This is a genomic window from [Chlorobium] sp. 445, from assembly GCA_002763895.1.
Classification (GTDB): domain Bacteria; phylum Bacteroidota; class Chlorobiia; order Chlorobiales; family Thermochlorobacteraceae; genus Thermochlorobacter.
Window position 1 is genome coordinate 1 of the sequence record NSLH01000012.1, and the last position, 57,671, is coordinate 57,671.

The 57,671-nt window shown below is 47.7% G+C and carries 49 protein-coding genes (1 of these 49 running past the window's edge); 19 read left to right on the plus strand and 30 right to left on the minus strand.

Annotation, left to right across the window (positions count from 1 at the left end):
• Window positions 1-5: 5 nt before the first annotated feature.
• The 5 genes from CMR00_06415 to CMR00_06435 all read left to right on the plus strand — a co-directional run bounded on the left by CMR00_06415 (window position 6) and on the right by CMR00_06435 (window position 2,941).
• Window positions 6-176, plus strand: coding sequence for a hypothetical protein (locus CMR00_06415; protein ID PIO48148.1), 171 nt, complete (start codon window positions 6-8; stop codon window positions 174-176).
• Between the two features lie 96 nt (window positions 177-272).
• Window positions 273-611, plus strand: coding sequence for a hypothetical protein (locus tag CMR00_06420; GenBank protein ID PIO48094.1), 339 nt, complete (start codon window positions 273-275; stop codon window positions 609-611).
• A 51-nt stretch (window positions 612-662) separates the two neighbouring features.
• Window positions 663-1,010, plus strand: a complete 348-nt coding sequence (locus CMR00_06425; protein PIO48095.1) for a hypothetical protein — start codon at window positions 663-665, stop codon at window positions 1,008-1,010.
• A 160-nt stretch (window positions 1,011-1,170) separates the two neighbouring features.
• Window positions 1,171-2,238 carry a hypothetical protein gene (locus CMR00_06430; protein ID PIO48096.1) on the plus strand — a complete coding sequence of 356 codons (1,068 nt, stop codon included), beginning with the start codon at window positions 1,171-1,173 and terminating at the stop codon, window positions 2,236-2,238.
• A complete protein-coding gene (locus CMR00_06435) occupies window positions 2,195-2,941 on the plus strand; it encodes a hypothetical protein (protein PIO48097.1) in 747 nt (248 codons plus the stop codon). Before CMR00_06430 ends, CMR00_06435 begins: the two co-directional genes overlap by 44 nt.
• Before the next feature lie 101 nt (window positions 2,942-3,042).
• On the opposite strand, the gene CMR00_06440 is transcribed toward CMR00_06435, so the two are convergent.
• A complete protein-coding gene (locus CMR00_06440; protein PIO48098.1) occupies window positions 3,043-3,261 on the minus strand; it encodes a hypothetical protein in 219 nt (72 codons plus the stop codon).
• Between the two features lie 65 nt (window positions 3,262-3,326).
• On the opposite strand from CMR00_06440, the gene CMR00_06445 reads away from it, so the two are divergent.
• Genes CMR00_06445 through CMR00_06455 form a run of 3 tightly spaced genes read left to right on the plus strand, consistent with a single transcriptional unit; the run spans window position 3,327 to window position 3,941 of the window.
• The gene (locus tag CMR00_06445) at window positions 3,327-3,446 is read left to right on the plus strand and encodes a hypothetical protein (protein ID PIO48099.1); all 120 of its coding nucleotides are present in this window, start codon (window positions 3,327-3,329) and stop codon (window positions 3,444-3,446) included.
• Window positions 3,394-3,567: a hypothetical protein gene (locus CMR00_06450; GenBank protein ID PIO48100.1), complete on the plus strand. Its 174-nt coding sequence runs from the start codon at window positions 3,394-3,396 to the stop codon at window positions 3,565-3,567. The genes CMR00_06445 and CMR00_06450 overlap by 53 nt, the downstream gene beginning before the upstream one ends.
• Window positions 3,567-3,941: a hypothetical protein gene (locus tag CMR00_06455; protein PIO48101.1), complete on the plus strand. Its 375-nt coding sequence runs from the start codon at window positions 3,567-3,569 to the stop codon at window positions 3,939-3,941. Before CMR00_06450 ends, CMR00_06455 begins: the two co-directional genes overlap by 1 nt.
• A gap of 109 nt (window positions 3,942-4,050) precedes the next feature.
• Here the strand turns inward: CMR00_06455 and CMR00_06460 are convergent, their stop codons facing one another.
• The 3 genes from CMR00_06460 to sdhC all read right to left on the minus strand — a co-directional run bounded on the left by CMR00_06460 (window position 4,051) and on the right by sdhC (window position 6,871).
• Window positions 4,051-5,817: a succinate dehydrogenase flavoprotein subunit gene (locus CMR00_06460; protein ID PIO48102.1), complete on the minus strand. Its 1,767-nt coding sequence runs from the start codon at window positions 5,815-5,817 to the stop codon at window positions 4,051-4,053.
• 83 nt (window positions 5,818-5,900) lie between these two features.
• Window positions 5,901-6,404 (minus strand): succinate dehydrogenase, hydrophobic membrane anchor protein, encoded by a 504-nt coding sequence (gene sdhD / locus CMR00_06465; GenBank protein ID PIO48103.1) that lies wholly within the window; start codon window positions 6,402-6,404, stop codon window positions 5,901-5,903.
• 23 nt (window positions 6,405-6,427) lie between these two features.
• Window positions 6,428-6,871, minus strand: coding sequence for a succinate dehydrogenase, cytochrome b556 subunit (sdhC, locus tag CMR00_06470; GenBank protein ID PIO48104.1), 444 nt, complete (start codon window positions 6,869-6,871; stop codon window positions 6,428-6,430).
• A 271-nt stretch (window positions 6,872-7,142) separates the two neighbouring features.
• Here sdhC and CMR00_06475 point away from each other — a divergent pair, with 271 nt between their 5' ends.
• From CMR00_06475 to CMR00_06500, 6 genes are all read left to right on the plus strand, one after another.
• Complete coding sequence (locus tag CMR00_06475) at window positions 7,143-7,730, plus strand: hypothetical protein (protein PIO48105.1); 588 nt, start codon at window positions 7,143-7,145, stop codon at window positions 7,728-7,730.
• Window positions 7,561-8,322, plus strand: a complete 762-nt coding sequence (locus CMR00_06480) for a hypothetical protein (GenBank protein PIO48106.1) — start codon at window positions 7,561-7,563, stop codon at window positions 8,320-8,322. Before CMR00_06475 ends, CMR00_06480 begins: the two co-directional genes overlap by 170 nt.
• Window positions 8,323-8,481: 159 nt before the next feature.
• On the plus strand, window positions 8,482-8,994 hold the full coding sequence (locus CMR00_06485) for a septal ring lytic transglycosylase RlpA family lipoprotein (protein PIO48107.1): 513 nt from the start codon (window positions 8,482-8,484) through the stop codon (window positions 8,992-8,994).
• Window positions 8,995-9,137: 143 nt separating this feature from the next.
• On the plus strand, window positions 9,138-9,968 hold the full coding sequence (locus CMR00_06490) for a short-chain dehydrogenase (GenBank protein PIO48149.1): 831 nt from the start codon (window positions 9,138-9,140) through the stop codon (window positions 9,966-9,968).
• Window positions 9,969-10,008: 40 nt separating this feature from the next.
• On the plus strand, window positions 10,009-12,837 hold the full coding sequence (locus tag CMR00_06495) for a penicillin acylase family protein (protein ID PIO48108.1): 2,829 nt from the start codon (window positions 10,009-10,011) through the stop codon (window positions 12,835-12,837).
• Between the two features lie 191 nt (window positions 12,838-13,028).
• On the plus strand, window positions 13,029-17,492 hold the full coding sequence (locus CMR00_06500; protein ID PIO48109.1) for a glutamate synthase large subunit: 4,464 nt from the start codon (window positions 13,029-13,031) through the stop codon (window positions 17,490-17,492).
• Here the strand turns inward: CMR00_06500 and CMR00_06505 are convergent.
• The 5 genes from CMR00_06505 to CMR00_06525 form a co-directional block, all read right to left on the minus strand.
• On the minus strand, window positions 17,467-17,913 hold the full coding sequence (locus CMR00_06505) for a hypothetical protein (GenBank protein PIO48110.1): 447 nt from the start codon (window positions 17,911-17,913) through the stop codon (window positions 17,467-17,469). The genes CMR00_06500 and CMR00_06505 overlap by 26 nt on opposite strands.
• A complete protein-coding gene (locus CMR00_06510) occupies window positions 17,898-19,973 on the minus strand; it encodes a hypothetical protein (GenBank protein PIO48111.1) in 2,076 nt (691 codons plus the stop codon). The genes CMR00_06505 and CMR00_06510 overlap by 16 nt, the downstream gene beginning before the upstream one ends.
• A 6-nt stretch (window positions 19,974-19,979) precedes the next feature.
• Complete coding sequence (locus CMR00_06515; protein ID PIO48112.1) at window positions 19,980-21,005, minus strand: aldo/keto reductase; 1,026 nt, start codon at window positions 21,003-21,005, stop codon at window positions 19,980-19,982.
• Between the two features lie 186 nt (window positions 21,006-21,191).
• Window positions 21,192-22,280: a peptidase M24 gene (locus tag CMR00_06520; protein ID PIO48113.1), complete on the minus strand. Its 1,089-nt coding sequence runs from the start codon at window positions 22,278-22,280 to the stop codon at window positions 21,192-21,194.
• Window positions 22,281-22,299: 19 nt separating this feature from the next.
• Window positions 22,300-22,632: a hypothetical protein gene (locus CMR00_06525; GenBank protein PIO48114.1), complete on the minus strand. Its 333-nt coding sequence runs from the start codon at window positions 22,630-22,632 to the stop codon at window positions 22,300-22,302.
• Between the two features lie 18 nt (window positions 22,633-22,650).
• Here CMR00_06525 and CMR00_06530 point away from each other — a divergent pair, with 18 nt between their 5' ends.
• Window positions 22,651-23,475 carry a hypothetical protein gene (locus CMR00_06530; GenBank protein ID PIO48115.1) on the plus strand — a complete coding sequence of 275 codons (825 nt, stop codon included), beginning with the start codon at window positions 22,651-22,653 and terminating at the stop codon, window positions 23,473-23,475.
• 13 nt (window positions 23,476-23,488) lie between these two features.
• Here CMR00_06530 and CMR00_06535 read toward each other — a convergent pair whose 3' ends face one another.
• Entirely contained in the window at window positions 23,489-23,788 is a 300-nt protein-coding gene (locus CMR00_06535) for a hypothetical protein (GenBank protein PIO48116.1), read from the minus strand.
• A 41-nt stretch (window positions 23,789-23,829) separates the two neighbouring features.
• Between CMR00_06535 and CMR00_06540 the strand changes: the two genes are divergently transcribed.
• On the plus strand, window positions 23,830-24,804 hold the full coding sequence (locus CMR00_06540) for a nucleotidyl transferase (protein ID PIO48117.1): 975 nt from the start codon (window positions 23,830-23,832) through the stop codon (window positions 24,802-24,804).
• Window positions 24,805-24,835: 31 nt separating this feature from the next.
• Complete coding sequence (locus CMR00_06545; protein PIO48118.1) at window positions 24,836-25,357, plus strand: 5-formyltetrahydrofolate cyclo-ligase; 522 nt, start codon at window positions 24,836-24,838, stop codon at window positions 25,355-25,357.
• A 93-nt stretch (window positions 25,358-25,450) separates the two neighbouring features.
• Here CMR00_06545 and CMR00_06550 read toward each other — a convergent pair whose 3' ends face one another.
• A complete protein-coding gene (locus CMR00_06550; protein ID PIO48119.1) occupies window positions 25,451-27,646 on the minus strand; it encodes a hypothetical protein in 2,196 nt (731 codons plus the stop codon).
• Between the two features lie 39 nt (window positions 27,647-27,685).
• Here CMR00_06550 and CMR00_06555 point away from each other — a divergent pair, with 39 nt between their 5' ends.
• Window positions 27,686-28,519: a polyphosphate kinase gene (locus tag CMR00_06555; GenBank protein PIO48120.1), complete on the plus strand. Its 834-nt coding sequence runs from the start codon at window positions 27,686-27,688 to the stop codon at window positions 28,517-28,519.
• A 12-nt stretch (window positions 28,520-28,531) separates the two neighbouring features.
• On the opposite strand, the gene CMR00_06560 is transcribed toward CMR00_06555, so the two are convergent.
• The 13 genes from CMR00_06560 to CMR00_06620 form a co-directional block, all read right to left on the minus strand.
• Complete coding sequence (locus CMR00_06560; GenBank protein PIO48121.1) at window positions 28,532-29,236, minus strand: hypothetical protein; 705 nt, start codon at window positions 29,234-29,236, stop codon at window positions 28,532-28,534.
• Window positions 29,237-29,247: 11 nt separating this feature from the next.
• On the minus strand, window positions 29,248-31,236 hold the full coding sequence (locus tag CMR00_06565) for a hypothetical protein (GenBank protein PIO48122.1): 1,989 nt from the start codon (window positions 31,234-31,236) through the stop codon (window positions 29,248-29,250).
• Window positions 31,237-31,336: 100 nt separating this feature from the next.
• Complete coding sequence (locus CMR00_06570) at window positions 31,337-32,869, minus strand: hypothetical protein (GenBank protein ID PIO48150.1); 1,533 nt, start codon at window positions 32,867-32,869, stop codon at window positions 31,337-31,339.
• 353 nt (window positions 32,870-33,222) lie between these two features.
• Complete coding sequence (locus tag CMR00_06575) at window positions 33,223-33,552, minus strand: hypothetical protein (protein PIO48123.1); 330 nt, start codon at window positions 33,550-33,552, stop codon at window positions 33,223-33,225.
• 268 nt (window positions 33,553-33,820) lie between these two features.
• Window positions 33,821-34,522 carry an ABC transporter ATP-binding protein gene (locus CMR00_06580; GenBank protein ID PIO48124.1) on the minus strand — a complete coding sequence of 234 codons (702 nt, stop codon included), beginning with the start codon at window positions 34,520-34,522 and terminating at the stop codon, window positions 33,821-33,823.
• Window positions 34,506-34,739: a hypothetical protein gene (locus tag CMR00_06585; protein PIO48125.1), complete on the minus strand. Its 234-nt coding sequence runs from the start codon at window positions 34,737-34,739 to the stop codon at window positions 34,506-34,508. The genes CMR00_06580 and CMR00_06585 overlap by 17 nt, the downstream gene beginning before the upstream one ends.
• Window positions 34,723-35,964 carry a hypothetical protein gene (locus CMR00_06590; GenBank protein PIO48126.1) on the minus strand — a complete coding sequence of 414 codons (1,242 nt, stop codon included), beginning with the start codon at window positions 35,962-35,964 and terminating at the stop codon, window positions 34,723-34,725. The genes CMR00_06585 and CMR00_06590 overlap by 17 nt, the downstream gene beginning before the upstream one ends.
• A gap of 128 nt (window positions 35,965-36,092) precedes the next feature.
• Window positions 36,093-38,276 (minus strand): phosphohydrolase, encoded by a 2,184-nt coding sequence (locus CMR00_06595; GenBank protein ID PIO48151.1) that lies wholly within the window; start codon window positions 38,274-38,276, stop codon window positions 36,093-36,095.
• A 178-nt stretch (window positions 38,277-38,454) separates the two neighbouring features.
• Window positions 38,455-39,861, minus strand: a complete 1,407-nt coding sequence (locus tag CMR00_06600; GenBank protein ID PIO48127.1) for a tRNA uridine-5-carboxymethylaminomethyl(34) synthesis GTPase MnmE — start codon at window positions 39,859-39,861, stop codon at window positions 38,455-38,457.
• Between the two features lie 90 nt (window positions 39,862-39,951).
• Window positions 39,952-43,086 (minus strand): hypothetical protein, encoded by a 3,135-nt coding sequence (locus tag CMR00_06605; protein PIO48128.1) that lies wholly within the window; start codon window positions 43,084-43,086, stop codon window positions 39,952-39,954.
• A 384-nt stretch (window positions 43,087-43,470) separates the two neighbouring features.
• Window positions 43,471-44,118, minus strand: coding sequence for a hypothetical protein (locus CMR00_06610; protein PIO48129.1), 648 nt, complete (start codon window positions 44,116-44,118; stop codon window positions 43,471-43,473).
• 133 nt (window positions 44,119-44,251) lie between these two features.
• Complete coding sequence (locus tag CMR00_06615) at window positions 44,252-44,668, minus strand: hypothetical protein (GenBank protein PIO48130.1); 417 nt, start codon at window positions 44,666-44,668, stop codon at window positions 44,252-44,254.
• Between the two features lie 259 nt (window positions 44,669-44,927).
• On the minus strand, window positions 44,928-48,971 hold the full coding sequence (locus tag CMR00_06620; protein PIO48131.1) for a hypothetical protein: 4,044 nt from the start codon (window positions 48,969-48,971) through the stop codon (window positions 44,928-44,930).
• A 311-nt stretch (window positions 48,972-49,282) separates the two neighbouring features.
• Between CMR00_06620 and CMR00_06625 the strand changes: the two genes are divergently transcribed.
• Window positions 49,283-49,993: a hypothetical protein gene (locus CMR00_06625; protein ID PIO48132.1), complete on the plus strand. Its 711-nt coding sequence runs from the start codon at window positions 49,283-49,285 to the stop codon at window positions 49,991-49,993.
• Window positions 49,994-50,122: 129 nt separating this feature from the next.
• On the opposite strand, the gene glmM is transcribed toward CMR00_06625, so the two are convergent.
• The 6 genes from glmM to CMR00_06655 all read right to left on the minus strand — a co-directional run.
• Entirely contained in the window at window positions 50,123-51,541 is a 1,419-nt protein-coding gene (gene glmM / locus CMR00_06630; GenBank protein PIO48152.1) for a phosphoglucosamine mutase, read from the minus strand.
• A gap of 69 nt (window positions 51,542-51,610) precedes the next feature.
• Window positions 51,611-52,690, minus strand: a complete 1,080-nt coding sequence (locus CMR00_06635; GenBank protein ID PIO48133.1) for a hypothetical protein — start codon at window positions 52,688-52,690, stop codon at window positions 51,611-51,613.
• 174 nt (window positions 52,691-52,864) lie between these two features.
• Window positions 52,865-54,328, minus strand: a complete 1,464-nt coding sequence (locus CMR00_06640; GenBank protein PIO48134.1) for a permease — start codon at window positions 54,326-54,328, stop codon at window positions 52,865-52,867.
• Window positions 54,325-55,611, minus strand: coding sequence for a histidinol dehydrogenase (gene hisD / locus CMR00_06645; GenBank protein ID PIO48135.1), 1,287 nt, complete (start codon window positions 55,609-55,611; stop codon window positions 54,325-54,327). Before hisD ends, CMR00_06640 begins: the two co-directional genes overlap by 4 nt.
• 16 nt (window positions 55,612-55,627) lie before the next feature.
• On the minus strand, window positions 55,628-56,350 hold the full coding sequence (locus CMR00_06650) for a hypothetical protein (protein PIO48136.1): 723 nt from the start codon (window positions 56,348-56,350) through the stop codon (window positions 55,628-55,630).
• Window positions 56,316-57,671: the 3' portion of a hypothetical protein gene (locus CMR00_06655; GenBank protein ID PIO48137.1), read on the minus strand. It continues 1,026 nt past the right edge of the window; only the last 1,356 of its 2,382 coding nucleotides appear in the window; the start codon falls outside the window, past its right edge; the stop codon is at window positions 56,316-56,318. The genes CMR00_06650 and CMR00_06655 overlap by 35 nt, the downstream gene beginning before the upstream one ends.

Sequence of the window (57,671 nt, forward strand, 5' to 3'; positions counted from 1 at the left end):
TTTCAATCTGCTCGCAAGTCGAAGGTCGAACCATCTGCGCACTTGCCGATGGCGCAATGTGGCCCGTCCGATACAGCATTCAGCGATTCCGTGAGGAATACGAAAAGCACTGCAAAGCACCTGATTCCTTGCCACACGAATGGCGTTATGTCAATAAAGCAGCAAGTGGCGTGTGAGGCTTTAAGTCTTCATTTCTACCATTTGCAGCTCATGTTGAATATGAAACTAGAAACCGCCTTGCTTGTTGTGCTTGGTGCAGTTACTGCGTCTCAATGAAAGAAGTTCAGGTCTATACGCGCGTCAATAACAGGTGGAGCGGCGACTGTTTGCAGATTGAAGTGCGCTATCTACCCAGCGTCTATACAGCGAAAGCCACGATTTATCTGACGCATTCATTATCGAGCGATGAACGCACCGCTTTAGAGCAAACTGTGCTCAACATTTTCGAAGAGCGCTTGAAAGCTGACTTTAAGCGGCAACTGGAAGCCACAGAGGAAATCAGCGGCTTTTTAGAATCAGGAAGTTTGGTTAAACTCTCAGCATGTCTCTCGCGCTACATGCTGCGCGTCCTAGCTAATGCCTCATGCAAGTGGGACATTGCTATTGATTGACAGCGCCCGCTTGCCTCTAAACTTGACAACAGCAGAAAAACTTCAAGACAGATGAAGAGAAAACAGCATCACAACCGCCAAACTCACTCTGCAATAAAAACTTATCTCACCGTGCTGCTGCTCGTAGCCACATTTGGTGGCTGTGTAACTGGCTCAGAATTTCGTGAGACAGTTACAGACCGTAACGCCCGTGTGGTGCGTGTTGGCATCCCTGATGACCCGAGCAGTTTTTTTGGTATTGTCGGCTCGAATCTTGTACGCTACGAGCCCAATAATCTAGCCAATGAATTCAAAATCGATAGTTTGCGTGTTTCTTTTACGGCAAACATTCTCAACCGTGAAAGTCCTACAGGCTGGGGATTGCCCTGTGAAATTGTAAGCATTGAACGACTACCTTGACGCGCTAAATGTGATATAGCTCTTTTGCAGTTCATCTCGTGTTGCACTACCTTGTAATACTGCATTTTTCACTTAACTGTCAAGCCATGATGGTCACCGAAAGGGTTGGATTGAGCAGCGAAATTAAAACGATTTTTTATTAACCAAGTAGTATCCAGTTATGCCAAAGATTTTCATTGACGGCAAAGAGTACGAAGCCAAGCCGAAGCAAACGATTATTCAGATTGCTGATGGTATCAATTGCGGTGGTGTTGAGCAGGTCGATATTCCGAGATTCTGCTACCACCCAGCGCTCTCTGTTGCTGGCAACTGCCGTATGTGCCTTGTTGAAGTTGGCACACCCAAAATTGACCCTACCACAAAACAGCCTGTTCTCGACGAAAATGGCAAGCCCGTTATCATGTGGACGCCGAAACCGCTTACGGCTTGCTCAACTGAAATCTCCGATGGGATGCATGTCAAAACGCACCACACGTCGCAGATGGTGCGCAATGCACAGAAAGGCGTGTTGGAGTTTATTCTTATCAATCATCCGCTGGATTGTCCAACCTGCGACCAAGCTGGTGAATGTCCCTTACAGCAAACGACTTACAAGTACGGTCCCGAAGGCTCACGCTACGAATTTGAGAAGGTTCATAAACCCAAGCGTGTCGCATGGGGCGAAAAAATCACCTTTGATGGCGAACGCTGCATCAATTGCACACGCTGCGTGCGCTTCTTTGACGAATACACCAAGACCTTCGACTTAGAAATTGTCCAGCGCGGTTGGAATAACTACCCGAATCCTGCTGACCCAAAGACGCTTGATGCAAATAACTATGCAATGAACATCATTGACCTTTGTCCTGTCGGCGCCTTGACTTCAACTTCTCATCGCTTTAAGGCGCGCGTTTGGGAAATGTCTGCCACCGACACCATTGCTGTCAATGATGCGCGCTGCTCGAGTATTCAACTCTGGGTACGCAACAACAAAGTGATGCGCATTACAGCGCGCTACAATCCCCTCGTCAATGGGTACTTTATTTCGGATGACACACGCCTCAACTTCCACTGGGTTAATGACAACCGTGTAAGTGGTGCTCGTATCAAGGTCAATGGCACACAACAGCCAGCTGACTGGCATACCGCTCTGAACAAAGCAGCTGCACTTATCAAGCAATATAAACCCGAAGAAATTTTTCGTGATGGCTTCTGCCAAAGCTTCACTGGAAGCCAATTATCTTGCTAAGAAATTCGCCTTTGATGTTATCGGCACGCCACATCTCGATTTCATTGAGCATTTTGAAGGGGAAGATGATCATCTCCTGATTCGCGCTGATAAAACGCCCAATCGTTTAGGCTGTCAGTTGCTCAGTATCGAGAGCCGTGATATTGCTAGCGATGAGCTTGCTAGTGCCATTAAGCTCGGAAAAATTAAGTGCGTTATCGTCATAGAAGATGAACTTGAAACCCTGCTCTCGCTCGATACCTTGCTCAAGGTAGATACACTTATTGCGATGCCTTACAATGAAAGCGACTCTGTCAAGCGCGCTGATGTTGTCTTGCCTGCTGCTACCTTTGCTGAACTTATCGGCACGTATGTGAACTTTGAAGGAGTAATTCAGTTGGCGCGTCCTGCCAAAGCGCTCAAGCATCAAAATCGCGAACTGATGAAAGAAATGGCGCTCTCACGTCTTGACAAGCACGGCACGCAGTTCGACAAATGGCACACCGATGAAAATAAAGTCGATGCTAAACCCAGTTGGCTCTTGCTTACTGATCTTGCTTCGGCTCTTGGCGCCAAGTGGCAGTATGAGAGTGCTCGCCAAATTTTCAATGAAATTGCTAACCAGTTCCCCGTCTTTGCAGGATTGGACTATAAGAAACTGGGCAAATTTGGTGTCAAACTGCAGGTGCAACCTGCTCAAGATAGCTGGGCTACAGTGAGTTAGTTACAGCTTAATTCTCAAATGCGTTTGTGATGTTTCAATTTTAGGCAGGTAAAGTGTGAAACTTTTTCCACTAAATACTAATGTCTCAAGCTAACACAGCATCATCGTCTCTTCAGCCCGTTCAAGATTTTTGGAATACCAAAGCCTGTGGCACTCACTTTGTCAAAGACGAAAAAGAATTTTATGAAAAATATCGTGCCTTTCGTTACCAAGTAGAGTGACACATTCCGCAGCTTGTTCCGTTCCACGAAGCCAAAGGTAAATCGGTTTTGGAAATCAGGTGTGGCAATGCTGCTGATGGAGTTATGTTTGCACAGCATGGCGCGCTCTACACAGTGTTGATCTTACCCAAGCCGCTGTTGATGCTACACACAAACACTTTGCTGTGATGGGCTTAACAGGTTCATTTCAGATTGAGAATGCAGAGCAACTGAGCTTTAGAGACGAGCAGTTTGATTTTGTCTACTCGCACGGGTGTTTTGCACCACACCCCCAATCCGATTAACGCTTTCAATGAAGTCTATCGTGTCTTAAAACCTGGTGGCAAAGCTATCATCATGCTCTACCACAAGCACAGTTTTAATTACTATGTGCGAATCATGCTCTCGTGCGCTTGTGTGTTCTGATGAAAATTTTACAGCGCTGGGGAAAACACGATTCTGACCGTGCACAGCTTCGTGCCGCTCTTTCTGGTGTGCGTGGCAATCAAAACAAAAGTGTGTGGCAACTGCATTACGAAAATTTTCTGCGTCAGGGCTGGTCATATCTGAAACCCGAAAACTTTGTCCATCACTGCACGTGTGGACCAGAGTGCCCATTTGCATTTGTTTATGCTAAAAGCGACATCCGAAAACTCTTCTCTCGCTTTGCGCATCTTGAAATGAAAGTAGCTCACTTTCCACTTCGCAAATACCGTTTTGGTCGATGGATTCCACTCCAGCTTGAAAAATTCCTTGCGTCTCAACTCGGCTGGTATTTGTTCATTTTTGCAACCAAATAACAAGAAAGATAGGCTGTATTGTCAATCACTTGCACGTCTTTGCAATGAAAAAAGCGCACTCTGTAGAGTTCGCTTTTTGTGTTTCATGCTGCACCTGATTGACGATATTTTAGTACTTACGCTCCTTTGGCACAAATTTATCACGGTATTCCCAGTCGCGTTCTGCAAGTGCCATATTGACCGGCTTGAAAGAAAGTTCGGTCTGTCCATCCTCATGCACGAGGCAGAGCGTATGTTTGAGCCAGTTAGCATCGTCGCGTTTTGGGTAATCTTCGCGGGCGTGTGCGCCACGTGACTCTTTGCGGTGATAAGCGCCTTCAACAATAGTGGCGGAGTATTCAATCATAAACTCGAGTTCAACAGCATCCAGCAGGTCGGTGTTGAATTCCTTACCTTTGTCTTGCACCACCACATTCTTTGCGCGCTTACGCAGTGCCTTGATATCACGGCAGGCTTCAGCGAGCAATTCTTCTGTGCGGAATACTCCGACTTTATCCATCATCATTTGTTGCAAGTCTTCACGCACTTTACCGATGCTTTCGCCTTGTGTGCGGGAGAGAATTGCATCGAGTTTTTCACGCACTTTCTTATCTGCATTCTTTTGCAGCGGCATTTTGCCTTTGGTTTCCTGCACAAACTTGACCATGTCTTTTCCTGCACGCCGCCCAAAGACAATCAGGTCTAAGAGAGAGTTCGTGCCTAAGCGATTTGCGCCATGCACCGAGACGCACGCAACTTCACCTGCAGCCCAGAATCCGACTTTTACATCGTTTTTGTCGTTGTAGACCACTTTGCCATCAATGTTCGTTGGGATACCGCCCATCGCGTAGTGACAGGTGGGCTGTACTGGAATAGGAGTCTTTGAGGGATCGACGCCGAGATAAATTTTAGCAAAGGTTGAGATTTCTGGCAGCTTGGTTTCAATTTGCTTGAGTGTGAGGTGCGTGAGGTCAAGATTGATGTAGTCTTTGTTTTTGCCGACGCCACGACCTTCGCGTACTTCAAGATACATAGAGCGTGAAATCATATCGCGCGGCGCAAGGTCTTTGACCGTTGGCGCATAGCGTTCCATAAATCGCTCCCCCGCCGCATTGCGCAAGACACCGCCTTCTCCGCGTGCACCTTCTGTTACTAAAATGCCTAAGCGATAGAGGCCTGTCGGGTGGAATTGCACAAACTCCATATCTTCCAGCGGAATGCCGTGCTGCATTGCAATTGCAAGACCATCACCAGTATTTGCATGTGCATTAGATGTGGTTTTGTATGCTCTGCCAAATCCACCCGTGGCAAACATGACAGCTTTGGAATTGAACAGGTCAATATCACCCGTGCGAATGTTGTAGGTAACCACGCCGCAGATAACACCATCCGTTTCGCAAAGGTCCATCACTTGAAACTCATTGTAGAAGCGTACCTTGCGTTTGATGCATTGCTCGTAGAGTGTATGCAGACAGACATGTCCTGTGCGGTCAGCAGCATAGCAAGCACGTCGGACAGGCGCTTCACCGAAATTGCGCGTGTGTCCACCAAACGGGCGCTGTGCAATTTTACCTTCTTTGGTGCGTGAGAACGGCACACCAAAATGCTCCATTTCAATGATTGCGCGTGGTGCGTCGTTGCACATGACTTCAATTGCATCTTGGTCGCCTAGATAATCTGAGCCTTTAACGGTATCAAAAGCATGCCACAACGGATAATCTTCTTCTTCGTTGCCTAATGCCGCACAAATTCCGCCCTGTGCTGCCCCCGAGTGCGAGCGCAGCGGATGCAATTTTGAAATCACTGCTACATCGCAATACTCTGCAGCCTCTACCGCAGCACGCAATCCAGCTAAACCTGCACCGACAATGACAATATCATGATTAAACACTGACATAGTACTACTGTTAATTTGAGTTTGTTTATGAGTTATTTACACCTGCCTAAAACATTGCCTATGAGTTGCATGTTGGCTCATGCTTATGGCAGCACTTGACTGAGGCTGAAACTCGGCGGATTGTATGGTCCTGCCGTCAGCACTGTTTGTGCACCAATCACAAAGAGCGAGAGCGCTAGCACCCAACAAGTGGCAACCAGCGTCAGGCGCAAGCCTTTGTTCTTGGCATAATCATCAATAATGTTGAGCAGACCATTGAAGCCATGATAAAGCCCGAAGATGAGAAAGAGCAAATCAAAGACCTTCCAAAGTGGATTCGAAAGACGCTTGGTTACTTTTTCGTAAGTGATAATATGCTCACCAAATTTCGGGTCGCTAATCATGCCAGCTTCAACCGCTTTTTTGTATTCAGGATATTTTTCGGCGTAAGTTGCACGAATTTGCCTGTATTCTTCTTCATCGGCAAGATAATCGGTTGGCATGTGCTGCACCCAGAAGTGCCCAATGAGCGTGGCAAGCAGGAGCACACCTGAGACACGCTGGAAGAACCAACCGAACGCACCGCTTTTCTTTGCTTCTCGTTGCATTGCACTAAACTTCCTTTCTCAATTTATTTGAAGAGTGGCGTAATAAAATACGGGGCGAGAATCGGATAGCCGCCCAGCAGAATAATGAGGGCCGAAAGCGCAAGCGTCGCATAAAACATACGTTTCTGCTTTGGCGACCAGCCCAAGAAGTCCACCATCACAATGCGAAAGCCATTGATGGAGTGATAAGTAACGATAGCAAGCAAGGCAAACTCGCCTAGTTTGAAGAGCGGGCTTCGATATGAACTCATCAGGGCATCGAATTTAGCAGGGTCGTAGAGTGCACGCAATCCAAAAATGTGAATGACAAGATAGACGACCATTCCAATTCCTGAAATGCGGTGCAAAATCCATGCCCACATGCCAGGACGCCATTTGTATTCAAGTATGCGTTGCACAGCGCCTTGGAAGCCAGCGAAGTAGGGAAGTTTCGCGGCGGTTTTCGGATTTTCAGTTTCTACTGCCATACTACTTTACTACCTTTCTCTGATAAAACGGTTTCTGAAGTTAGAGTTGAAGATGCCTTGGTGGCTTGCTGTACCAAGCCGCAGGCTACACGTCTTGAAATTTACTTTTCTTTTCAGCTAATCCAAAGTATCTCTCGAAATAAAACTTGTTCAAATCGTCAGCAGATTTTGCACTCTATCTTTATGTAACAACCATGCCTACATTATCGCTGCTGCGTGCGGACATTTGCTATATTTACAGTTTAGCTTTGCCCAAGTCATACATGCTGAAATGATCTTGCAATCTCGACGGGCGGAAATTGCTTTAGTTTATGCAGTCGCCTTTTTTCAAGGTATTGGCAATATCGTGTTCCCTGCCAGTGCCACCATATTCAAAACGCATCATGGCTTTAGCGATAGCAATTACGGTCTGCTCTACCTTGCCATGATTTTCTTTGCTATCAGCAGCTCTCTTACTGCTGCCTTTCTTGTGCATCGACTGCCGCTGAAGACCATTTTCCTCATCGGCACATTTGGCTATACACTCTCGCAACTTTTGCTTGCGCTAAGCTACCCAGCACAAAGCTATGCCCTCGTGCTGCTTTCGATTTCTATTCTGGGCATCGGATTTGGCTTTACAGGCACTGCCGTTAATTTCTACCCAACGCAATTTTTCCCGACACACCGCGATGCTGCAATTATCTTCGTGCATGTGGCTTTCGGCATTGGCGCTACACTTGCTCCTACACTGCTGGCTTTTGCACAAACTTTTTTTTGGCTGGGCGTCCTATCCTGCTGCCGCCTCACTTCTGCTCTTTGCACTTGCAATTGTTTCTTTCACCTTACCACTTCAAGCCAACATCCCGCATGCATCTTCTAACAACGCAACGCCAAGCGTTCCATTCGGACTTTGGCTCTTCTGCATCGTTGCCGTACTCTACGCTCTGTGTGAAGCTACATTTTCAAACTGGTCGGTGATCTTTCTTGTGGAGACAAAAGGACTATCCTTGTCAAGTGCAAGTTCAGGGCTTTCAGCATTCTGGTTTGCACTGACTTTTGGACGGCTTCTGGCTTCGATACTTGCCCGTTCTCTTGGCGCTGAAAAAATCTATCTTGTTTTACCACCGATGATGGCACTGGCGTTTTTACTTACACCAATTGTCAATAGCGAGTCGAATCTGCTCTTGTGCTTTTTACTTGCTGGCTTTGGATGTTCTGCGTTTTTTCCGCTCAATGTTAGTCTTGCCATAAAATACTTCCCAGAGCAAGCTGCTATGACAGGCGGATTGATGAGCGCATTTGTGATGCTTGGCATTGGCATCGTGTCGTATGGCATCGCACCTCTGCGGCAACATCTTGCCCTCGAGAAGATTTATCTTTTCTCATCAATTTATCCCATTCTGGCTATGCTGCTTGGTTTTGCGCTTGTCAAAAAATTTTCGCGCCTTCATGCCGTTCAATCTACTTCTTAAAGGAAATCACTTATCGCTATGCAGATCGCTCACTGTTCAGGACCGCTCGTTCGCCTCACTCATCAACATGCAGCAACTAGATCACAGTCTATGCTCTCTATCGACCGTTGTTTGATGCATTATCTTGAATTTTGTCTTGGCTGATAAATTCTCAATACCATGCGCGTGACACTTCGCCTCTCTTTCCCACTTTTGCTCTTTGCGCTTTTGTTCAGCGCTTTGAGTTGCCGCTCGGTTGCGCGTTTTACTTCCTCTGCAAAGACGCCTTCTGAAAATTCATCCGCAGCGCGCACAGCTTCTTCAGCACAACCGACAAGGTCTGCACTCAACAACCCTGCTCAATCCATTACCGAGTCTTCAGGCTCGCAGATTGTCTCGTCCGAAGAAGGCATGGCGTCTTACTACGCCGCACAGTTTCATGGGCGGCGCACCAGCAGCGGTGAAATTTTTGACGTCAATGCCATGACGGCTGCACATCTGAATCTACCTTTTGGCACACGCGTACGCGTAACTAATCTTTCCAACAACAAAAGTGTGATTGTGCGCATCAACGACCGCTTGCCGCCTAACAACAAAAGTCGCATTATTGATCTCTCGCCTGCTGCAGCACGTCAAATTGAAATGATTCAAGCGGGCGTGGTGAAAGTCAGAGTGGAAACACTTTCAAATTAAATGGCGCATCTTGCCGACTTTGCTAGCTTCACGCTGGAACCTACACGGCTTTGAGCCTCTCTTTTGTGACACAAGGACCGTGGAGCAAAAAACTTTGCTATCTTGTTTTAGTTGTTATCGCAAAACAAAAAATTAAAGCTGTAATGAAGGGGAAATTTTGCATTGTCACGGGCGCAAACTCTGGCATCGGGTTCGAGAGCGCAAAAGCCTTAGCCAAAATGGGTGCACGTGTGGGCTTACTTTGTCGAACACAAGCCAAATGCGATGACGCCAAAGCGGCAATTCTTCACGCTGTGCCTGATGCTGAATTGGATACTTTCGCTGCTGACCTTTCTTCGCAAGCAGAAATCCGACGGGTTGCTCAAGAAATTAAACAGACTTATCCTAAACTCGATGTTCTGCTCAACAATGCTGGGATTGTCGAAAACGAGCGCAAGCTCTCTGTTGATGGTATCGAGATGACGTTTGCAGTCAATCACCTTGCGTATTTTCTGCTTACGAATTTGCTTTTGGAGCATCTCAAAGCGGCTGCGCCCTCACGCATTGTCAATGTCTCCTCTGCTGCACATTTTGGTGCCCGCATGGATTTTGACGATCTTCAGGGTGAAAAAAGTTACAGCGGCTGGCGTGCTTATAGCCAATCGAAACTGGCTAACATTCTCTTCACGATTGAGCTTGCTCGTCGACTTGAGGGCACAGGTGTAACGGTCAACGCTCTGCATCCTGGTGTGATTGGCACAAAACTTTTTCGCAACTTGGGTATTATCAATACGCTTGCTGGCATTTTTCTTACAAGTCCTGAAAAAGGCGCAGAAACATCGGTCTATCTTGCCTCATCGCCCGATGTTGAGGGCATTACAGGCAAGTATTTTGACAACAAGCGCATGGTCTTGCCTTCGAGCGCGGCCCAAAATCTTGCTGACGCCAAACGCCTCTGGGATATTAGCGCAGCACTAACTCACCTTTCGGACTGACTTCATGAGTAACCTTTTGTAGTAGCATCACTGACTTTCAATGAAACTGCTTCGTCTTTTTCTTTGGCTGTTTGCTTCGGGTGGCGCATTCTATGCTCTAAGTGCATTCTTTGCACCACTGCCGCCCTTAGGTAATTTTTTCAATCCGTTTTCGGGCTTTTGGACAAATAACCGTGCCTTGGACTCTTTGCCTAAGCAATTATCTCTCCCGCAACTCGAGCACCCTGTTGATGTTGTCTGGGATGAGCGGCAAGTGCCTCACATTTTTGCTAAGACACCCCATGACCTTTACTTTGCACAAGGCTATCTTACTGCGCGTCATCGCCTGTGGCAGATGGAGTTTCAGGCTTTGGCTGCTGTGGGGCGCCTCTCGGAAGTGATTGGTGCACGCGCTGTGGAGTTCGACCGCTTTCGGCGCCGCATTGGCATGCCTGACTTAGCTAAAATTGCTGCCAAGAACATCGTGCTGCATCCTGACACGCGTCTTGCAGTCTCTGCTTACACGGATGGGGTCAATGCGTGGATTGAATCGCTAACGGCACAAACCCTACCTATTGAGTATAAACTCTTGGACTATCGCCCCGAAGAATGGTCGATTGAGAAAACCGCCGCACTTTTTGCAAGTTTTTCTTTTGACCTCACTTTTCGTAACAGTGATGCAGCTTTCACAAAAGCAGAAGTTCTACTCTCCAAAGAAAAACTGCAAGCAATTTACCCGATTCATCCACCGTATGCAGAACCGATTGCCCCATGCGCGCTGATGCGAGCCGTTCAGCCTAACGCCCCTACCTTCGACTCGCTTTCACTTCCAATCCAATCCGACAGCGCACGCGCCTTGCCCCATGACACACTTCGCTCCACCGACAACAATCGCTCCTCCCTGGAAGACGATTTTTTCTTTGGTAGCAACAACTGGGCGGTATCAGGCAAGTATACGGTAAGCGGCTATCCCATACTCTGCAGCGACCCACACCTGAGTTTGAATCTACCCTCAATTTGGTATGAAGTCCAGCTTGTCTGCGACAGCGCGGGCATCAATGTCTATGGGGTCTCGGCACCATCACTGCCTGGCGTTATCATTGGCTTTAATCATGAGATTGCTTGGGGATTGACTAACGCAGGCTCTGATGTGCTCGATTGGTATGATGTCAAGTTCGATGAACGCACGCGCCAGACTTATCGCTATGGCAACGAGACCTTCCCGATTGAGCGCGTCGTTGAAGAAATTAAAGTGCGTGGACGCCCCAGCATCATTGACACCATTTATTACACACGCTTTGGACCCATTCCATACCTTTCTACGGACAGCGTCTTTGACGCGCGTGTGCCCAAAGGTAAAGCCCTGCGCTGGCTTGCCACAGAATCCAACAACGAGCTTTTGACTTTCCTTAAACTTAATCGTGCTAAGACTTACCGTGATTACCTTGACGCACTTTCGCATTACAACACACCCGCACAAAACTTTGCTTTTGCAAGCAAGTCGGGCGACATTGCCATCTGGCACAATGGGAATTTCCCGATTCGCAAGCCGTATCAAGGTGCAAGCATTTTAGATGCCACCGACCCTGCAGCACTGATGCCATCACGCCTTGCACGCAACGACCTGCCGCACCTTTTCAATCCAGAGCGAGGCTTTGTCAGTTCAGCTAACCAACAGCCCAGCGACTCTGCATATCCTTACTACTTAGGATGGGACTACGCTGCCTTTGAGCGCAGTGCCCGCATCAATGAGCAGTTAAAGGAATGGATTGCAAAAGGCAAGCTCTCACCAGAACAAATGATGTCGCTGCAAACTGACAATGTCAATCTCTATGCGCGTCTTATCTTGCCTACACTTCTCAGCGCTTTATCTTCTGCTTCACTTTCTACGCTGGAACAAAAGTGCCTCGATGAACTGCGCCGCTGGAATTTTGAGTATCGCCCTGACCTTATTGCACCTACGATTTTTGAAGCCTTTGCTACTGAACTTAGTCATACCATTTGGGATGATGATTTACCCAATGCTCTCCCGCGCCCGATGCGCAATGTTACGGCTGCACAAATTACAGGCAGTGCCACTGTTTCTTTTCTTGACGATACCCGCACGCCTGTGGTAGAGACGCTCTCAGACCTTACCGTTGCTGCCTTTCGTGCGGCTATTGATACACTCACGCAACGCTATGGCGACTTCGGCGAAAACTGGAAATGGCGGGAGATACGCAAAACGACAATTCAGCACCTTGCACGCCTAAGTGCCTTTTCACGCATGCTGCCTACATCCGGCAATTACAATACCGTCAATGCCACCGCCGAGCGCTTTGGTCCTTCGTGGCGCATGGTGGTACAACTTGGCGATACCATGAAAGCGTGGGGCATTTATCCGGGCGGACAATCTGGTAATCCGGGCTCACCGTTCTACGATAATTTTATCTCTGACTGGGCAGATGGGCGATATTATCCACTGCACTTTTTGCGCTCTGCAAACGATGTAGGTCAAGGCACATTGAGCAAATTTGTCATGTTGCCCGGTGAAGGTACTGGCAATTTTTTCATGAAGGCTTGGGAAGGATTGATTTCAGCTTGGTGGCTTTGGTGGCTCATTGCGTTTATTGTCGCTCTGCTTTTGATATCACGGGCATGGCTTGGCTTCGTCGTTGGTGCGGTGCTCGTTGGTGGTGTTTGGCTCGGCATTGCACTGTCTTTACTTGGCAGTACCAGCGATTTGATTGCAACTAAAATTGCAGTGCTGCTGCAGTTGCCCAGCCCAAGTTTGCTTGTGGTCGCTACAGGTATCCTTGGCTTTATTATCGGCGGGCTTGGTGGCGCTACAGGCAGTGCACTTCGCACCTTGCTTTTGCTGAAAGCACCACCTGCTAAGGCATCTGCATAGCCTACACCTCAATTTGCATTTACACCACGGTGGACTTGACAAAACCATAAAAATTTTTCTTATTTCTTTACCTGCACATTTTCCAATTAGCGTTAGGCACGTTCGGCTGCACACAGCTTTTCTTTGCTTGTCTGCCTTGCACAATGAGAAGTCGAGCAACTTCCTAGAACAGTTCCAAATCGTTCAGAAGCATGGAAAATATGATCTATCGTGAGGAGAAATCGGCGTGTGGGGTTGGCTTTCTTGCCAGTCGGCATGGGCTTGCAGCGCGTGCGCACTTAGACCAAGCCCTTGCGGCACTGTGCTGTATGGAACATCGTGGTGCCTGCGGTGCAGACAGACTTTCCAGCGATGGTGCAGGCATCATGACCGATATTCCTTTCGAGCTATTTGGCTACGAGAAAGGTTCGGTGGCTATTGCGGCGCTGTTCATTCCGCTTGACGCTGAAGGACGTCGACTTGCGCTAAAAATTTTGGCGGATACATTCAAATTCTTTGGTCTGCAAATTGAAGCCTATCGTGATGTGCCAATCAACCCGAGTGTGCTGGGCAACGATGCGCGTAAATCCATGCCGTTTATCACACACGTCATCATTCGTCGCCCAGAGCATTGCCGTACAGATGATTCATTCAACAAATTACTCTATGCAGCTAAGCAAGCAACGCGTCTGCGCGTCAGCGACCAAGGTCTGAAGGAATTCTTCTTCGCCTCCATTTCCACCAATACGATTGTCTACAAAGCGCTTACCACAGCAGATAAACTTGCTGACTTTTATCTTGATCTCAACGATGCGCGCTATAAAACGCGCTTTGTGATGTTTCATCGGCGTTTTAGCACCAATACGCGCACAGCATGGGATAAGGCACAGCCGTTTCGTCTTATTGCACACAACGGTGAAATCAACACCATTGCTGGCAACCGCTCATGGGGCTTTTCACGCGAAAATGTTCTGGGCTTGCGTGAAGGCGAACTCCTCACGCATCATGGCATCAGCGATACCGGCTCACTTAACGAAATGGTCGAAGCCTTGCTCTATCGCAGCAGCATTCCTAACATTGCAGATGTGCTCGCGATTCTTGTGCCGCCTGCTAATAGCACTAAACCCTTCTACAAATTCTGGTCGCGAGCCATGGAGCCATGGGATGGCCCAGCGTTTATCACATTTTCTGATGGCAAATACGTGGGCGCACGGCTCGATCGAAATGGCTTTCGCCCTTGCCGCTGGGCTATGACCGACACCCATTTTTATCTCTCTTCTGAAGCAGGCTCGTTTAATCTCGATGACAGCACTATTCTTGCTAAAGGCACACTGCAAGCAGGCTCTGGTGTCGTGATGAACTTGGAGACAGGCGAGATTGACTTTACTGACCCTGCAGATTCACCTGAGTATCGTGACGCAGTGTTTGACACACACCTTTTGCACGCAAAAGCCTTGACTGTTCAAGGTGCACCGCCCTCACTTGAGCAACGCAAAATTTTTAGCTGGTCGCAAGAAGATGAACAGAAAGTGCTGATTCCCATGATTTTGACCGGCAAAGAGCCTATCGGCTCTATGGGCGACACGGCGCGCCTTGCCATTTTCTCTGATGAACCGCGCAGTTTCTTTGACTACTTCTATCAACACTTTGCCCAGGTTACTAATCCCCCTGTAGATTACATCAGAGAAGCTATGGTCACCGATTTGTCTGTAGAACTCGGCAAAAAGCCAAATATTTTTTCTACGAAAGAACTTATTCCTCCGCCGCTTGGCATTGAGCTATCGAGTCCTGTGCTCTCGCTTGGTAAAATGGCGTTTGTGTCGTCATTCAAGCGTGGTTCTTCTCATTCGCCTGATTCGCGCCTTCTTGCAGAAGAGTTGGATACGACTTTTTCACGCAGTGCAGGCGCTATCGGTGCGCGGGCAAAACTTCATGAACTTGGCAAAGCTGCAATTGAAGCCGTCAAACAGGGCGTTTCTATCATCATTCTCTCTGACGCTGCAGCATCGTTTGCGCGTCCCTCGATTCCTATCCTGCTCGCACTACGTGCCGTCATTCAGGCACTTAACAATGCTGGTTTGAGATTAGCTGCTTCTCTTGTGGTGCACTCAGGCGAAGTCTGCTCCATTCATCATCTTGCTTGTCTCATCAGTTTTGGTGCAAGAGCAGTTTGCCCGTACCTTGCACTATCACTTGCTCGCTTTGGTAGCTCACCCGCACTAGATGCTCTCTCACCTGATGTACGTGAAGCTAACCTTATCAAAGCGCTTGAAATCGGCTTACTCAAAGTGATGAGCAAAATGGGGATTTCAGTTGTCAAGAGCTATCAAAGCTCTATGCTCTTTTCAGCAGTGGGTTTGGGCAAATCACTTATCGAAGAGTTCTTCCCCGGGCTCTTTTCACCAATTGGTGGTCTGGAATTCGACGATGTCATTGAGCAACGTCTGCACCATACGGCACTTGCTTTTGCACGCGAAGGACTGCCACACACCTTCCAATACAAAGAGCATCATGTGGGTACTGAAGGTGAAAAGCATTCTATGACGAATGCGCGCTCGAGACTCGTTCATAGACTTGTTCGCCAGACCCATACAGCAACAGATGAGCGCACCCTCTATCAGGCCTATCTCAAGCTCGGTGAAGACGCTGAGCCTGTCAACATTCGTCATTTGCTTGATTTGAAGCATGCACGGCAGCCACTTGCACTGAGCGATGTGCAATCGCAAGAAGACATTCTCAAGACCTTCGGTGCTGGCGCAATGAGTTTTGGGGCAATTAGTGCCGAAGCGCAGCGCGATATTTTTCTTGCGATGCAAGAGATTGGCGGGCGCTCCAATTCAGGTGAGGGCGGCGAAAATCCGTACTACTTCAAAGAAGGTATCACCGCGCATACGAAACAAGTTGCCTCAGGGCGGTTTGGCGTAACAGCAGAGTATCTGATTTCAGGCAAAGAAATTCAAATTAAAATTGCGCAAGGTGCTAAGCCCGGTGAAGGTGGTCAATTGATGGCAGCTAAGGTTAATGCTGACATTGCAAAGGCGCGCCACTCCCTTACTGGCATTGATCTGATTTCACCGCCACCTATGCACGACATCTACAGCATCGAGGACTTGAAAGAACTCATCTACGAATTGCGACAAGTTCACCCCACCGCTAAAATCAGTGTCAAACTCGTCTCAGGCGTCGGCATCGGCACGATTGCAGTAGGTGTTGCTAAAGCTGGCGCCGATATCATCCACATCTCTGGCTGTGATGGCGGCACTGGCGCCGCGGCTCTCTCATCTATGAAACATGCTGGCTTGCCGTGGGAATTTGGCTTATTGGAAGTCCATCGCACCCTGCTTGAAAATCAACTGCGACAAGCTGTGCAACTGCGCACAGACGGCGGACTCTTCACTGGCAAAGACATCATCCTTGCAGCAATTTTAGGCGCAGAAGGCTTTGAGTTCGGCAAACTCTTGCTCGTCGCTGAAGGCTGCGTCATGGCTCGCATCTGCGAAAAAAATACCTGTCCCACTGGTATTGCCACGCACGATCCAAAATTCAAAGCCAAATACAAAGGTCATAAAGACCATATCATCAAACTGTTGCGCTTGCTGGCTAATGAGGTACGTGAGCATCTAGCACAACTTGGCGTGCCAACGCTCCAAGACTTGATAGGCAGAACTGACCTGCTCACAATCAATGAGCGATGCCTATCGCTTATCAATGAGCGTAAGCTCGACTTGAGGTTCTTCTTGGGCGGTGAGCCACCCTACTTGCACAGTCAAGCTTCTGCACCCAAAGGCATTTTCAATGATGGTATCAGTGCACTTAACCAACGCATTCTGCAAGACGCTCAACCTGTCTTAGATGCCTTTGAGCGTGGTAAATTCCTGTCCTTAGCACTTACTTACGAGATTCGTCCAACTGACCGCGCTGTACTTGCGACACTTTCAGGTGAAATTGCACAGCGCATTCGCTGCAAGCGCCAGCAAGAAGGCTTTGCTTCAGATGAAGTTAAATTTCTCGGCAAACTCCACTTCACTTTCAAAGGCAGTGCCGGTCAAGGCTTCGGGGTTTTCCTCACTGATGGGATTTATGCACGCCTCGAAGGTGAAGCCAACGATTCGGTCTGCAAATCTATGTCTGGCGGCAAGGTGGTGATTGTCCCAAGTTCCTCAGCACGATTTACGCCAGAGACAAATGCGATTATCGGCAACTGCGCGCTCTACGGCGCTATAGGTGGAAAACTTTTCGTGCGCGGGCATGCTGGGGATCGCTTCGCTGTGCGTAACAGCGGCGCAATTGCCGTCGTCGAAGGTGTTGGACTGCATGCTTGCGAGTATATGACCAACGGGCTCGTTGTCGTTCTTGGCAAATTGCTGCAGAACTTCGGCGCAGGCATGACTGGCGGCAAAGCCTATCTTTATCGCCCCAATCAAATTTTCATCAATCATCAATACCTAACGATGCTTGAACTCACGCCAAGCGATGAAGAAGAACTGCACGCCCTGCTTACTGAATATGCTGCCGACACAGAGAGCCAGACTGCCATACGCATCTTGGAAAATTGGCAAAGCGAAAAGACATCTTTTGTAAAATGCTTACCCATAGCACTGGCAAAATCAAGCACCGTTCTACCAGCTCAGGTTGAAATGAACAGCTCAACTAATTCTTTGGTAAGAGGCGCGTGAGAGGATAACGCCCTTGTCGCAGGACGACCATATCGGTGATAAACGTTTTCAGTTTGCCCTGTAACCAAAGCGGCAGCTGGTCGCTATAATGTGCACTCATGACATGACCGCTGTTGCCACCTGGAAGAATGCTGCGGAAGTTTTTCTCCGAAAAATCTATCACGCGTCGTGAGCTTGCACCTAACTTTTGTGCAGCGTCAATCAATGTTAATCCCGTGCTGTCTGAAGTGCGATAATGATATTCGCCGTTGTTGATTGTGGTTGAACTCCCTGCTGTTTTGAATGCACCTAAATTGAAAATTTTGCCCAGCGAATTTTCGCTTCCGTCTTTTGCTTTCTGACCAAACACATGTCGCACCGTTAATTGATGCACCTTGCCCCATTGCCACTCGGCTTCATTTTCGCCTAACTCTTTTCGCAAATTGCAATCGCCTCATCAAAACTTTTGCGAACTATATCGTCGCGTGTTTCTATCTCTGGTGTTTGCACATTATCAAACCATGAGTTATAGCGTACAACTTGCACCATCAGGGAGTCGCGCAGCTCTGTGCTCAGTGTAGAGTCAGCCAGCAGTTTTGCCATCACGCGTGTCGGGGCATTGACAAGTGAGAGATAATTCTGAAAGAGTTCTTCGCCTAATTCATCACGCAGCGTATTGCGCAAAAGTTGTTTGAACCACTGGGCGTAAATTGTTGCCGCAATTGAGGTTTCAGTAAAATCGGCATTCCAGTTGCGCAAAAATTGAATCGGCTTTTGATGCTCTGGCAGCACATCACTTGCTAAGGCACTCAGCAAAAATGGTAGCATCTGTCGGGCATGTGGAGAGACCACATCCGATTGCATGCGCTCAAAATCACTGCTGGTGAATTTGTCTTTGCTTTGCAAAAGTTCTGTGATACGTTCGGCTCGGCTTGACGGTTCCCATAGCGATGAGATGTAGTACTTGTAGCTATCAGGCATGATTTTGTTGTTTGCCGTGACAATCATGTCAGTTGATGGATTGTAAAGCGACGGCAATTCTTCAAAGGGTACATAGCCTTGCCAATCTTGTTCTGGCTTTGAGGCATTGCGCAAAAGAAACCCTTGCTGATCGCGCCGAATAGGCAATTTACCTGCCGCTTGATAGCCAATGTTGCCCTCACGATCAGCGTAAAGGAAATTTTGTCCAGGCAGTGCATAGTGCCGTAGTGCGTTGCGAAAGTCTTGCCAATTTTTCGCTTTGAGCAATTCTAAAAACGTGCGCGCTTCATCAGATTGCTCTAAGCCCGTCCACTTCATCGAAATAACATAGCTCCCCAGAAGCGGCGACGATGAACCTTGATAGCCTGCATAGATGTCGTTAGGAATTACTACCCCATGCTTTGACAGACGCACTTTGAGTGGCACAGTAATTCCACCCTTGACTTTGATTTCCTCGAACATTTCCTGAAAGGTTTCGCTCGAGTCGAGTGAGACAAAGAAATCGCAGTCATCGATCATCATGTTAGTTAAGCCCCAAGCGATGTTGTCCGTTTTACCTAAGACGATGAAGGGCACACCGGGCAGTGAGCACCCTGCAGCATTGATGCCCGCACGTTCACAGTAGAGCTGCAGCTCATACCAGCGTGCAGGTGCAAGAAATCCCAAGTGCGGATCGTTCGCTAAAATCGCTTTGCCAGTTGCTGACTTTGAGCGTGTAACTGCCCAACTGTTGCTGCCAATGTGAGAGCCTAAGGTTCCCGAAAATTCACGATAGGCTTTATCTGCTCTGTGCAAAGCATTGAGCACATTTGCCATTTTCTTCAGCGAATCGACAGTGACAGGGACAATGGTTGGCTTATTCTTAGGATAATCGGGATAGAGGCTCAGTGCTTTTTCGTAGCCGACTTTGGCAGTCACATCAGCGAGCGCAACATCAATATGCCACGCAATGTTGAGTTCCCAGCCCATCAGGCGTACAATTGCAAGGCAATCCTCAGGTTTCCATTCTGCAGGCTCATATTGCAAGATGTCGAACTCAATTGGCAGACTGGCTTTTTTTTCTCTAACATGTTGCAGATAAGCATTGACACCTTTGGTGTAAGCCAGTAAGGCGCGTCGACTGTCTTCTGAGAGCGTCGACGTTTTCCAAAGTGAATCTGCCAGTCGACGCAGTCCGATTGTGCGAAAGAGTTTATCAAACGTAAGTGTGGATTCACCTAAGATTTCGGCAAGCTCACCTTTTGCAGCTCGACGCGAAATATCCATTTGCCACAGCCGCTCACGTGCATGCACAAATCCTTGCGCAAAGAACAAATCATCTTCATTATCTGCTTCAATGTGTGCTACGGCATACTCATCGTAGTAAATTGTGACAGGCGCATGGAGCCCTTGCAGCTCAAATGCCGTGTCATATTTCGGCAAGGATTTATGCAAAATTACATAGAGTGCAACTACCGCACCGATACTGATAAAGAGCAAGGATAGTGAAAGACCAATGATGATTTTGACGCTGTTTTTCATTGAGCGTTAGTCGTAGCGAAGTTGAATTTTGTCATACAGCCCGCCAAATAGGCTTAGCCTGACGGCATCAGTTTTGTAGAAATCGTGTGGGAAGCCTAAGTCAATCTTGCTGACTTCATCGAGTTTAGCCATGGCTTCATCAGGCAGTGTGAGGCTTAGTGCACCGAGATTGTCGCGCAGTTGTGCTTCGGTGCGTGCACCGATAATCGGAATGACTTCTTGCTTAGGGTATTGACGCGACCACTGAATAGCAACTTGCGACGCACTGACGCCAAGCTCAGATGCAACCTGTAATACGACTTCGGCAATTTTATTAGCGCGCTCAGAACGACGCGAACTGTGCTCGGGCAGCCGACCTGATTCGTTATGGAGGTATTTTCCTGTCAGTGCCCCGCCACCAATTGCTCCCCAAGGCGTAACCGTTAGCCCAAAGGCTTTTGCCATCGGTAGCAATTCACGCTCTGGCGTGCGTTGCAAAAGGCTATACTCAATCTGCAAAGCCACAAAACTTGTCCAGCCTCGAAGTTCTGCCATGGTATTTGCTTGCGCAATTACCCACGCAGGTGTATCAGAAATGCCAATGTAGTGCACCTTACCTTGTCGCACCAGATCATCCAAGCCACGCAAAATTTCATCAACAGGTGTCGTTGCATCCCATATATGCAGCCAAAGCAAATCAATGTAGTCAGTGTTGAGACGTTTAAGACTTTGCTCAACAGAGCGCATCATATTTTTGCGATGATTGCCACAAAAGTTAGGGTCATTCATTCGATCGTAAAGTGAGTACTTCGTCGCTAGCACAAAGTGATCACGATCGCTTGCAATAAACTCACCGACAAGCTTTTCGCTTGTACCTTCCGTATAGCGATTGGCTGTATCTATAAAATTGCCGCCTGCATTAGCATAGAGTTCAAAGACACGCTTGCTTTCTTCCCTATCTGAACCCCATTTCCATTCTAATCCAAACGTCATTGTCCCAAGTGAGAATTCTGAGACTCTCAGACCAGACTTCCCAAGAAGTTTGTATTTCATTGTCTGATTCATTGTTTGAAGAATTGGACTTTTTCACTGTTACAAAAGAACGGACTTGTGTATAAGTCGACAAATTCTCATACTCTCAAGAGTTGTCTAAAGTTTTTCAGCAGCATCTATTGCGACTATTGCGAAGGTCTGTCTGCCTCATAACTTCATGAAGCATTCGTCATAGGCGTGTTGAACTTAAAGCTCAATCAATTCTTTGGGCGCAGAGGGCAGTGGAAATGCACCGTCATCGGTCAGAAATACAATATCTTCAATGCGCACACCAAACTGATTTGGCACATAAACGCCCGGCTCAATCGTGATGGTGCACCCTGCAGGTAAGCACATCTCGGTTTTGCGCCCAATCGTGGGGACTTCATGCACTTGCAATCCGACACTATGTCCAAGTGCATGCGAAAATGCTTCACCATAGCCACGCTGCGTAAGAAACTCACGCACGATGCCATCTAACGCTTTGGCTTGCATGCCTACTTTCGCTGAGCGAATTCCAAGCCAATGTGCCTCGAGTACTGTCTCATAAGCGCGGCGCATCTCTTGAGAAATTTTCCCTACTGCAACCGTTCGCGTCTGGTCAGAGCAATAACCATTGACCACACAGCCCATATCAATGACCACAAGTGAATTGTTCTGAATCAAGTGATGACTGGCACGTGCATGTGGCAGCGCCGCACGTGGACCAGATGCTACAATCGGCTCGAACGCATCTTTTTCTGCCCCGAATTTTTTGTTCCAATATGAAATCTCTGCTGCAACATCACGCTCTGTAACACTGGGCGAGATTATCTCTAAAATCTTCTCAAAGACTTTGTCAGTGATCGCAATAGCCGCCTTGATATTTTCCAACTCTTCAAAACTTTTGCAGACAATCAAATCATCAAACACACCAGTTTCGGGCACAAACTCAATGTCTTTGAGTTCACTGCGCAGTTTCTCAGCCGTCGCAAAAGTCAATTTATCCGCCTGAAATCCCACACGCTTGCCCAGCGCATACGCGCCTTTTTTGAGCTCCTCAAGAAAGCCATCTTGCGTAATAATGCATTCGGCGTTTTCTACTTCGTGTTTGACTTGCTCGGCATATCGACCGTCTGTAAAGAGCCAAGCCGATTCCTGCGTAAGCAAAACTGTTGCATTTGAGCCACTAAAACCCGTGAGCCAACGAATGTTTGAAAGATCAGTGATGAGCCAGGCATCAAGCTGCTTAGCTTGAAGTTTTGCACGCAGCACATGTTGTCTGCGATCAACATGCAGGGCTAACTCGTCTGTCATTTTCCTTTGCCGTAATGAGTTAATCAAAGTTTTCTGAATTCACTTTGGAGACGCGCACAAATCCTTTTTGCGATTTGATTATGGCAACCCCACTTCTTTCCTCTTGACTCTTCATTGCTTTGAGTTGTTCTTCGAGTTGCTTCACTTCGGGCGAGTATTCAAAAGTTTCACGATACTGTATCTGAAAACTCATGCCCTCGAAGACAACTTGCTTTTCACCTGTCGCTCGCAGTTCTTCGTCCACTACATCGAAGACTGCAGGCTTAAGTTTCTCGAGCTCCTCTTCGTACTCCGATATCTTTGCGCGTAAGTCGAGATAGCGCCGGAGTAAGTCTTTTTCTTCTGCAGTCATGCCGGTCACTTGTGCTTGATGTTTGAAAACACAAAGAAAAATCTAATTTCGCAAACACACAACTTTCAACCTATCGGAGGATTAACAACCATGCAACCTCAAACGGTTTCTGCTTCATCGGCACTCGAAGTTCAACGCGACCTTGCTCAGCGCATCCGTGATTTTACAGGCATTGAACGCGATTTTGTCGCCATCAAATTCTGCCCTACACTGGCTGATATTCCTGCAGGCACTCTGCCTTACAAAGGCAAAGGCATCTACTGCGGCATGTGGAAAGAGGTCTCCAACTACGACACGCCGTTTTATACTGTGCCTGATGATCATATCTGTGCAGGTGGTGTGAGCTATACCGGCATGGGACAAAAAGCGCTCTCACCGAAGATGGAAGAAGTTGGCTGGGCAATGCTTGTCGGCGAAGGGAAGATTTACTACTCGCGTGAATCCGTGACAAAGTGTCAGGAAAGTGTACCTTATAACTTCAGAAAAGAGAAGCGCTTTGAAGCCACGGTGATGGGACGCTTAGAGCAAGTGCCTGAACCTGATGTGGTGCTTTTTTTCTGCAATGCTCGTCAGCTTGAGTGGCTCTGCCATGCTTACAGTTTTGAGTCGGGTGAGTTGGTGCAAGGCTTGGCAGGTCTTTCGCTGTGCGCGCTGGTTGTACCGCATCCATATCTTTCAGGTAAGCCAGTGTTTTCACCCGGAGATTTATCGGGCAGGGAACTTGCACGCATGAGCGAGAGTGAAATGTGCATTGCTTTTCCTTTCAAAGACATTGCGATGATTGCACGTAATCTTTACCGCATCAAGAAGTTTGAAGATTTGCCTAAGTCGCTTTTGCGCTAAGGTACGGCTTGAGTTAGCGCTGCATCAGAAGAAAGGGATTGGCAATCAGTTCTGCAGCACACAATCCTAGCCGATAAGGCTTATGCTGACCGAAGACTTGATTTCGCCGCTCCTCTACGGCATCAATGAGCGCATTTGCATGCTTGCGCAACTCTTCAAGACTCAACTCACCACGTGCAAATTTTGCTCTTGCAATCCAGAAACGATATTTGAGCTCCAGAATGTCTTCTCGAAAAACTTTCTGCGATGGCACATCAAGCTGCACTTTGCTCAGATGTGTTTTTGTCCAGCGATTCTTACGACGCTTTTGCATAACTTCACGCACACTTTTTGCAAACTTAATAACTGTTCGTTATGAAAGCGATTATTCCTGTCGCAGGCGTTGGCAGTCGCTTGCGTCCTCACACTTACACTCTCCCTAAAGTTCTTCTTAATGTGGCAGGCAAACCGATTATCGGGCATATCATTGATAAAATCATTGAAGAAGGCATCAAAGAGGCGGTCGTGGTTGTTGGCTATTTAGGCGATATGATTGAAGAGTATCTCACACAGAACTATGACATTCACTTTACGTTTGTTGAACAAGAAGAGCGTCTCGGATTAGGACATGCCATCTGGATTACACGCGAGCATATTGGGACAGACCCAGTACTTATTATCTTGGGAGATACCATCTTCGAGGTGCACCTGAGTGAAGTCTTGCGGCGCGAACATTCCGCTTTAGGTGTTAAGGCAGTCGATGATCCGCGCCGTTTCGGTGTTGCTGAAGTGCACGATGGATTTATCACCAAGCTCATTGAAAAGCCCGAGCATCCTACATCCAACCTCGCTGTTGTTGGACTCTACTACATCAAGCATCCTGCATTATTAATTGAGTGTTTAGACCACAACATTCGCACCAATACCCGCACCAAAGGTGAATTTCAACTCACTGATGCCTTGCAGGCGATGATTGAACAAGGCGAGAAATTCTCAACCTTCCCTGTCGAGGGCTGGTACGACTGCGGCAAACCTGAAACGCTGCTTTCTACCAACGAGAAACTGCTCAAGTCTAAATCGCGCTACAAAGAAATTTTCGGCTGTGTCATCAATCCGCCTGTTTATATTGCAGAAGATGCTGAAATTGAAAACTCCATCATCGGACCCTATGCGACCATTGCCAGCAAAGCCGTGGTCAAAAATTCGCTTGTAAAAAATTCTATTGTTGGTGAACAGGCACGGGTTTCGTCAATGTTGCTTAATGAATCGATTATCGGCAATAATGCAACTGTTATCGGCAAAGCGCGTCGTGTCAATATCGGCGATTCGTCTGAAGTAGATTTGAGTTAGTTGAGTTATCTTAGTTTTCTTGTTTTCAGGAATGGATACGGCGCTCAAAAAAGTGTTGGAAGCACGCGCTGCAATTCGTGCAGCACTTGCAGAACAGCGCGCCCAGCTCTCTGAAAAGCAGTGGCTGGAGCGTAGTCAGAAAATTTTTGATGTGCTCAAAGCTGATGATGCCTTGCAACGTGCAAAAGTCGTACACTGCTTTATCTCTATGCCGAAACGGCGCGAAGTCAATACAGAACCGATTCTACAGTGGCTACAAGCACAAGGTAAAGAGATTGCAGTGCCTGTTATGAAGTCGCGCAACTTAGTCAGCGTACGCTTTCTTGGCATGGACAAACTGGCTACGGGGGTCTTTGAAGTTCTTGAGCCTACTGAACACATTACGATTGATGAATCAACCCTTGATGTGGTGCTCACGCCACTTTTAGCTTGCGACCGACAGGGCAATCGCTTAGGGTATGGAAAAGGATTTTATGACAATTTTTTGCACGCCTTGCTGCGCAGGGCATTCAGCCACGAAAAATCGGACTTGCCTTTTCATTCCAAGTCCTAGACCATATTCCACAACTTCCAGACAAAGAGCATAAAGACGTGCCGCTCGACGCCATTGCTACCGATGAAGGCATCATTGAAGTCTCCGCCTAATCTACTGGCGTGCAAACTCCAGATATTGACTGTGCATGTTCAAGAGATGGTCGATATAGACACGTTTTGCTTTCGAGTTTGCAAACTGAAAGGCAAGTTGCTTGGCGCGCTCTGCTGAGACCATTGCACTATCGATTCTCCCCGTCCAGAGCCATGATTGAAGTCGCATCATTTCCGTGCGCAAGTCCAAATCGCGCTGATTGAGCGGTTGAGCATCACCAAGCAGTTCTAATGTTTGTGAAAAGTCTTTTTGCTCAAAGGTATGCTCTGCTTGCAAAAGACGCAGAAAAGATTTGAGCTTATGGTCTGTACTTGTATCCAGCACTGCTTGGTAGAAAGCATTTTTTTCTGCTGCTGTCAGAAGTAGCGAGAGTTTTTCTCTTTCGAGCCCGAACTCGATCCATTTGAGTCTTGTTGCAATCGCCACATCAAATTCAAATGAAAGATGCGAGCGATAGAGCCGTTCTAAAATTTGCTGTGCAGAATCAATCGGTGCTGCTTTGCTCCATAACATTGCATTTGCGAGCGTAAACCATGCACGCTCTGGTCGTTCCACCTCTTGCAGCAATGAATCTGCCCCAGCAAAGATTTCCTCAAAGTATGCCTTACCTTGATGAGCTAACATCAGCCTTGCACTCAGGTAGCGTTGTGCCGCTTCAGCATTCGTGCCGCCAGACATTTTTAAGACTTGTGCTGCAATCTGACTGGCTTGCTCATATTGCCCTTGCTGATGCATCTTTGCACACTTTTTTAAGAGCCGTGCTATGCTGTGCGGACACTCTATCTGAAAAATCGTTTTGCGCTCAAACACTTGCTTGTAGTACGGATTGATTTGCGGCGGCACCACCACTGTATTCAAGTGCTCTAACCACGCTATGAGCAGTTCATCAAGCGACTGACCATAAACTTCTTCAAAGTCTGCAGTTGCATACACACGCTTGAACGCATCCATGCCATGTGTCTTGAGCAAATACTTTACAAATGAACCCGATAGCGTGTAACTTGTTGCACTAAGTCCTGTCCAAAATCCAAGCGGATTGAAGAGTGCCTTTGGGTTAAAATCTGGTCTATGGTCAAAAAAGTTGGCTGACATTTCATCGAGTGTCCACTCAAATGAGGGCGTTTCCAGTGCCATTGCAATGCCTTCTAACAAGCCAATGCTGCGTGATAGCCCCAACCACTTATCGCCAAATGGCTTCATCAAAATATGCACGAGTTCATGGCGCAGCACGGCATCGATATTGCGCTGTGTGATGTGTATTTCGTTCATCCACACGCGTGCAATTTCTGTTTTATCAAGTCCTGTGAAGCGCTTTTTCGTCTCTGCGTCGGGATAGATGAAAATGTAAATGGGCGGCACGCTATCAAGTTCCATCATGCGCTGCAGGTCGCTAAGTTCCAGCTCAATGTGTCGGCGTAGGTATGTGCGCTCTTTTTCGGAAAGTGTTGGGCTGGCGTACCAGAGTTTTGCGGAATCGATGGGTACAAGTTTCCGCATAATGGCATGGCGTGAAGACGTTATGCCAAGCTCTTCACTTTGAAGCCAAAGAAAGATAGCTGCACTTAGCAAAGACAGCAGCAAGATACGCAAGAGTGATGGTCGCATCGATGAGCGAAATCGCCAAGTCAGCAATGCGCCCGAGATGGCAAGTGTTTCCAGACGAAAGAAAAGATAGCGCGGCTCAATTTCAATTGCGTCGTCGTAGATTGAGCCTGCAAAAAAGCCGAAAATGTGGTTGAAGAAGTAGACTTGCGGCGATGTATAAAATCGGTAGAGCGGCGCAATGAGCAGCAGAGCAAAATAAATTAGCACGAAGAGCGTTTTCTTTGCACGCAGTGGCAAACTTTCAATGACCAGTGCAACTGAAATTGCAAAGACTGCTCCGAATCCTACGGCAAGCCCATAAAATCCAAGCCCTTCCAGATAAGCACAATTTTTAACGAAAAGTGTTGCCAGCAGCATAATTAGCGGCGGCAGTGCAAGCGCAAGTGAGGTTGTGATAAAGCGTTTGCGCATCTGTTGCTCGCTGAGCCAGAAGAGCCCGAGCCCTAACGGCAGTGTTGCAGCCATTGCAAGTGCAAATTCATAGCCAAGGAAGTTGAACAGCGGAATGCATGCTAGCACAATGGAGAATGCAATGGAGCAACCTATCAGGATTAGTGCCTTGCGCGTTGAAACTGTACTTAAGTTCTGCATACGTATATTCTTCTCAAAACACCACTAAAGGAGAAAACGATGAACATCAAAAAATTTCTTGCTCCCAAGAAAGTCAATCTCTCAAAAATTCGCCCAGATGATACAGGTAAAATCAGGACGCCTGACGAGATTCGCACCGATATGGAGCACGACCTCAAAATGCTTTACGATCTGCATTATTTGATGTATGCGGATAACAAGCGTGCACTGCTTATTATTTTGCAAGGCATTGATGCGAGCGGAAAAGATGGCACGGCAAAACATCTTTTTGCAGGGTTTAATCCACAAGGCTGTCGGCTCTACTCATTTAAGAAGCCGTCCGAGGCAGAATTGGAGCATGATTTTCTTTGGCGCACACATCGCGTGATGCCTGCACGTGGCGGTATCACAATTTTCAATCGCTCTTACTACGAAGAAATTTCTACGGTCAAAGTTCATCCTGAATATCTTTTGCATCAAAACTTACCCGACGAAATTTTGCATGACCCTGAGATTTTCAGAAAGCGTGTTAAACAAATCAATGCCTTCGAGAAGATGCTCTTTCAGAACGGAATGCACATTCTGAAATTTTTCTTGCATATCTCCAAAGATGAGCAGCGCATCAGGTTGCAAGAGCGCTTAAATGACCCTACCAAGCATTGGAAATTCAGCATGGCTGACCTTGAAGAGCGCAAACTTTGGGATAACTACATGCGTGCATTTGAAGAGATGCTAGAGCAAACCAACACGAAATACGCCCCTTGGTATGTAATCCCTGCTGACAAGAAGTGGTATCGCAATTATCTTGTTGCACGCATCGTGGTTGAGACTCTCTCTAAGCTGAACATGGCGTTTCCAAAAGCCAGTGTGCCAGATGGGCTGAACATCGTGTAGCATGACACGCAGTTACTGACGGTTGAGCAGTTTAGCTTTTGCCACATTGTTCCACTTTTCGACCATTTTGTCATACTCAGCAGTGCGTTTGATAGCAAGTAAGCGGCGCGTTTCATCGTTGAGAAAGCCGTAGAGCTCGAGTTTATCGTAGAGCACAAAGAGTCGCTCGGCGTGTTTGCTATCTTGGTAGAGCACTGGGAATTTGGTCAGCAATCGCTTTTGTGAAAGCAACGCTGCATCGTAGCGGCCATTGTCTAAGAAATATTGAATTGCGTTTTCTCGCTCACTTAGGTATGGAATAGCATTCGGATTGGCACTGACCGTGTCAGGGGCATTTTCGCCATATGTGAGCCCAATTGGTAACTTGCGTTCGCGTGTCTCTCGTACAGGCTTAGGCAGTTGTTCTGCTTCAATTTGTGTAAGTGCTGCTACCACCTCCACGCGCGATTTTGGCAGTATATCCTCAATGAAAAAGTATGCGGATTCAGGCACAGCATAGGCTTCTGTCGTCTTGAAGAGTGTTGCCTTAGCCCCGCTTTGCGTTAAAAGAAATGTTTTGGTGGGGATCTCTTCTTTTGCTGAAAGCGGTAGCCACTGCTGCTCATACGGATTGAGATAGAGCGCTATACCAGATTCGAGTTTGACCCACACTTTTGTTTGCGCATGAGCCAGCGTGCTAAACAGCAACGCACCGATAAGAAGTTGAAGAAATCGCATAGGGTTAGATGTTAAAAATCATAGATATGAACATTTCCTTTGACGACGCCCTGTTTTTCAACGACTTCACGGTAATACTGCTGGGCACCAGTTTTGAGTGCAACTTCAAAGCCGCTTTGCAGCACTGTTGTCTCTATGGGGAGCCAGAGTGTTGTTTTGCCAAGTGCATTTTGGCGCGAGATCGCTTCAAATTCAGTGAGCCCGAGTTCTCCAAGCCGTGTTGCATCCAGTCCAGTATCCACTAACAAAAACAGATGTCCAATAGCCCCTGGTTCTGCAGTTGGAATTGCAAAATTTTGTGCGGTTTTAGGTCGCACATCGATAATCGCACATTGAATCCCTACTGACATCAAGCATGAGGCAAGATAGACCACCAAATCTTCACAGTCGCCAGAGCGTTTTTCAAGTGTTTCGCGCGGTGATTGGACTTGATCGACAATCATCGTGGTTGTAGCATCTGGTACATAGCGCAAGTCCTTACCAAGTTCATCGATGAAATGTTTGAGTTGGTAAAATTTGGCAGGCTGCAAGGTGCTATCGCGCATGAGTGCGCGCAGGTATTTGGTTTTGGCAAAGAGTTGTACTTGCGGATCGTTGGGTGCGATGAAAAATTTCAAGCTCCATGTGTCTCCATCCCACGCATTTTCGTTGAGTATTGTGATTGGCATACTTGCCAGCGGCACTTTGCGGTTGTCACTTTCAATTGAGATAGACAGTTCGCCCAAGCGTGAGAGTTGAAATTGTTTGACATCACTGACATACAGATAGACTGGCACATCGAGCAATTCGTCAGCATTGATTTGAATTGGCTCACTGCGGAAACGCCCTGTATTGCCCAGTGTGGCAACCACTTGACACCATACGGGACGCTTGTCAGCATTATGCAGCGTGAGAATGGCTACAGGATTATGCGCATAGTATTCACGCTTAGATTGAAAAATGTTGCGATGCAGCAATTTGATATCCGCCAGTTTTAGTACGGGAGGCACTTCTGTGCCAAATTTGAAGGTTGCACCTACTCGAAACGCTTGCTCTTGCAAGAGATTGTTTGCAGAGTTTGTCCAATTGAGCGTTGCGGCGTTGAGCCATTTCTGAAATTCGCTGCGTGAGAACTGATCGGTCGAATACCACACGCGCTCCACACCTATGCTTGCAGCAAGATCGCTGGTCAGTGGTATGCCAATATCAAACTGCAAAGTCTGGAAGTTAAACTTTGAAATACTCCGCTGCGCGCGCAGTGAGATTTGAATTGGCTCAGCAATATTGGGCAGTGGATTGGGCAAACTGTGCACATAGAATGCCCCAATGCTTCTTAGATGCGCTGAGAGTCCAAAGCGGAAATAAGGCTGAATAAACTCCACCTCGCTAAAAGGCAGAATATCGCTGCGATAACTGAATGGCATTTCTGTTGATCCGAAGTTCAAAATTGGCGCTGGCATTACACCAAGGTGCAGATGCAGGTTGCCTAGAGCGGCGTAGCTGCGCAAACCCGCCAAGATCGTTTGCCTTTCTGCGTCTACAGGCTCAATCTTCGCGCTGAATGATCCGCCTTGCTGTTCTACAATTTGCACTTTGCTTGTCATTACTTTTTCTGTTAGCACCGCAAAAAATGCACTGACGCCAACTTGATCACCACTTAGTCCCAACGAGAACGATAGCGGAAAGTTGAAGCGATAAGCATCGTTGGGCAGATTGAGCGGGCGCGTCAGCGAGACATTTTGCGGTAGACTCACCGTGATTGGCTCTGGCTCAAATTGAAATGCCTGTTCGTAGTTATTGTTCAAAGTTGCTTGTGCGCGCCACAGCCCCACTTGATACTGTAACATCACTTTCGAAGCTAAATAACTTGATGCATCAAAACGGTTGCGCAACACTTCGCTTTGGATGGAGACAGCAAATTTTGAGACAGATTGGTTTTGAAAATACTCCATCCAATCCACAGTTTGTGCAGAGACAGACGAATTTATCAAGAGCAGCAGTAAGGCAACACATCGTTTCATTTTGAAGTGATGGTCAGTTGCGAGTGTTTCACTTTTTGAATCAAACTCGATAAGTCTAGCTCAAAGGTGCTCGGCAAATTTCGGAAACGTTGCGTACGAATCACTTCATCAGGTTCTCTTGCATCAATACCCAATTGAATTTTTCCAATACTCCGTCAATATAAGTTTTTATGCGTTCGCGAAATTGCCCCTCGTCTTTGAGCGGCAATGTGCCACGCAGTTTTTCACATACCTCATCCAGGAGTTCAGACTGATTGTAGAAGTGAATTATCCAGCCACGCAGATACTCTGTTACAGTTGCGCGATGCAGCCCAAGTTCAGCTGCCACAGCTGAGATGGCACGATGTTTGAACTCATGCTGACGCAAGGCTTGCAGAATTTTCTCAGCTAGTGCATCGCTTTTGAGGCTATAGCGTGGTGCGCTTTCTTTGAGCTCAAAGTCTTCGGGTAAAAGAAAATCGCGCCGATAGAGTGCAGCGTTTAGCACAGCACGCTCCGTTGCTGCTTTAAGTTCGCGCACATTGCCTCGCCATGCTTGCGCTTTTAACCACTCGAGCAGGGCATCAGAAATCTTCACATTTGGATTGATGTGGTGCAAGAAATGCGTGAAGAGCACTTCAATGTCCATTGGTCGCTCGCGCAGCGGCGGCACGGTTAAGCTAAATCCATTTAGGCGGTAGAAGAGATCCTCACGAAAGCGCTTTTCTGCAATCAACTTTTCCAGCGATTGATGTGTTGCAGCAATGATGCGCACAGAGACTCGGATGGTTTTTGTGCCGCCAACTCGCTCAAATGTACCTTCTTGCAAGACACGCAAGAGTTTGACTTGAAAGGCAAGACTTGTTTCGCCAATTTCATCAAGAAAGAGTGTGCCGCCATCCGCTTGTTCAAATCGTCCAGCCTTGGCTTTGGTTGCACCAGTAAATGCTCCTGCTTCATAACCAAAGAGTTCCGACTCGATGAGATTTTCATTAAGTGCGCCACAGTTAATTGCAATAAAGGCTTTCTCACGTCGCTCCGATCGCCGATGAATAAACTGCGCTAATTTTTCTTTGCCGACACCGCTTTCACCTAAAATCAAAATTGGAATTTCTCGCTTAGCAACTTGCTCTGCCTTTGTCAAAATCGTTACCATTGGCGAGTTTGGTGCAAAGTAAATGTCCTCTGCGTCAGGCAAAACCTGCGGTAATTCAGGGGGCAAACGATGTGAGAGATGCTCATAAAATTCAAGTCTGTAGCGCAAGTCTTCGCTTTGCTGTGTGCCTCCGCTTCTGCTCTCTTCGCTTTTGCTGTCAATTTTTGCCTGTTGAATCGGTGCTATTGTTTGTGGTTCCTTTTCAACCGAGTGCGCCAACATGGATTTTACCAATGTATGTCTGCTGCGCGAAATTATCACGCCAATTATTATCACCACAGGCAGTGCATTTGCACCAAACCACAGTGGCGATACATCTACTTTGGCAATAGTTAGCCCAACAAAGACAAGTACATTGAGCCCTATGGCGTAAAAGGCTGGATCAAAGGTGTCTGTTTTGCGTACGTAGTAAAATATGGGCAAAAGCGAAAGCAAGAGCAACGCGCCAAGTTGCCATGCTGGCAAAAGTCTTCGTACATCGCCCGAGGCAACTTTCATAGCTGCCCACACTTCAAGTTCTGCAGTTGTAAAGGCTTCACCGCTGCGTTCGCTCACAACCAGTGAAGAGACGCCTGCATAATTAAGGTAAATCACCACATCACGTCCTCGGCAGTCAACCTGACCTTGAATGGCTTCGTGTAGTGAATAGTCCGAAATGAGCTGCTTCTTTGGCAAATCGATCACTAGCGTACTCGCAAAAGGCTCATCATAAAAAAATGCTGCGAGCGTTCTTGCCGACTCCGACTTTGCAATCATCTTTTCGTTTTTGATGTCGAAGGCTTCTGAGAATGGCAAAAAGCACCGTGCTGCTGGGAATCGTTTATCGCTCAAGATTGTGATAGAATCTGCAGTCAGCTCGCGCGCAAGCAGATAGATATTCGGCAGTGTTTGCAACGTGTAGAAAAAAAGTCATCGGATTCAGGGTGGGCTACATCAGCATGTGGAAAAGCAAGGTCAAGAAAGATTCGTGATGCGCCACTTTCAGAGAGTTTTTGCAGGGCAATGGCATACCATTTACGGTCAAGCGGCCAGCCGCCAAGCGCCTTGCAGTCCTCTTCATTGATGACAATCATCACTGGCAACTCTTTGGCTTGACCTATCTGCATTGAAGCACTAACCAGCAGAAGCACTAGCAAGAAAAGTCGCATGAGGCGTATCTCGTCAGCAAAGCAAATCTTCATCGTTAGAGAAAGTCGTCGTCATTATGCCAAGGTGGTTATCACATCACATGTCCAGAAACTGCACTACCACCTCAAGACTCAAGTTCGTTTTGCAAGCTGCATGGAAAATACAAATCTCACATGGGACTCAGACATCTCAAAAAGTTACATACCTTCTTGAGAGTGCGTTGTGCTTTGCGCAACACAGTTTGACGCCAGAAGCCAACGTGATTCCGATTTTGTTTAGTGTTCTAAGCTTGTCTTGGCGGGTTTAACTAAGATGGCTCGCTTAGTCACGCATGTACTCGAGGTAGAGTTTTTCCAAATCAGCATGTTGCATGTCGTCGGCGCTCAGTGTAGCAACCAGTTCGCCGTGCTTCATGATGCCAAGGCGCAAGCCGACTTCCTTTGCACGAAAGAGGTCATGTGTTGCCATCAATACCGCCACGCCTTTTGCAGCAAGTGTTTTTAGGAGTTCTGAAAATTCAAATGAGGCTTTCGGGTCTAATCCGCTGGTCGGTTCATCCAGCAAGAGTGCTTTGGCATCTTTGGCAAGTGCAATTGCAATGCCAACTTTTTGGCGCATACCTTTAGAGTAAATACCCACGCGTTTGTCGTGTGCGGCTTTCTCCAAGCCTGCTTGGCTTAGAAAGTCTGACAGTTCTGCTGCAGAATACGTTTTGCCTGCCAGTGTCGCAAAGTATTCCAAGTTTTCCAATCCTGTGAGATTGGGGTAGAGCATCACCGTTTCAGGAATGTAGGCGAGCAGTTTTTTTGTCTCGAGCGGTTTTTCTTTGACACTCATGCCTGCAACTTTTGCTTCACCGCTTGTAGGTTCTGTAAAACCAAGAAAAAGGTTGATGGTCGTCGTTTTGCCTGCACCATTTTGTCCGAGCAAGCAAAAAATTTCACCCGGTTCTACTTTCAGGTTTAAGCCTTTGAGTGCTGGCGTGCCGTTGTAGGATTTTGTAAGATTAATTGCCTCGAGCATGCTGTTCGTGCAACAGTTCGTACTGCTGCTTTGCTTTGATAAAATCTTGGATATTGTAGGCATGGGCACCAGCGTGTCCTGCCATAAGCCCGCATGAACAACGCAGCTGTGCTGGCTTGCCAAAGCTACCACCTTGCATCGTACCGCACCCAGCCAGCAGCGCTGCACCCAAGACTATCAGCGTGAGTTGTTTTGTTAAGCTATTCTGTTTCCGCATCGCTATTCTCTGTTTGAAACTGCCATTCAGGAAATGGATCAAAATACTGCTCCCAAGCCACTTCTCCTACAGCCATTTCTTCGGGCGTAAGCAATGCCTCTTCGAGCCGAGAAATGAGGTAAGCCTTATCGATATCAATGCCGATGAAGACCAGTTCCTGACGCCGATCGCCATACTTGCCTTCAAAGAGAGATTGAATTTCAGCTTTCATCTCAGGTCCTACGCCCCAGAGCGCTTCAGGCACACTTGCCCACCATGCCCCAGCGGGCGAAAAGTTGATGGAACCACCAGCTTGCGCCCATTCGCCCACAACTTTCATGCGTGTGGCTAACCAGAAAAAGCCTTTGGAGCGCAGTACACCTTTCCAGAACGAATTATCATTGACTAAGTTCCACAGGCGCGTTGGGTGAAAGGGTTTTCGTGCGCGAAAAACAAAACTGGATATACCGTATTTTTCGGTTTCAGGTGTGTGTTCGCCACGCAGTTCTTTGAGCCACTTTGGTGATTTTGCTGCTTCTTCAAAGTCAAACTTTCTTGTGTTTAAGACTTTCTCGAGCGGCACTTTTCCGAAAGTTGCTTCTACAATTTCTGCACGCGGATTCAGCCCCTGCAAAATGGCTTTCAGTCTTTCTTTCTGCGCTACTGAAACCAGATCGAGTTTGTTGAGCACAATCACATCGCAAAATTCAACTTGTTCAATGAGTAAATCAGCCACAGTGCGGTTATCTTCTTCGCCAACAGCTTGTCCACGATCTTTGAGAAAATCGGCTTTTTCATACTCACGTAGAAAATTTGCAGCATCGACCACCGTTACCATCGTATCCAAATGCGCAAGATCGGAGAGACTTTTACCCTCGGCATCTTCAAAGGTAAAGGTTTCGGCAACAGGCAATGGTTCAGAAATGCCAGTCGACTCAATGACAAGGTAATCAAACCGACCTTCGCGCGCCAGCTTACTGACTTCCACGAGCAAATCCTCACGCAGCGTGCAACAGATGCAGCCGTTTTGCATCTCGACGAGTTTTTCTTCCGTGCGTGAAAGTTTAGCATCGCCTTGCTTGAGCAGCGCCGCATCAATGTTGATTTCGCTCATATCATTCACAATCACAGCGACTCTCTTGCCTTCACGATTCGTGAGAATGTGGTTGAGCAGCGTTGTTTTGCCTGCACCCAAGAAGCCAGAGAGTACGCTAACAGGTAAGCGTTTCGGTTTTGTTCGTGTCATCTTGGAAATAAAGGTTTGTTTTCACAGAAAGTAACATACCAACTTTGCTAAAAATTGCAAATCGTTTGCATCTTTAAAATAGCACACATCATCTATGCTATGCGGTAGTGAATGTTCAATACATGGCTTTAAGCATTCGAGAAGCGCTCCACCGTGAAGACGCCATCAATACGCTTGATTTTTTCGACTAAGCGGCTCAGATGGGCAATATCTTTGACATAGACCACGACGGTGCCTTCAAATATGCCGTCTTTAGCGTTGAGTGCAATGCTGCGGATATTGGTATCGGTTTTGAGGATAGCTTGCGTGATAGCGTTCGTCATTCCGATTTTGTCTTCGCCAAAGATACGCAGCCCTGCCAGAAATTCGTTGGTTGCACTGGCGCGCCAGTTTACAGAGACGAGTTTGCCGCTCTTGACAATATGCTCATTGTTGATGTTGCGGCAATTGCGCCGATGAATTTTGACGACCCCGCCAGCTGTAACAATTCCAATAATCTCATCTCCGGGCACAGGATTGCAGCATTTTGCATATGCGTAAGCAATGCCGTCCATGCCTTCAATAATTACGGCATCGCGCGACTTCTCGGTGAGTAGTGCTCGTGTTTGGCGCGCATCTTTGAGAAAGTCTGTGTACTGAATGATAGGTTTTTCAGGTTTCTGCTCTGGATGTGCTAGTTCGCTCAGGGCTTTTTCAGCATTGATTTCTTTTGCACCTATTGCTCGAAAGAAGTCTGCGACAGTTGCTAGCCCATGGTGCTTTGCGAGTCGCGCCAAATCACTTTCACTGAATACTCGTTTTGTTTTCTCTACAAGTTTTGACCATAGTGTACGTCCTTCTTCAATTTGCGCACGCCGTTCTTCATTGAGAAACTGACGGATTTTGAGTTTTGCTTTGTGTGTAACAACGAATTTTTCCCAGTCCGCTTTCGGTGTTTGATTTTTAGATGTGATGATTTCGACTTGGTCACCAGATTTTAATTTGGTGTGCAGCGCCACGATTTTACCGTTGACTTTTGCCCCAATGCAGCGCATGCCGATTTCCGTATGAATCTCAAATGCAAAGTCAACAGGGGTAGCGTTGCGCGGCAAGACTTTCATGTCGCCTTTTGGTGTAAAGACATAAATCTCATCTTGGTAGAGATTCATTCGGAAGCCTTCCATGAAGGCGGCAGCGGAGTCTGCATTTTCAATCAATTCGCGTGCCCAGCGAATTAGTGAATCAATGGCTTCATCTTTAGTGCTGACTTTTTCTTTGTAGCGCCAATGCGCGGCTACACCGTTTTCAGCAAACTCGTGCATTTTGCGTGTGCGTATCTGTACCTCAACCATCCTGCCTTTCGGGCCGATAATCGTGGTATGCAATGATTGATAGCCGTTATGTTTTGGCACTGAGATGTAGTCTTTGAAGCGCTCTGGCACCGGCTGGAAAATCTGCGTGATGTAGCCATAGACACTGAAACACTCTGAGGCATCATCGGAATTGAGTATGATACGAATGCCATAGAGATCGTATATTTCTTCGAGCGATTTGCCCTGACTGCGCATCTTATTGTAAATCGAGAAGAGATGCTTGGGGCGACCGCTGATTTCGAAGTCGAACCCACGTTTGCGCAGTTCTTTTTCAATTGGCTGCATGACAGTCTCAAGGTAAGCCATGCGGTCAGCACGCGTTAGCTTGAGTGCCTCAACCAGATCGTCATAGGCTTCTCGATCAAGGTATTTGAAAGCCAGATTTTCGAGCTCGATTTTGATTTTGCCTAGTCCAAAGCGGTGCGCAAAAGGGGCATAGATGTCACGCGTCTCGGTAGCGATTTTGACTTGTCGGTGCGGCGGCAAGGCGTCCAGCGTGCGCATGTTGTGCAAGCGGTCGCAGAACTTGATGAGAATGACGCGAATGTCGTGAATCATCGAAAGCAGCATCTTACGAAAACTCTCTGCTTCCTTGATTTCACGGTTTGCAAAAATGTCCGAGATTTTCGTTAGCCCTTCGACAATTGTAGCTACTTCTTCACCAAACTCATCTCGAATGTCATCAATTGTGTATTCCGTATCCTCGACCACATCGTGCAAGAGCGCCGCTGCCACGGAGACATCATCGAGGGGAATTTCTTCGAGCATAATTTTGGCAACCTCGACGGGGTGATAAAAATACGGCTCGCCTGAGGCACGTTTTTCTGCGCTGTGCGCCCGATAGCAAAGAAAAAATGCCTTGCGAATGAGCGTTTCATCATATCGCTGCAACTTGGTTTTGCATAACTGCAAAATTTCATTGAGCTTAAGATAGTGCTCTTCCTCAATTTGAACGATCATTGCCATACTCTCAACAAAGTTAAGTTTACTTCACCCGAAGCACGCTCTTAATAGTTTAACGAATCGTTTGACTTGTAGTTTTTTGGAGCGTAACTTGTAATAAATGCAATTCGAGCGTGAAAACCAATTCTGCAAGCTCGACGGACTTGTCTCGTAGTGCTGACCTCTCAGACTTGGTTCACTTACCGATACAAAAACGGGAAAAAATGTTGTTCAAGATGTCGTCTGTTGAAACTTTGCCTGTTATGGCGCCAATGTATTCCAGCGCATCACGCAAATCGAATGCAATCAGTTCAGTTGGGGCTTGGTGTTGCAGTTGCACTTCCGCTTGCTCCAAACTTTGTAGTGCTTTGCAAATCGCCTCGTAATGGCGCAGATTTGTGAGCATAATACTGCCTTCTGCGCGTGTCTCTGCACCAAGCGCACAGGATTTCATTTTCTGCTTCAACTCTGCAACACCTTCCCTTGTCTGCGCCGAAATTTTTAGCGTGTCTATGTTCTCTATGTTTAAGTTTGCCGCATTGCCTTTGTCTATCTTATTGAGCACAAGTATGATCTTTGCATCAGGATTTTTTTCCCTCAGCATTTCTATAGCCTTGACTTCATCGTCATGGATAGGTATTGAGGCATCGACAAGATAGAGAATCAAATCTGCCTCTTCGATTTTTTCGTAGCTACGTCGAATGCCTTCGCTTTCGATTTGGTCAGACGTTGGGCGTAAGCCGGCAGTGTCAATGAGTTTGAAGAGTACGCCATCAATGACAAAACTTTCCTCGATGTAGTCGCGTGTTGTGCCTGCTACATCGCTCACAATCGCTCGCTCTTTGCCCAGCAGTGCATTGAGCAATGTGGATTTACCTGCATTCGGCTTTCCTACGATGGCAGTACGCACACCTTCTTGCACCAATTTTCCGAACTTGAACGAATACGCAAGCTCAATCAAACTTGCTTTTAACTCTTGCATTTTGGCTTGAAGCTCCGTGCGACTTTGAAACTCCACATCTTCTTCACTGAAGTCTAATTCCAGTTCGAGCATGGCGCATGCATTGAGCAGGTCTTCACGCAAGGCAGAGAGCTTTTTAGAGAGATCTCCTTTGAGATGCAAGAGTGCAGAACGATAGGCGGCAACGGTCTTGGCGTGAATCATCTCGCCAATAGCTTCAGCTTGCACAAGGTCAATGCGTCCGTTGAGAAAGGCGCGACGCGTAAATTCTCCGGGCTCTGCTAAACGACACCCTGCATGCAGTAAGGTTTCCAGCACCGTTTGCGTTACAATCACGCCGCCATGGCAATTGAACTCGACGGAATCTTCCATCGTGAAACTGCGTGGCGACTTATAGACAATCGCCATGACTTCATCGATCAGTTCGCCTTGTTCATCTACGATGTAGCCATAGTGCGCTGTGTGCGATGGTGCTTTCAGAAATGAAAATGTGCTATCACCAGCTTTGCGAAAGACTTTATTTGCAATGTGCAAGACGCTCTCTCCACTCATGCGCACAATTGCAATTGCACTTTCACCGACAGCTGTTGCAATTGCAGCAATGGGTTCTTGCTGCACAATGTGGATTTGATTTGCTGACATGTTGCCCTAAACCGTTGAACTTTGAAGATAACGAAAAGCGCCGTTTGCACTGCCGCTCTCTCCTGTGGATTTTTCTTCGTTGGTTTGAGCTTATTTAATCAGCATCATTTTTCTGGTTTCTGCAAAATTGCCGGCTTGCAAACGATAGAGGTAAATTCCAGTTGTCAGGTTCTGTGCATTAAATGTTACACGATAGCGCCCTGCTGCTTGCCGAGCACTCACCAGCGTAGTGACTTCACGACCGAGCAGGTCATAGACTTTAAGCACTACTTCGCTTGCGGTTGGCAGCTCATAGACGATGGCTGTACTTGGGTTAAAAGGATTAGGATAATTTTGCCAGAGTGCAAACTGATGTGGCACTTCGATCGAGAGATCGCGTTCAATGCGCAGCACGCCGAATGTTGCCGTTGTATCAGCCATCAATGTGCCAGAAGTTGCAACCAAGCGGAAGTTACCTGCGGCACTGATACGTAAGCTATCAAATGTCGCTCGCCCTTGCACTGCAGGGCGCGTTGTATTGCCCACAAGTGAGCCTGTGCCAATCAGCGCAATTGTAACGCTGCCAGTGAAGCTTGTGTCGCGCACTGTGTCGGCATGCACGGCATCAACAAAGAATGTAGGAATTACAACATTTTGACGTGCTGAAGTTGGTGCATTTACAAAGCGCAAGCGTGTAGCTGGTGAAGTAATGGTAATTACTGGCGAATTTGCTGTTGGCAGTCCTGTTGCTGAAGCTGTCAGCGTAACTTGACCAGCAGCATTGACACGCACGCTGTCAAAGAGTGCTTCGCCCCGCACAGCCGCTTTACTTAGCACACCTGAGAGCGTCTGAAGTTCAACTTCATGCGGCAGTGCTGCATTTGAACGCAGCCCAATTGTGATAACGCCTGTAAAACTTGTATCCACGGTGTTGTCGGGTCGACGTGCTTGTATGCGGAATGCTGTTAGAAATTGACCGACTCTGCCTGTTGCTGGCACGTTGACAAATGCCAATTGAGAGGCGCGCGCCAAGATGGCAATGGTGTTGCTGGTTGCGCTGGTCAGTCCAGTTGCTACCGCACGCAAAGTGTAATTTCCAGCTTGACTTAGCGTAATGTTATCAAATGTTGCTACGCCGTCTACGGCTGCCTTTGTGAGTGTGCCACCGAGGGTACCGGGACCGCTTGCACGCTCCAGTGTGATATTGCCGGTGAAGTTTGTTGCAAGGCTATTGTCTGCGCGGCGGGCTTGTACGACAATTGGTGCAAGTGGCAGCGTGGCTGTGCCTGTTGCAGGAACGCTTGCAAAAGCTAACCGTGTCGCTGGCGGCGGCGCTGGCGTTACACTTGCCCAAGTTTGACCGACGCGAATTTCATCGATTTCAATGTTGCCTGTGTTCGTACCTTGACGAATCGCGATGCTTGCAGCTTGAGTGATTGTGGCGTTTCCAGCATTGTTTGTGATAGCGCCGCTGGGTTCACTGCCCGCGAAGTTTGTTGTCGGGTTAATCCACAGACTGGCTACCCCAGAAGCAAAATCGTACTTTACCACAATGAAGTGTGTTTGTCCAATCGCCAAGTTTGCAGTGCTAAAGGTTGGATTGGTTGTGGTGGTTGCCCCTCGATTTGCTACACCAAGCTGCACGGTGGCACTTGCTGCGCCGCGCCGAATGTTCAGGCGTGCGAAAAATGAGCCGACGCTTGTAGCGCTTGCTGTGCCTAAGTGCATGAAGAAATCCCCACTTGCGTTGGTATTTGCCGCCAAGCCTACGCTATCTATGACTTTGATAAGTGCAGAATAGTAAATCGCACCTGATGTCGCTGGCACAAAGCCACGATGGACGTCTTCATCATTGCCGCGCACAATCTGCACACGATTGCCTTGTGGCAATGCCAGTTGGGGATAAGAAAGGCTATTGCCCACATCACTGGCTGTGGTGAGAAATGCAATTTGCCCCGATGTGCCGCTGTGTGTTGTCCAGTTTGGGCTTGCATTTAGTGCACCTGTGCCCACAAATGGCTCATAAATCGGTGAAAAGGCTGGTTGCACGGCAAACGGCGCACTTGTACCCGGCGTGAGGTTATCGCCAGAGGTGCGTGTTGCTGTAAGGGTTACATTTGTTGCAGCAGGGCTTAGTGTTACACCTGAAATCGTGATGGTGTTCTGTCCTGCAGGAATTGTGCCTGTTGTTGTACCTCCGATTGTACTTCCTGTAGCTGAGAGCACGATGCCTGTCGCTGCCAGCACATTTGTCGGCTGGTTTGAGGCGTTTTGGGCTTGCACCGTTACGCTGAACGGTTGTCCTGCTATCGGTGAAGCCGGCGTGATGGTGGTGATGGCAAGTTTTGTCGGACCTAATGGTGCAATGTTAATAGTGCTGCTTGTTGCCGGCGTGAGCGAACCGCTTGAAGCGCTTAGGGTGTAAGCACCTGCGGCATCGAAACGAATATCATTGAAGGTGGCAACGCCATTTACAGCTGTGCGCACAAGCGTACCTAATACATTGCCCGGACCACTGGCTTTGGATAGTGTGATATTGCCTGAAAAACCTGTTACCACTTGATTGTTTGCGGCTCTTGCTTCAACCGTGAAGGCTGGAAGATTGGTATTGACCGTACCTGATGCTGGGACATTTACAAAGGCTAATTGTGTAGCGGCTGCACTTTGTGAAAGCCCTTGCACAATTACATCATCGAGGCGGTAATTTCCTGTTCCTGCAATCTGTGTGTAGGTCCAGCGCAAGTGCAACTTTGGTTGATTAGCTGCAGCTGCAGGCAATTGAATTGCTACGCCTGCATTGACCAATTGCCAAGTACTATTATTTGGCACTTGCGTGTAATTGACACTATTCCACTGCACGCTATCGATGCTCCATTCAAATGTTACATCGTTTGTGAAGGTAGCCGTACGGCGCGCTCCCCAAATGACGCGAATATCAGAAAATCCTATGGTTGAAATGGCTGGAGAAATCAAACTGATTGTGTTTGCTGCACTGCTGTTGACGATGACCAGATTGTTATTGCCAGAGGCAGCTGTTGTGGGAGTTGCACCCGTGTAGGTGTAAGCACTTGAGGGTGAACTTGTTGAAGTTTGCCACTGTGTTGTCAGTGTCGATACCCAGCCTGTCGGCAAGTCGGGCGGTGAAGGCGTATCGAAGTTTTCGTAGAAGATTCGGGTTTGAGCAAGGAGTGTTGCACTTTGTAGCAGTATCGCAACGATAAGTCCGAAGGTGAGGCGTGTAAGCATCGTACCAGATGTTTAAGTTGACAACGTTTCTTTGCTTTGAGGAAAAAACTTTCAGCTATAGTAACATAAGTAAAACCGTGACATCGTTTTTAGCCGTTTTTGGCAAAAGTTTCCCCTTCTGATAGCACTATAAAACACAATGGGCGCTCTCAGGACGCCTTCTGCATTGACCTGATTTTCTACAGCTAAAGATGGACCTTAGCAACATTTTGTTCAATATCGCTAATTCTATCACTGCGGTTAGTTTTTTGAGAGGAATTCAGGGCGTCATGCAAAAAGGTCGTCTCTTGGCAGAGAGGTATTGAGGTTTTGAGCGATGGAGAAGTCGTTGCTATTGTATGCCATGCAGCTTGCAGGTGTGCATCTTTGTGGGAGAGTGCGCCACTAAAGTTTATGGCTATACCCTACGCAGGCAAAGCCCTTATGCTTTGTGCTGCTACCGATGCTGCTACAACTCATGCCATTCCAGCGCGCAATGCGGCTTGCATTTACACTGCCTGCCTGTGTGAAAAAGCCCCCAATGTAAAAGCCACCGTTATAGCCTGCGAAGGCAGAGACAATGTTATCGACGCCGTTGTCTGAGCCAGTACCAACGCTGTTCCAACTCGTGCCATCCCAGCGCGCAATGTTGCTTGCATTCATGCTGCCTACCGCTGTGAAAGAGCCTCCTACATATAGTTCACCATTGTGGACTGCAAGGACTCGAACAAATGGATCACTTCCACCACTCACTCCGTTGTCCGCACCCGTGCCGACGCTGTTCCAATTTGTGCCATCCCAGCGTGCAATGCGGTTTGCACTGTTACCCCCCGCCTTTCTGAAATCGCCGCCTACATAGAGCTCGCTGTTATAGACCGCCAGCGTATTGACCGCGCCGTTTACGCCGTTTGATGAGCCTTTGCCAGCGCTGTTCCAATTCGTCCCGTTCCAGCGCGCAATGTTATTTGCACTGATGCCACCTGCTGATGTGAAAATGCCTCCGACATAGAGTTCATTGTTATACACTGCAAGCGCAAAGACTTCATTATTCATGCCACTGCCAGCGCTATTCCAACTCGTCCCGTTCCAGCGCGCAATGTTATTTGCACTGATGCCCCCGCCTCCGTGAATGACCCTCCCACATACAGCTCACCATTATAGACCATAAGCGCATTGACAGAGCCATTTACTCCGTTACTTTTCTGTATGCCGACACTGTTCCAACTCGTCCCATTCCAGCGCGCAATGTTATTTGCACTGATGCCCCCGCCTCCGTGAATGACCCTCCCACATACAGCTCACCATTATAGACCGCAAGAGCGAGGACAGATGGGAAATCTATTCCACCGACTCCAGTGCCAACGCTATTCCAAGTGCTTTTGGTCGTGTTGTGCATTTGTGTGTTGCCTTTTTGCACTGCGCGTGGCGTGCTGCTTACATCTATGCACAATTCGTAGCCATTCAGGCTATAGCTGCCGTTGCGCTCTAAACGCAGTGTACCATCTAGACTCAAAATCTCGCGCACAGAAGGTTGTGTAGAAACTTGGGCTAGCACTATGTTTGCTATCATGAAAAGTGCCGCAAAAAGAAGTGCTCGCTTCATAATTACTTCTCATTGTTTAATTGGCAAGAATTATCATCCGTTGCTCTATACATCATGGACTTGCACGAGAAGCAACGGTGTAATGTAGATGGTGAGAAGTTAAACAGCGTAAGGGAAAATTAAAATGTGAGGAAGCGGAATGAAGACATGCGGAGTTTGTTTGCACTCTCATTCAAGTAAAGCAAAGCCACCAAAACAAAAGAGGCGAGATATCTCTCGCCCCTAGCTAATTTACTTAGACTCTATTCCATACCTGCTCTTACTTTACCAGCATCATCTTTTTCGTCTGCTGAAAACCGGGTGCTCGCAAGGTGTAGAAATACACACCACTACCTAAATTTTGAGCTGTAAATCGATAGAGGTTCTCGCCTACTCTGGCTTGAAGCTGCTCTTGCATCACCACTCTACCTAACACATCTGTGATGATCAGTGTAGCCGCCCCTGCCTGCTTCATCGTGAAGCGAATCACGGTGCTGGGGTTAAATGGATTCGGATAGTTCTGCTCCAGCGCATACTCATACACGCGTGCTTGTACTGGCTCACGCACCTCTACCGTCACTGTCTGCGCATAGTCATGCACGGCGCCATCCACATCCACTGAACGCAAACGGTAGGTATAGCGCTTGCCAGCTTCCACAGTGGCATCCAAAAACGCATAGTTTGTTGTACTGCTGCTTGTGCCTTTGCCTCGCAGTTCGGGTGAGAATTGATAGCTGGCTATCGTTACAAACTCGTCATCATTTTCGCTGCGGCGCACTTCAAAGCCCGCGTTGTTGCGTTCCGAGGCGGTTTGCCATGTCAGACGCACGCCGCTTGCTGTGGCGTTGCCGGTAAATGCCGTCAGTTCAACGGGCAAGGGATTGTCGCTTTCGCTTGAGAGTGAGAACTCTGAGAAGCCACTGAATCCTTCAGCTGTGATGAGTGAGGCAGTTGAGCTTGCATTAGCTTGAATTACAGTTGCACCTACCCAAGTGCCGCTGCCGGTTGCACGGCGAATAATGCGCACCGTCGTTGGGTTATTGATACCCGATATGCCAGCCGTATTCAGGGAAAGGTTGTAGGTGCCTGTGGGGTTGCCGGTCTGATTGATGGTCCAGAAGCCATCACGCCAGATATTGGTGAGCCCCAAGGAACTCAAGCCTGTGGTGCCGGGGTCGCTGCTGTTGAAGAACGCTGTGAGCACAGGATTTGTACCGCCCGGTGCTGTGGTGAAAGTTACAGTTGCGCTGCGGTTGTCTGTACTCGTACCGATTGGGAAGAGATATGACGGCGTGCCTGTGCTTTGAATTGCACGCACAAATGTACCATTGAAGGTGTGGCCTGTCCCAGTTACCGCTCCGGGCGCAGAGTTATTGACGCGCAGTGTTTTTCCATTAAGGTTGATGACATCATTGAGCGTTAGCGTGCCTGTGTTTGTGATGCTAACATTAGACGCTGCAGTTACGGAAGTTGCAATCGGTAGTGTTTGGTAATTACCTGCAATTTGTCCCGCATTGAAGTTGAAGCGTGCCATCACTGGCAAGTGGTCTGATGTGGTTGTCAGGTAGTTTGGAATGTCTTCGTTGGCATAAACCACGCGCGTACCACCGGGAATGTATTGAGAGAACAGTTCATCTGAGATCATGATGTGGTCAATCATGTTATCAAATGATAGGAACGAGCGCAGTCCAGCATTACTAAGCACATCGCTAATCACACGGAAATTGCTTGGATCATTGACATAAGCATAGTAACTGCTTTCCGTGAATCCCGGTGGTCGCCCGAATGGATTATTTGCAACGGTCTCGTCCACATCATCATTGTAGTCGCCCAGCATCACGATATCAGCATCAGGAAATTGTGCAAGTAGTGAATCTCTCAAGACCTCGACATCATAGCGGCGCATATTGTAGCGCTGGTCGGTTGCACTTTCTGTTCCATTTGCTCTGGCATGGATGCTAATGAAGTGCATTCGCTTGGTGATGCTACCGATTGTTACATCTGCGACCATGAGGTAGGGGAATCGTCCGCTTGCCCAGTAGCGCGTTAAATCGCCGCCGGGGTAGCCGGGTAGCGAATAGCCCGGCTGCGCATAAGGTGGTGGTGCACTGGTTGTGCTTACCCCTTCTGTGAGCAATGCACGGAAGGAAATTGGATTGACTACTGCGGTACGCCAGATGAATCCCACGCGCTGACCATCAGCTGCATCATACGATTGCGAGGTGAAAGGCGACAGGCTACCAGCAAAAGTGCCCGGTGCTGTCGCTGCATTGAGTGCGGCAATCAAATTGTTGAACGCCCCAACATTTGCAATTTCATTAACACCAATAATATCCGCTTGGCTGTTGAGAATCACATCGCGCACATTTTGCAGTTGCAAGGCTTCGTCGCTTGGTCCCTGAGTTGTGCTACCAAACCACTCAATGTTCCAGGTCATCACATCCAGCGTGCTTGATGTTGGCAAGGAAGAGCCCGATAGATATCCAACCTGCGTATTGATACTACTGCCACTGACAAATGAGATGCGCCCTGAAAAGGCATTTGCTACTGTTGGACTAAAGCGCACATAGAGCGTATTGAATGCTGCCGCTTCAGTGGGCGTGTAGGTTAGCACGCTTGAGTATGTGATTCCATCTTTTGAAATCTGAAACTGTGGTGGGGCAGTAACAGTGAGGTTTGTCGTGATATCGGTTGCTGCAAAAAGAAAGGTCTTCGGTGCGGAGTTTGCGCCTACATTTACAAAGCCGAAGTGCAAGTTTGTCATGCCAGTTACTGTTGTCCCAAACGCTGGCGGCGGTGGCGAGGCCTGGTTGGTCAGAGCAAAATCATCAATAGTCCACTCTGCTGCACCTGCGGTCGTAGAAGAAATATATCGGAATGCTATGCGTGTCTGCGTGCTCTTGTAGGGCGATAGGTTAATCCCAGTGGATTGTTGCCAGAACCCTGTGCCAGTTGGGAACTTGCCATTGAGCCGCGTCCAAGTGGTTGTAGTTGGATCGCCAGTGTAATTGGTTGTTACATAGAGCTCCAGTTGCGGCAGTGCCCCATTGAAGAATGCGCGAGAGAAAAATGACAAAATTGGAAAATTATAGGGCGTAAGATCAAAGGCGGGCGAAATCAGCCAATCTTCATTGTTTTGTGGACCACTGGAAAATCCATTCATTCGAACTGCACCTGGCATGCTATTGACGCGGTTCGAAGGCTCTGGCGGCGAGGTGATATGCGTCCAGACTTGTGCGCCTACCACGCTTACAGCCGTCCATCCTGCTGGTAGCCCCGGACCATCAAACGGTTCTACAATGTTGAGCGGGTCGGTTGTGGTAAAACTCCATGTGCCGCTGCCTGTGATACCTGCAAAATTATTGCCTGCTAAATCCTTAATTGCACCAGCTGCAATTTCTACATAGTAGCCAGTCGTTCCAGCAAAGGTGCCGCTCGGATCGATTGTAAGCACGGCACCTGAGACACTTGCACGGCTGTCGGTAACATCAAATTGTTCGAAAATGCTGTTGTCGCTGGTGCGGCGAATCGTGATGTTGCCTGTGCCCTTTTGAATAGGTTCATCAAATGTGGCCACAAGGTTAGCGTTCAAACTAACATTTGTGGCATTATTTGCTGGATTCAGCGATGCAATGGTAGGTGGTGTCGTATCAGCGCCCCACGATAGTTGCACGTCGTCAATCCCCGTTGAAGGGCGGTTACCGCTCCCTGTTGTGTTAGAGAGCGTTACAATTCGAATCCAGACTGGACCTGATTGGTTGTCGAGTGCAGCGCCGAAGTTAACGGTTACCGTTGTGTTTGTAAAACTTGAACCGCCTGTTGTTAGTGTCGCTGGTGTTGTGGTCGCTGGGGTGAAGGTTGTTGGTGTTGCACCAAAGCCGTAGTCGACTATCCATGTCGCTGTGCGTGGCGACGTGATGTCTAAAGACTGTAGTTTAAATGAGAGCGTAAAACTGCTTTTGCCTGTTGTGTTTGCGATTTGCAGCACAAAGGCTGCGCCTATGTCGCCAAATGCTGCGGTTTGCCGCACGCCCAGTGCGCGGTCAGTAGCGCTGGCTTGTTCAGAAGCTGTAGCAGATGAACTCAAAGCGTCTGCCGAGGCATAGTTATTGAACCGTCCTGTGGTATTACTCCATGCGGTTGCTGTTGTGGTCAGGGGTTGAATTGTGCCTAATGCTGTTGCGGAAGCCCCTGTGCGCACGGTCCAGCCAACGGGCAATCCACTCCCGATACCATCAAATGTTTCAGTGTAAGGTGAGGAACTTGGCAAGTTTACCTGTGCTTGTGCCGATGCACCAGAGATGCTAAGCAGCACTATGCACATCCAGAGTATGTTTTTTTCATGAGTTTTTTACAGCGCAGTTTAGTGTGAAATTGAGATTGAGATCAGAGTAGCGCTGCAAAAGTAGGAGATTTTGTGAGTTGCTAAAAATTAAGTTTTCGTAAAGTCTTTTTGTGCGATACTTCCTGCTCTGTAGTTGCTTGTACCTTGCCCAACCGTTATCCAGACTGTCTCTGGCTACTTTTTTGCTTTGCCTGTGCGGTTACCATTTGGTTACTCTGCTGTTGTATCTTACCAGCATGGCAAGCACCTGAAATCAGCCTGCTTAAACCTTGTATTCATCAAATAGGAATATGCACACACACCTTTTCATCGCTCTTTCTGCTGTAATTGTTCTTTATGAGACGCCACTTTATGCACAAACGGAGGTACCAGTGGAAATTGTCTCATACAGCCTGCGCGAATCCATTGGTGGCTCAGTCGTTGTGGTTGGCGAAGTGCGCAACACGCATCCCAATCCGCTTTGCTTTGTGCAAATAGACATTGAATACTTAGATGAAAAAGGCAATTCGCTTGGCGTTGATCGTTTTACTGCAAAAGATGCGGGGACCATGGCCGTTGACCAAGTGATGGCGTCACGCAGCGTTATTCCGCCTGGGGAGACTTCACCCTTTGAGCGCGTGCGCGACATGAGCAAAGTCAAAGGGAAGGTCCGTTCATGCAAACTGACAGCGAAAGGCTTGCGCTTGAAGGAATCCAACGCTATGGCCACGATTACAAATGTGAATACATCAACTGAAGGTGGCGGGTTTCGTATCACAGGCACATTCAGCGCTACGGGCAAAGCACCTTGTAAAAATCCTGTTGCTATTGCCGCAGGCTACGATCAAAATGGAAAGATTCAGGTTGTCTCTACCTTCTCACTGACAAACGATGGCACCTTTCGTGGTACCCCTCTGCGACAAGTGGATGCGGGCAAAAGCCAAGTGTTCAACTTCTTGCTCCGCAATGAAACTGGCACCGTGACCAGCGTAAAGGTCTTTCCATCTTTCGAGTGCGATTAAGCACAGCGACTGGCGTTTGTGCATCGCATTTTCCCGCACAGGCGTGCTGTATTTAGGTCTCCTTACTATGGCAATGCTGCTTGCTCCAAGTGCTGGGTGCAAGCAGTTTTGCTTTTATGTCAGATGTTTTCAGTGAGCAAGTTCAGTGGTTTCTTGCAGGGTTTTGATGCAGGCGGCAGCAAGTGCCTCTGCTTCGGCTTTGGTTCTGGCTTCAGCATAGATGCGTACAATCGGTTCAGTATTGGATTTGCGCAGATGTATCCACGCTGCATCAAATTCTAGCTTCACGCCATCTTCGGTGAGCACTTTCGCATTGGGGTATGCAGCTCTGAGTTTGGGCAAGGCATCATGCACTGTGGTGTGCTCCCACTTGAGTTTTCGCTTCACCATCTCATATTGTGGAAAGGTGCGCTTAAAATCGGAGAGTTTTTTCTCAGGATTGCGCTCTTGATAATCTGCGAAGGCTTGCAAAAAAAGTGTGATGCCAACCAGAGCATCTCTGCCGTAGTGCAAATCAGGCAAAATCACGCCGCCATTGCCCTCACCCCCGATGCTTGCCTTGACGCGCTTCATCACTTCAATGACATTGGCTTCACCGACCTTCGCACTATAGCACGGTACACCATGCTGCTGCGCCACATCGCGCAGGGCAAAACTGCTTGAGAGATTATTGACTACACTGCCTTTCTTATGCTTCAAATAAAAATCAGCACAAGCTACCAGCGTATATTCTTCACCAAAGAGTGAGCCATCTTCGCAGATAAAGCAAACGCGGTCGACATCGGGGTCGACCACAATGCCAATATCTGCGCCGTAGTATGCCGTCAGGCCTTGTGTTTCTACTAAGTTTTCTTCAATCGGCTCAGGGGGTCGGGGGAAGATGCCGCTGCCATTGCAAGCAATTCGGATGACCTCTGCGGCGCCTAACGCCTCGCACAGCTTTGGGATAATGTCTGAACCAGCGCCATTTACCGCATCGACCAAGATTTTGTATTGCCGCGCTCTGATTTTTGCCCTATCTATCACAGGCAGCGATAGCGTTTTTTGAATATGCACATCGGCATAATGTGGGTTAGAGACCGCCATTCCAAACTTGTTCCATGACGCCGAGACAAACTTTCGGCTTGCCACGATTCGTTTGAGCTCTTCGCCTTGTGCTGCGCTGAGAAATTCACCAAGGTGATTGAGTAGCTTAAGGGCATTCCACTCGAGCGGATTGTGCGAAGCCGAGACAATGATACCACCATTGGCATGTTCTTCTAAGACGGCGATTTCCACAGTCGGTGTTGTCGCTACACCCAGATTTACTACTGCGCAGCCTGATTGAACCAATATCGATTCCACAAAATTCAAAATGGCTTGACCGGTCGGACGAGTGTCGCGCCCAATGACCACTTTTGGCACACCGACATCTAAATTGATGCGCCCTCCGCTTTTTTGTTCGTAGAGCCACGTGGCAAAACCCTGCACATAAGAGAGCAGAACGTCTGGTGTCAGACTTTCTCCTACAATGCCACGAATTCCCGATATGCTCACCATTAGGCTCATTGTCAAGCGTCTTTCTATGCAAACAAAAAAGGCAAGTCTTTGCTCGACTTGCCTTTCTTGACTGCGGTTCTAATTTACACCTCTTGCTTTTCTAACCTGACGCGCTCTCTCACGTGTTTGTTTTACATCTTGCATGGTGCCCGTTGCACGCAGTTCAATACGACGGTTTTTTGCACGACCTTCCTCCGTGTCGTTATCAGCAATTGGTTCGGATTCACCTGCCCCTCTGACGGACATGCGGCGTGCCGCTATACCCTGCTTAATGAGGTAGGTACGCACAGCACCAGCACGACGCAGTGACAAGATCTGATTTGCTCTCTTACGGCGTGCTTCAAATTGTGCTACACGACGCTCATAGGCTTTGTCCGTTTCTCTCTTGCCTTTCGGTGCCAATCGTCCACCGCCCGTGTTATCGGTATGACCAGAAATTTCAATGAGCAGGTTTGACTTTTGCTTGAGCAGTTGGACAACTTCAGTTAGTTTTGATTCTTCTGCACGCGGAATTACAGCGCTCCCTGTCGGGAAATTGATAGAGATAGCAATCTTATCGCCTACTGTAAAGTCCGTTACATCGACTGAAGTATTGGCACTTGCTTTACCACCTCTACCAAACGCTGTGATACTGTAGTTCAGAGTGCCCTTGGTTTTTCCAACGACTTCATACGTTCCCTTCGGTTGGAAAAGCCCAATCAGGGTGTTTCCTTCACGAATTTCTACATACTCTGCATTTTTGGCGTCCCATGATAATATGGACTTTTCATCAGCTTTGATGCTGGTTGGATTAGCTGAGAAGACCACGGTAGGTGCTGGCGGCGGTGGTGTTACAGTTACACTAATTGGCATTTCCGTTACCATGCCTTCTTTAACAGCTCTAATCGTGTAAGTTGTGGTTGCACTTGGCTGAAGTGTCTTTGAGCCTTCAGCTTCCACGATTCCAATTTCACTAATTTCTACAGTATCGGCATCTTCAACAGCCCAAGAAATGGTTGTCGATTTACCCTCCTCAATGATGTTGTGTTTTGCTTCGAACAGTTTGATCACGGGTCTTGGTGGCGCAACAGGGGCGGAACTGCATGCAGCACATCCTGAGACGATGGCACTTAGCACCGCTGACCAAAGAATAAGTGAAAGGAGTTTGCTGTGACTCATGTTGGTTTTGTGCTTTTGATATTAACGGAGATGTGAAAACTGGTGTTTGGTTTTAGTTACTCAAAAGTTGCTTGTGCGACTGCATTATAACACCGTGTTGCAAATATAGACGATTTTGTTTGACTATTCAAAAACCGCCATACCTCTCAAGTTTTTCAATTCTAAGTCAGTAAGTCAAAGTTTTTTTGGCCATTTCAAGAAAGTTACACCTGAAGCTCGCATGAGCAAGAAGAGACCTATCAAAAGAATCACCGCATTGCCTGACCACATTGCGACAGCTGGGGAGAGCAGTCGTCTATCGGCTAATTTTTCACCACCAATAAGAAATATCCAATATAGCAAAAAAAAGATAAGTGACAGTCCTGCACCTACACCAAATCCCCCGCGCTTTGTGAGCACCCCAAGTGGCACACCTACGAGCACAAAGAAAAAACAGGCAAACGGCAACGCATATTTTTTGTGCACTTCTACCATATAAGTGCTCACTGCGTTTTGCTGATTGTCTATCGTATAAAGATTGCCAGAGGTCGCAGTCATTTGATTGCGCAGTGTTGTAATAGCATAGTCAAGACTGGCTTCACGGCGTGCTCCTTCCACGCGGCGAATGTATCCAATTGAATCGAGTGTCATTGGCATAGCAGGCGTTTGTGCCAGCACAGCAAATAGCGAATCGATTTCAGGACTCAATAGGTCAGGTTCGGAAGACTGCTGAATCTGAATTTGACTCAGTGTATCTTGTCGTAGCCTTGAGTGAGGTAATACGAGTTCTTGTATGTGAGCGAAGAGTGCCTTCTGGTAATTCTTTTCTGCAGAAGCTATTTGCAACAAGAGACTATCGCAGATTGCCAGCATATCACTGGCTGAGAGTTCACGGTCGCCGCGCGAGACTGTGCTTTCATCAGAACGCTCGAAGCCATAGCCTGTTGCATCGAAGAGTATACGATGGGCATAAAAGCTGACACGGCGATAACTCTGGCGTGTGTCGCGGTCGATGTCATGCATTTCACCTTGATAGAGTATCATCAAAAGATGATTGCCATCGCTGCTAAATTCCATTTCTGCTGAATCGGCGGTAATGATCGCTGTGGTATTCGGTTGTGAATAGTCGTAAATCGTTACGCCATAGAGTTTTGATGTGGTATCGACTGTTTTTCTTGCGAGAATAGAGTAGCCATAAATCATATCGGAGAAGACATTGTCTTTGAGTGCAAAGGCAGGCTTCTGACGCGAAATATCCATCATCAGGACTTTTGCGCGATGATTGGCTTCGGGCAAGACCACGTTACCGAACCGTTCGGCAAGGTAGGTTAAAATCAATCCTGCGCTCAGCACTGGCAAGAGTATGCGCCCGAGCGAAATTCCACCTGCGCGTATTGCCGTCATCTCAAGCGTACTGGTAAGGTTGCCGAAGGTCATCAGCGTTGCCACTAGCGATGCCATTGGGGCAGCCAGCACGACCATCCATGCCATTTGTAGCACCACCAGTTCCGTAATCGTTGCAATCGAAAGTCCTTTGCCTACCAATCGATCCAGTGTGCGTGTCAGGAATTGCACCGTGAAGACGAAAATCACCGTAGAAAATGCAAAGATAAAGGGCGGAATGTGCTGCTTTAAGATGTATTTCGTCAGAATTTTCATCGCTTCGCTGAAAGTCTAATTCGTATCGCTTCGGCGTGTGCGTCCAATTCTTCGGCATCGGCAAAAGCTGCAATATCTTTACCGGTTTTCATCAAACGCGTCTTGGAATATTGAATAATAGAGGTGCGTTTGAGAAAATCTCGTGTGGAGAGCGCAGAGAAAAAGCGGGCGGTGCCACTTGTCGGCAAAGTATGGTTAGGTCCTGCAAAATAATCGCCGACTGGCTCGCTCGAGTACTCACCCAAGAAAATTGCACCAGCATGTTTGAGCTTAGGCATCAGTTCCCATGGACTTGCAGTTTGCACTTCCAAGTGCTCAGGTGCAAGCAGATTGGCAACTTCGCAGGCTTCATCCAAATTTTTGACCAGGATAATTGCAGCGTGCCGCTCTATGGCCGATTGAATGATCGCCTTACGCTTCATTTTGGATAGTCTCACCATCGCTTCCTTCTGCACCTGATCGGCTAATGCTTGCGATGGTGTAATGAGCACGGCAGAGGCGTCTTCATCATGCTCGGCTTGTGAAAAAAGGTCCAGAGTAATGAACGCCGGCTTAGCACTCTCATCGGCAATAATAGCTATTTCCGATGGTCCTGCTATCGAGTCAATTGAGACTTCACCGAAGACCAGACGCTTTGCAATTGCTACATATTTATTTCCTGGACCTGTGATTTTGTCGACTTTCGGGATGCTTTGTGTGCCAAAGGCAAATGCTGCAATTGCATGCGCTCCGCCGAGCTTGAACACCTGCTTTAGACCGACTACACTAGCTGCTGCTGCAATGTATGGATGCACCGTTTGCGACTTTCCCACAGGTGAAGTCAGATAAATCTCGCTCACACCTGCAACTTTTGCTGGAATGACATTCATCAAGACTGATGAGGGATAGACGGCTTTACCTCCGGGCACATAGCAGAGCGCCCGTTCAATTGGCGTGATTTTTTGACCAATAATTACCCCATCACCATCATCGTAGAAAAAACTCTTCTCCAGTTCGTGCTCGTGAAAATGCAAAATGTTTTTAGCTGCCTTCTCCAAAATTTTGATGAGTGATTTTGGGACACTTTTTAGCGCCTGATTGAGCTCTTTTGCTGTAGCTTGGAAAGACTTGAGCTCGACACCGTCGAATTGCTTTACAAAACGCCGTACTGCACTATCGCCCTCTGTTTTGACTGCAACAAGAATTTCTTTGACGCGCTGTTCGGCATCGCTCTCGAGAGCACTGCGCCTTGCAAGCAATGCTTGCAGCGACTGGGGTGAATGATAATGAATTAGAGAAAACACGTGCTCGATTTATGGCTTAAGGTTCTATTGTGATAGATAGCGCTGGCAATTTTTGCAACGATTCCAGAGCATCGATACCGCTTTGACCGCAGAATTCGACTTTTTGCAACTTACCACGAAAGTATTTCAGACGCCCGATGCCCACTTGCGTTTCTACAACTAATGTCCCCATGATTTTTTGAAACACCATGCTTGCCATAGCTTGCGAGAGTGAGGTGTACTGACTTTTCTTCACAGGTTTAGATGCTGGGGCAAACACACTGTTGTCTTCTTTAGAGCTACCTGACGCAAGAGCTCCCAGTTGTGCCGTCGCAGTGCGCCCACCGTTTTGCTCTTCTGTCCGACTGGTCTGCACTTGTTCCAGCAAGCCAGTGTATTGCTTGACAAGGTTTTTGAGCGACTCTACATTGATGGGTTTCAAAAGGTAGGCACTTGCGCCAAGCGAGAGTGCTTCCATCATGGTTTCTTTTTGATCAAGACTGCTGATAATGACTGTTAGCGGCAGTGTGATTTGTGGCATTTGCTCCACAGCGCGCAGCAACTCCACACCTGACATTTTTGGCATTGAGATGTCGAGCAGAACAAGGTCGTAGTATTGCTCAGAAATTTTTCTCAGTCCTACATACCCATCGGATGCATGCTCTATCTTTAAGTTAAATCTTGACAGGGCTGCAGCATAGTACTGAAACTGTGCAGGGTCATCATCAATTACAAGAAGCGCCGGTTGCGTTGAAGTCATGATGTGTTTGTTCAGATGAATTTGGAGTTTTTCCTTCTGTACTGTAAGCAGGCAGTGCTATAAAAAACGTGGTGCCTCTACCTTCACCTTCTGACTCTGCCCACACTTTGCCGTCGTGAAGTTCCACAAGTTGCTTGACAATTGAAAGCCCTAATCCCGTCGAGCTTTCTCCAGCTGTTGGGCGCGCTGAGAGTTTTTGAAATTTAGTAAAAAGTTTGGGGATCTCATCTGCTGCGATACCCGGTCCTTCATCGCGCACCATAACTTCAATGACATCACTGAGGTTTAATTGTTCTGGCCAGTCGGTTCTACGTCGCCAATGACTTTGTCCTAGAGGGATTTTCTGCACTGTCACAAAGATTCTCTTGTTTGGCGGCGAATACTTGATTGCATTTGAAATCAGGTTTTCCAACACTTCCATGAAGCGCTTGCTATCGACCATGGCATAACACTCAGGCTGTGCGTCACAGTAAATCGTTTGTCCTTTTTTTTCAGCGTTTACTCGATTAAACTCTACCACCAGGGCGGCAAGCGAGCTAATGTTAGTTGGCGCAAGCTGCAGTTCGAGCTTGCCTGCTTGCGCTGCGCTGCTTTCTAGAAGTTCTTGGATCAGCAAGAGCATCTTGCGCGCCGCATCCTCAATTTGCATTGCAAACTTACCTACGCCTTCTTTTTCTTTCATTAATTGTGCAAATCCAATGATGACCTGAAGTGGATTTTTGAGGTCGTGTGCGGCAATGGTCAGCAGTTCCGTTTTGAATGCACTGGCTTCTTCGGCAATTTTGCGCTGCTCGGCAAGCTCATCACGCTGACGCTCCATTATAGCAAGCGCTTCAGAGAGTTTGCGATTGGCTTCCATCGCACGTTCGTGCTCTCTTTCGGCTTCATCATGTTTTTCCGCCAATTTTTGCAGGGCTTGCTCGAGTGCGCGATTGGCTTTTTCTAATTCTCTGCGCTCAATGTATAAATCAGCTTGCACAAGTTCTGCTTCAGTGCGCAGTTGAGCTTGCACATGTGCCATTCGTTCATAGACTTCTGCGCGTTTCTTTTCATTTTCGGCTTCTGCTTTACGACGACGCATCAAGACAAAAAATAATGCGGCGGCTATCACACTGACCACCACGCTAAATCCAGCTAAGAGTGAAATCGCAAAGCGCAGTTGCACTTCACGTTCTTTTTCTTCTTTTAGCACTTTCAGTGCCTCATCTTTGCGCTTGCTTTCGAATTCTTCTTCAAGGTAGGCAATGTTGCGTTCACGTTCTTCCGACAAGATTGAATCGCGCAACAAAAGGTACTGCCCCTGAAAAGCAACCGCTTGCTT

Excerpts from the sequence above, each read along its gene's own strand:
- CMR00_06420 (PIO48094.1), top strand. The coding sequence starts at position 273 with ATGAAAGAAGTTCAGGTCTATACGCGCGTCAATAACAGGTGGAGCGGC.
- CMR00_06425 (PIO48095.1), top strand. The coding sequence starts at position 663 with ATGAAGAGAAAACAGCATCACAACCGCCAAACTCACTCTGCAATAAAA.
- CMR00_06430 (PIO48096.1), top strand. The coding sequence starts at position 1,171 with ATGCCAAAGATTTTCATTGACGGCAAAGAGTACGAAGCCAAGCCGAAG.
- CMR00_06435 (PIO48097.1), top strand. The coding sequence starts at position 2,195 with ATGGCTTCTGCCAAAGCTTCACTGGAAGCCAATTATCTTGCTAAGAAA.
- CMR00_06440 (PIO48098.1), bottom strand. The coding sequence starts at position 3,261 with ATGCTGTGCAAACATAACTCCATCAGCAGCATTGCCACACCTGATTTC.
- CMR00_06455 (PIO48101.1), top strand. The coding sequence starts at position 3,567 with ATGAAAATTTTACAGCGCTGGGGAAAACACGATTCTGACCGTGCACAG.
- CMR00_06460 (PIO48102.1), bottom strand. The coding sequence starts at position 5,817 with ATGTCAGTGTTTAATCATGATATTGTCATTGTCGGTGCAGGTTTAGCT.
- sdhD (PIO48103.1), bottom strand. The coding sequence starts at position 6,404 with ATGCAACGAGAAGCAAAGAAAAGCGGTGCGTTCGGTTGGTTCTTCCAG.
- sdhC (PIO48104.1), bottom strand. The coding sequence starts at position 6,871 with ATGGCAGTAGAAACTGAAAATCCGAAAACCGCCGCGAAACTTCCCTAC.
- CMR00_06475 (PIO48105.1), top strand. The coding sequence starts at position 7,143 with ATGATCTTGCAATCTCGACGGGCGGAAATTGCTTTAGTTTATGCAGTC.
- CMR00_06480 (PIO48106.1), top strand. The coding sequence starts at position 7,561 with ATGTGGCTTTCGGCATTGGCGCTACACTTGCTCCTACACTGCTGGCTT.
- CMR00_06485 (PIO48107.1), top strand. The coding sequence starts at position 8,482 with ATGCGCGTGACACTTCGCCTCTCTTTCCCACTTTTGCTCTTTGCGCTT.
- CMR00_06490 (PIO48149.1), top strand. The coding sequence starts at position 9,138 with ATGAAGGGGAAATTTTGCATTGTCACGGGCGCAAACTCTGGCATCGGG.
- CMR00_06495 (PIO48108.1), top strand. The coding sequence starts at position 10,009 with ATGAAACTGCTTCGTCTTTTTCTTTGGCTGTTTGCTTCGGGTGGCGCA.
- CMR00_06500 (PIO48109.1), top strand. The coding sequence starts at position 13,029 with ATGGAAAATATGATCTATCGTGAGGAGAAATCGGCGTGTGGGGTTGGC.
- CMR00_06510 (PIO48111.1), bottom strand. The coding sequence starts at position 19,973 with ATGAAAAACAGCGTCAAAATCATCATTGGTCTTTCACTATCCTTGCTC.
- CMR00_06515 (PIO48112.1), bottom strand. The coding sequence starts at position 21,005 with ATGAAATACAAACTTCTTGGGAAGTCTGGTCTGAGAGTCTCAGAATTC.
- CMR00_06520 (PIO48113.1), bottom strand. The coding sequence starts at position 22,280 with ATGACAGACGAGTTAGCCCTGCATGTTGATCGCAGACAACATGTGCTG.
- CMR00_06525 (PIO48114.1), bottom strand. The coding sequence starts at position 22,632 with ATGACTGCAGAAGAAAAAGACTTACTCCGGCGCTATCTCGACTTACGC.
- CMR00_06530 (PIO48115.1), top strand. The coding sequence starts at position 22,651 with ATGTTTGAAAACACAAAGAAAAATCTAATTTCGCAAACACACAACTTT.
- CMR00_06535 (PIO48116.1), bottom strand. The coding sequence starts at position 23,788 with ATGCAAAAGCGTCGTAAGAATCGCTGGACAAAAACACATCTGAGCAAA.
- CMR00_06540 (PIO48117.1), top strand. The coding sequence starts at position 23,830 with ATGAAAGCGATTATTCCTGTCGCAGGCGTTGGCAGTCGCTTGCGTCCT.
- CMR00_06545 (PIO48118.1), top strand. The coding sequence starts at position 24,836 with ATGGATACGGCGCTCAAAAAAGTGTTGGAAGCACGCGCTGCAATTCGT.
- CMR00_06550 (PIO48119.1), bottom strand. The coding sequence starts at position 27,646 with ATGCAGAACTTAAGTACAGTTTCAACGCGCAAGGCACTAATCCTGATA.
- CMR00_06555 (PIO48120.1), top strand. The coding sequence starts at position 27,686 with ATGAACATCAAAAAATTTCTTGCTCCCAAGAAAGTCAATCTCTCAAAA.
- CMR00_06560 (PIO48121.1), bottom strand. The coding sequence starts at position 29,236 with ATGCGATTTCTTCAACTTCTTATCGGTGCGTTGCTGTTTAGCACGCTG.
- CMR00_06565 (PIO48122.1), bottom strand. The coding sequence starts at position 31,236 with ATGAAACGATGTGTTGCCTTACTGCTGCTCTTGATAAATTCGTCTGTC.
- CMR00_06570 (PIO48150.1), bottom strand. The coding sequence starts at position 32,869 with ATGAAAGTTGCCTCGGGCGATGTACGAAGACTTTTGCCAGCATGGCAA.
- CMR00_06575 (PIO48123.1), bottom strand. The coding sequence starts at position 33,552 with ATGAAGATTTGCTTTGCTGACGAGATACGCCTCATGCGACTTTTCTTG.
- CMR00_06580 (PIO48124.1), bottom strand. The coding sequence starts at position 34,522 with ATGCTCGAGGCAATTAATCTTACAAAATCCTACAACGGCACGCCAGCA.
- CMR00_06585 (PIO48125.1), bottom strand. The coding sequence starts at position 34,739 with ATGCGGAAACAGAATAGCTTAACAAAACAACTCACGCTGATAGTCTTG.
- CMR00_06590 (PIO48126.1), bottom strand. The coding sequence starts at position 35,964 with ATGACACGAACAAAACCGAAACGCTTACCTGTTAGCGTACTCTCTGGC.
- CMR00_06595 (PIO48151.1), bottom strand. The coding sequence starts at position 38,276 with ATGATCGTTCAAATTGAGGAAGAGCACTATCTTAAGCTCAATGAAATT.
- CMR00_06600 (PIO48127.1), bottom strand. The coding sequence starts at position 39,861 with ATGTCAGCAAATCAAATCCACATTGTGCAGCAAGAACCCATTGCTGCA.
- CMR00_06605 (PIO48128.1), bottom strand. The coding sequence starts at position 43,086 with ATGCTTACACGCCTCACCTTCGGACTTATCGTTGCGATACTGCTACAA.
- CMR00_06610 (PIO48129.1), bottom strand. The coding sequence starts at position 44,118 with ATGAATAATGAAGTCTTTGCGCTTGCAGTGTATAACAATGAACTCTAT.
- CMR00_06615 (PIO48130.1), bottom strand. The coding sequence starts at position 44,668 with ATGAAGCGAGCACTTCTTTTTGCGGCACTTTTCATGATAGCAAACATA.
- CMR00_06620 (PIO48131.1), bottom strand. The coding sequence starts at position 48,971 with ATGTGCATAGTGCTGCTTAGCATCTCTGGTGCATCGGCACAAGCACAG.
- CMR00_06625 (PIO48132.1), top strand. The coding sequence starts at position 49,283 with ATGCACACACACCTTTTCATCGCTCTTTCTGCTGTAATTGTTCTTTAT.
- glmM (PIO48152.1), bottom strand. The coding sequence starts at position 51,541 with ATGAGCCTAATGGTGAGCATATCGGGAATTCGTGGCATTGTAGGAGAA.
- CMR00_06635 (PIO48133.1), bottom strand. The coding sequence starts at position 52,690 with ATGAGTCACAGCAAACTCCTTTCACTTATTCTTTGGTCAGCGGTGCTA.
- CMR00_06640 (PIO48134.1), bottom strand. The coding sequence starts at position 54,328 with ATGAAAATTCTGACGAAATACATCTTAAAGCAGCACATTCCGCCCTTT.
- CMR00_06650 (PIO48136.1), bottom strand. The coding sequence starts at position 56,350 with ATGACTTCAACGCAACCGGCGCTTCTTGTAATTGATGATGACCCTGCA.